The organism is Siccibacter turicensis LMG 23730, from assembly GCF_000463155.2.
GTDB classification, from domain to species: Bacteria; Pseudomonadota; Gammaproteobacteria; order Enterobacterales; family Enterobacteriaceae; genus Siccibacter; species Siccibacter turicensis.
Map to the genome: position 1 here is coordinate 57672 of NZ_AWFZ01000050.1, position 56532 is coordinate 114203.

Genomic DNA, 56532 nt, shown 5'->3' on the forward strand with positions numbered 1-56532 from the left:
GCGATGCAGATAAACTTCTCGGCTACCGAGGCGATGATTTTTTCACGCGTCAGCGCCGCGCCGCCGCCTTTTATCATCTGCATGCGATCGTTGATCTCATCCGCGCCATCAACGTAAATCCCCAGGGAATCCACCTCGTTCAGGTCAAATACCGGAATGCCGAGGCTTTTGAGTTTTTCGGTGGAGGCATCGGAGCTGGACACTGCGCCGTCAATCTGATGACGCACCGTTCCCAGCGCATCAATGAAGTGCGCGGCGGTGGAACCCGTGCCGACGCCCACAATGGTGCCCGGCTGCACGTACTGGAGCGCGGCCCAACCAACGGCCTTTTTTAATTCATCCTGGGTCATGATCTTTCGCCTGTGGTAAAGAAACTGCCGCGGATTATAACCCTATCCACCGGGACATTCCCGCCCGGAATCGTAAGGGTGTGATTTAACCGAAAGGCTCTGTAACAAAGGTAAATTTATGTCATAGTGCTGGGCATATTAAAACAGGAGTGCGTGGAGCCATGAAACGCCCGGACTATAGAACTTTACAGGCGCTGGATGCGGTCATCCGCGAGCGTGGATTCGAGCGCGCGGCTCAGAAGCTGTGTATCACGCAGTCCGCCGTCTCACAGCGCATTAAGCAGCTGGAAAACATGTTTGGCCAGCCGCTGCTGGTACGTACCGTCCCGCCGCGCCCGACCGAGCAGGGGCAAAAGCTGCTGGCGCTGCTGCGTCAGGTGGAGCTGCTGGAAGAGGAGTGGCTCGGTGATGAGCAAACCGGTGCGACGCCCCTGCTGCTGTCGCTGGCGGTCAACGCCGACAGTCTGGCAACTTGGCTGCTGCCGGCGCTGGCCCCGGTGCTGGCCGACTCCCCTATTCGCCTGAACCTTCAGGTTGAGGACGAAACCCGCACCCAGGAGCGTCTTCGCCGCGGTGAAGTGGTGGGCGCGGTGAGTATTCAGTCTCAGGCGCTGCCGAGCTGCCTCGTTGACCAGCTGGGGGCGCTCGACTATCTGTTTGTCGGCTCAAAGGCTTTCGCCGAACGCTATTTTCCCAACGGCGTCACGCGTTCCGCCCTGCTGAAAGCCCCCGCCGTCGCCTTCGACCATCTCGACGATATGCATCAGGCGTTTTTACAGCAGAATTTCGATCTGCCGCCCGGCAGCGTGCCGTGTCATATCGTGAACTCATCTGAAGCCTTCGTGCAGCTGGCCCGTCAGGGCACCACCTGCTGCATGATCCCCCATCTGCAAATCGAGAAAGAGCTCAACAGCGGCGAGCTTATCGATTTGACGCCGGGCCTGTTCCAGCGCCGGATGCTTTACTGGCATCGGTTTGCGCCGGAAAGCCGCATGATGCGCAACGTCACCGATGCGCTGCTGAGCCACGGCCATCGGGTGCTGCGCCAGGATTAAGGCAAAAAAAAGCCCCGCCATACTGCGCGGGGCTTTTTTTATCGGTCGATTACTTCGCGGGCGTAGTGGCCGGCGTTGCCGGAGATGTAGCGCTCTGGGCGTTACCGTTACCGTTTTCGCCCGGCTGCAGTTCAAAGACCACATCCACCTGATCGTCAAACTGAATGGTCGGCTGCTCGTAGCTTTCCTGGGCTGACGCTGGTGCGGCATCGGCCTTCATCATCCGCACCATCGGCTGCGGCTGATAGTTGGAGACGTGATAGCGCACGCTGTAGACGCTGCCAAGCTTGCTGCTGAAGCCAGACGCCAGCTGTTCTGCCTGATGGATAGCGTCTTTGATGGCCGCTTTGCGCGCCTCGTCCTTATAGCTTTCCGGCTTCGCGACGCCCAGCGATACGGAGCGGATCTCATTCAGACCGGCCTTCAGCGCGCCGTCCAGAATCGAATTCAGCTTATCCAGCTCACGCAGCGTCACTTCCACGGTGCGCACGGCGCGATAGCCTTTGAGAATGCTTTTGCCATCCTGATAGTCGTAATCCGGCTGGGTACGCAGATTCGCCGAGGCGATATCCTTTTTCTCGACGTTATTGTTTTGCAGGAACGTCAGGTATTGCGCAACGCGGTCGTCGGCCTGTTTCTTGGCGGACGCGGCATCTTTCGCCGCCACGTTCACTTCGATGGTCAGGGTGGCGATATCCGGAACAGCGTCAACGCTGGCGGTACCGGTAGTGACAATATGCGGACCGTTTGGCAGCTCGTTTGCCAGCGCCGGGAATGTGCTGCATCCAATCAGGGCCGCCAGGGCCATCATCTTAAACTTCACTGTTATTTCTCCTTGCTGTGCCGGGAAAGGATAACCCGTCGAAAAATGACGAGCCTCTGTCGCAGAGAGTAAACCCTGCGACGTCTAAGTCTATCGGATTAAGATTAGTTAATAATGCCCAAAAGGTGGGAGAAACCCTCCCGGGCCAGCATCAGCGCAATCACCCACATTACGACGCCCACCAGCGCATTAATGATGCGCTGTGCCGTGACGGTGCGCAGGCGCGGCGCAAGCCAGGCGGCCAGCAGCGCCAGGCCGAAGAACCACAGCACCGAGGCGCTGATGGTGCCCAGCGCGAACCAGCGTTTCGGCTCGTCCGCCATCTGCCCGCCCAGGCTGCCCAGCACCACGAACGTATCCAGATAGACGTGGGGATTAAGCCAGGTCACCGCCAGCATGGTAGCGATAAGGCGCAGTCGCCCCTGCTTCAATGCCTGCGCGCTGACCATTTCAATGTTCCGGCTCAGTGCGGTTTTCAGCGCCCCCCAGCCATACCACAGCAGGAAGGCCACGCCTCCCCAGGTCACCAGGGTCAGCAGCAATGGAGACTGCGTAAGTAATGCGCTGCCGCCAAAGATGCCGGCGCTGATCAGGACAATATCGCTCAGTGCGCACAGGCTGGCGATCATCAGATGGTATTGACGGCGGATGCCCTGATTTAATACAAAGGCGTTTTGCGGGCCAAGGGGGAGGATCATGGCCGCGCCCAGCGCAAGCCCTTGAAAATAGTATGCAATCACAATTAATTCTCTGCTCATTCAGGATATGAAGCAGACTATAGCGCCGCCGTCTCATTAGCGGAAATGGATAATTTTAATCGCTTATAAGCAAGGCTAATATTGATAACCACAAAAAAGCCGACCATAGTCGGCTTTGGGATTTAGTGATTAACCGGCGCCTGCTCGTACTCTTTCTCCGGCGCTTTAACTCGTTTGAAGTTTACGTCCATCTGCGGATACGGGATGCTGATGCCGTTGGCGTCGAACGCTTTTTTGATGCGCTCCAGTAAGTCCCAACGAACGTTCTGTAAATCGCTGCTGTTACTCCAGACGCGGATCACAAAGTCGACCGAGGAAGCCCCTAACTCGTTCAGGCGCACCGTCATTTCACGATCCTTAAGAACACGCTCGTCGGACTGGATAATATCCGTCAGGATCTGCTTCACCTGATCGATATCCGCCTCGTAAGAAACGCCGATGATAATCTCGTTGCGGCGCACCGGCTCACGGGAGAAGTTGATGATATTGTTGGCAATGATTTTCCCGTTTGGGATCACAACGATGCGCGCGTCCACGGTACGCAAGGTAGTGGAGAAGATCTGCACGTTGAGCACGGTACCGGCCACGCCGCCCAGATCGACATACTCGCCGGCGCGGAACGGACGGAAGGTCACCAGCAGCACGCCCGCCGCCAGGTTGGAGAGCGAGCCTTGCAACGCCAGGCCAATGGCCAGACCGGCGGCACCCAGCACCGCGATCACCGAGGCGGTCTGCACCCCAACGCGGCCCAGGGCGGCAATCAGCGTGAACGCGATAACTCCATAGCGCAGCAGCGCTGAGAGGAAGTCGGCTACCGTGGCATCAATGTGGCGGGCGCGCATCACGCGGTTCGCCCCGTTGGACACCATGCGGGCGATGATCATCCCCACAATAATGATGGCAATCGCGGCCACAATATTGACAACATAACTCAGCAGCAGCGCCTGGTTGCGCACCAGCCATCCGCCGGCGTTATTGATGCTGTCTACCACGTTCAAATCATCCATCATAATTTCCTTCAAAACTGCCCCTCAGGGGCGAAAAACATACGCGGTAATCGCGGTATGTGCAGGTAATTTAAGGGTAAACAAAAAGCGGAGAGTTTGCCAAACCGTAGGCGCAATAAGCTGTTACAGAAGATGTGCATAAAAAAAGGCCCGCATCAGCGGGCCTTGGTCGTCAGGGCAGTCAGCAGATTACAGCACGTCTACCGCGTTCAGTTCTTTGAACGCCTGCTCCAGACGGGTCACCATGCTGGTCTGCGCAGCACGCAGCCAGACACGCGGATCGTAGTATTTCTTGTTCGGCTGGTCTTCGCCTTTCGGGTTGCCCAGCTGAGACTGCAGGTAAGCCTCGTTCTCTTTGTAGTACTTCAGAATACCGTCCCAGGTAGCCCACTGGGTGTCGGTATCGATGTTCATTTTGATCACGCCGTAGCTTACGGAGTCTTTGATTTCCTGCGCAGAGGAACCGGAACCGCCGTGGAATACGAAGTTCAGGCTGTTGTGCGGCAGGTTGTGTTTTTTGGACACGTATTCCTGAGAGTCGCGCAGAATGGTCGGGGTCAGCTTCACGTTACCCGGCTTGTAAACGCCGTGTACGTTACCGAAGGAGGCCGCGATGGTGAAGCGCGGGCTGATCGCGTTCAGTTTGGTGTACGCGTAATCAACGTCTTCCGGCTGGGTGTACAGTGCAGAAGCGTCCATGTGGCTATTGTCCACGCCATCTTCTTCACCGCCGGTGCAGCCCAGTTCGATCTCAAGAGTCATGCCCAGTTTAGACATGCGCTCCAGGTACTTAGAGCAGATCTCGATGTTCTCTTCCAGAGACTCTTCAGACAGGTCGATCATGTGGGAAGAGAACAGCGGTTTACCGGTAGCCGCGAAGTGTTTTTCACCCGCGTCCAGCAGACCGTCGATCCACGGCAACAGTTTCTTCGCGCAGTGGTCAGTGTGCAGGATAACCGGAACACCGTAGTGCTCAGCCATCTGATGTACGTGATGCGCACCAGAGATAGCGCCAAGGATAGCCGCTTCCTGGCCTTCGCCTTTGAAGCCTTTACCGGCGATAAATGCAGCACCACCGTTAGAGAACTGAACGATAACCGGCGCTTTTACTTTCGCTGCGGTTTCCAGAACGGCGTTGATAGAGTCGGTGCCAACGCAGTTTACTGCTGGCAGGGCAAAGTTGTTCTCTTTAGCTACCTTGAACACTTTCTGAACGTCATCACCAGTGATCACGCCAGGTTTTACGAAATCAAAAATTTTAGACATATTCGTCGTCCTGTATCTTCGGCCGTTATACCCACTGTCTTTTACGCGGCGAATGCTGTTGCGGTGTCTGCCTGAGTGCCAGACGTTTGCGATCCTGCAGCGTAAAACCCATAGGGTGGAAAAAGGAGTAAAACAGGCGGGTTACCCCGCCCGATTAACAATTACTGTTTGGCACGCTCTTCGAGCATGGCAACTGCTGGCAGAACTTTGCCTTCCACGAATTCGAGGAACGCACCGCCGCCGGTAGAGATGTAGGAAATTTTGTCAGCAATACCGAACAGGTCGATAGCTGCCAGGGTATCGCCGCCGCCTGCGATGGAGAACGCATCGCTGTCTGCGATGGCGCGCGCTACGATTTCAGTGCCTTTACGGAAGTTCGGGAATTCGAACACGCCAACCGGGCCGTTCCACAGAATGGTTTTCGCATTCTTCAGGATCTCTGCCAGTTTCTCAGCGGACACGTCGCCCATATCCAGAATCTGCTCGTCGTCTTTGATGTCAGATACGGATTTCAGGGTAGCGGTCGCGGTTTCGGAGAACTCGGTGGCAACGCGCACGTCGGTCGGAACCGGGATGTCGCAGGTGGTCAGCAGGCGTTTTGCTTCGTCTACCAGATCCGCTTCGTACAGGGATTTACCCACGTTGTGGCCCTGGGCCGCCACGAAGGTGTTAGCGATGCCGCCACCGACGATCAGCTGATCGGCGATTTTAGACAGGGAATCCAGTACGGTCAGTTTGGTGGAAACTTTAGAACCGCCAACGATAGCCACCATCGGGCGTGCCGGCTCTTTCAGGGCTTTACCCAGCGCGTCCAGCTCTTCCGCCAGCAGCGGACCTGCACAGGCGATGTCGGCGAATTTTCCGACGCCATGGGTGGATGCCTGCGCGCGGTGCGCAGTACCGAAGGCGTCCATTACGAACACGTCACACAGCGCCGCGTATTTTTTAGACAGGGTTTCGTCGTCTTTCTTTTCGCCTTTGTTGAAGCGAACGTTTTCCAGTACGACGAGCTCGCCTTCAGCAACCTCAACGCCGTCCAGGTAATCTTTTGCCAGACGAACCGGGCTGGAGATTTTATCTTTCAGGTAGTTCACTACCGGCAGCAGAGAGAATTCTTCGTTATATTCGCCTTCGGTCGGACGGCCCAGGTGGGACGTCACCATCACTTTCGCACCCTGCTTCAGCGCCAGCTCGATGGTCGGCAGCGATGCACGGATACGGGCATCTGACGTTACTTTTCCGTCTTTAACCGGCACGTTAAGGTCGGCACGGATCAGAACACGTTTACCAGCCAGATCCAGATCGGTCATCTTAATTACAGACATGGTGAATCCTCTCGTTGATTCTAAAGTTTTGCAGACGCAACCCGCGTCCTACCTGAAACCTTGAGCGGCCATCGCTAACGTGGTGTCGAGCATCCGGTTAGCAAAGCCCCATTCGTTATCACACCAGACTAACGTTTTAATCAGATGTGCTCCACTCACACGCGTCTGCGTGCCGTCCACAATGGCACTGTGCGGATCGTGGTTAAAATCGGTTGAGACCAACGGTAATTCCGTATAGTCAACTATACCATGAAATGTATCTTGCGCCGCTTTTTGCAGCAAGTGGTTGACATCACTGGCATTTACAGGTTCAAGCACCGTTACGCTCAGATCGATTGCCGTCACGTTTATGGTGGGAACCCGTACCGCAATTGCTTCAAATCTGTCATTAAATTTCGGAAAAATACGAGTTATACCGGCTGCAAGACGGGTATCCACCGGAATGATCGACTGGCTGGCCGCGCGGGTACGGCGGAGATCGGTATGCCAGGAGTCGATCACCTGCTGATCGTTCATCGCGGAATGGATCGTGGTCACCGTTCCGGAATCAATGCCGAACGCGTCGTCGAGCAGTTTTATCACGGGAATAATACAGTTTGTGGTGCAGGATGCGTTGGAAACGATGCGGTGTTCCGGACGCAAATCGCGATGGTTGACGCCGTAGACGACGGTCGCGTCAAGGTCGCTGGCACCCGGATGGGAAAAGAGCACCTTTTTCGCCCCGGCCTCGATATGCGCCAGCCCGTGGGCCTGCGTGCCATAGACGCCGGTGCAGTCCAGCACAATGTCCACACCCAGCTCGCGCCACGGCAGCGTCTCAAGACCTGGCTCATGGAGCAGGCGGATAATGTCGTCGCCAATCCACAGCTGTTCGCGCTCCTGCCGCACATCCCAGGCAAAGCGGCCGTGGGTGGTGTCGTATTTCAACAAATGCGCCATGCCTGCGGCATCCGCCAGTTCATTGATTGCCACTACGGTGATTTCCGCCCGACGCCCGGTTTCGTATAAAGCACGAAGCACATTGCGTCCAATGCGACCGAAGCCGTTAATCGCTACACGTATCGTCATAATACTCCCGCAAGTTTTGCCTCATCTGGCAACGCAGCACAGAGTAATGCAGCCTGCTACCGGGGGAAACCTTGCTCGTCACAAACTGTTTGTCGTTCGAGATTTTGTCGCTCACAAACCTTACTGAAACGCTTCAGCTAGCATAAGCGAAGCGCGGAATAAAAGGAACGCCAGCGCCGCTGACTAACTTCACTTCATGACGCAGGTCACATTTTGAATGGAATAATTTACGCCGTTTGCCGTGCCGCGCTGAATAAAAGCGGGCTGTTGCCGCACGGGCAAAAAAAACGGGCCGCCTGAGCGACCCGTTTCGTTGTAGCGATGACCGGTTACAGCAGCGCTTTCGCTTTGCTCACCACGTTATCCACGGTGAAGCCGAACTCTTCAAACAGCTGCTCGGCAGGGGCAGACTCACCGAAGGTGGTCATGCCGACGATAGCGCCGTTCAGGCCGGTGTATTTGAACCAGTAATCGGCGATGCCGGCTTCGATAGCCACGCGTGCGCTAACGGCCTTCGGCAGTACGGCTTCGCGGTAAGCGGCATCCTGCTTGTCGAACGCATCGGTGGACGGCATGGAGACCACGCGCGCACGGATGCCTTCAGCAGCCAGTTTGTCCCACGCGGCAACCGCCAGCTCAACTTCGGAACCGGTGGCGATGAAGATCACCTGCGGTTGACCGTCGCAGTCTTTCAGGACGTAAGCACCGCGGGCGATATCTGCCAGCTGCTGCTCGGTACGATCCTGCTGCGCCAGGTTCTGACGAGAGAAGATCAGCGCCGTCGGGCCGTCATGACGTTCAACCGCATACTTCCACGCAACCGCGGATTCAACCTGGTCACACGGACGCCATGTGCTCATGTTCGGCGTAACGCGCAGGGCTGCCAGCTGCTCAACCGGCTGGTGGGTCGGGCCATCTTCGCCAAGACCGATAGAGTCATGGGTGTAGACCATCACGTGACGCTGTTTCATCAGCGCGGCCATACGTACGGCGTTGCGGGCGTATTCAACAAACATCAGGAAAGTAGAGGTGTACGGCAGGAAGCCACCGTGCAGCGCGATACCGTTGGCGATAGCGGTCATACCAAATTCGCGCACGCCGTAATGGATGTAGTTACCTGCGGCATCTTCGTTGATTGCTTTGGAACCAGACCAGATAGTCAGGTTGGACGGCGCCAGATCAGCGGAACCACCGAGGAACTCCGGCAGCAGTTTGCCAAACGCTTCGATAGCGTTCTGTGAGGCTTTACGGCTGGCGATTTTCGCCGGGTTCTTCTGCAGATTCGCGATGAATTCCTGCGCTTTCGCCGCAAACTCAGCCGGCATTTCGCCCTTCATACGACGGGTGAACTCTTCAGCTTCCTGCGGGAACGCTTTAGCATAGGCCGCAAACTTCTCGTTCCACGCGCGCTCTTTCGCTTCGCCAGCTTCTTTCGCATCCCACTGGGCATAGATCTCCTGCGGGATGACGAACGGCTCATATTTCCAGCCCAGCTGTTCACGCGTCGCCGCAACTTCGGCGTCGCCCAGCGGCGCGCCGTGGGAGTCGTGGGTACCCGCTTTGTTTGGTGAACCAAAACCGATAACGGTTTTGCACATCAGCAGGGACGGTTTGTCGGAAACGGTTTTCGCCTCTTCGATGGCGCGCTTGATGGCATCCGCATCGTGACCGTCAACGCCGCGTACCACATGCCAGCCGTAGGCTTCGAAACGCTTCGCGGTATCGTCGGTGAACCAGCCGTCAACGTGGCCGTCGATGGAGATGCCGTTGTCGTCATAGAACGCGATCAGTTTGCCAAGGCCCAGCGTACCGGCCAGCGAGCACACCTCGTGGGAGATGCCTTCCATCATGCAACCATCGCCGAGGAAGGTGTAGGTGTGGTGATCCACGATGTCGTGACCCGGACGGTTGAACTGCGCCGCCAGCGTGCGTTCTGCGATCGCCATGCCCACGGCGTTGGCCACGCCCTGGCCCAGCGGACCGGTAGTGGTTTCTACGCCTGCGGTGTAACCCACTTCCGGGTGACCCGGGGTTTTCGAGTGCAGCTGACGGAAGTTTTTCAACTCTTCAATCGGCAGATCGTAACCGGTGAGGTGCAGCAGGCTGTAAATCAGCATTGAGCCGTGGCCGTTGGACAGCACAAAGCGGTCGCGGTCGGCCCATGACGGGTTCTGCGGGTTGTGGTTCAGGAAATCACGCCACAGAACTTCGGCGATATCAGCCATGCCCATAGGGGCACCCGGGTGACCGGATTTGGCTTTCTGTACGGCGTCCATGCTGAGCGCACGAATGGCATTGGCAAGCTCTTTACGAGAGGACATTTTGACTCCAGATCGGATAGTTGAAGGCCATGTCTGATTGTTGACTTGACGACTACGCGTTATGGGCTACGCCCGAAAAAGTGCCAACAATGTAACCCAAGCGGCATGGCATGTACATGGAGCATCCTTGCGCCGCGTAAGAAATCTCTGGATCGTGCTCGCAGGTTGCGCAAGTCTCTCGCGCGCTGCGCATTATCTTCTTTATACTCACCCCACTGCGCAGCGTTAAGCGCTGTGAAATCAGTCACTCTCGACCACTTATTGCGGAAGCTACACCATGAAAATGCGTGCCATTTTACTCAGCCTCGGTACGGCTGCACTCCTGACAGGCTGTCAGAATATGGACCAAAACGGCCTGCTCTCCTCTGGCGCAGAGGCTTATCAGGCGTATTCGCTCAGCGATGCGCAGGTTAAAACCTTAAGCGACGAAGCCTGTAAAGAGCAGGACAGCAAAGCCAGCCTGGCGCCGGCTAACAGCACCTACACTCAGCGACTGAATAAAATTGCTTCCGCGCTGGGGGACAACATCAATGGCCAGCCGGTGAACTACAAGGTTTACGTCACTAAAGACGTCAACGCCTTTGCCATGGCGAACGGCTGTATCCGCGTCTATTCGGGTTTGATGGACATGATGAACGACAACGAAGTGGAAGCGGTGATTGGTCATGAGATGGGCCACGTTGCGCTGGGCCACGTGAAGCGTGGTATGCAGGTGGCGCTCGGCACCAACGCGCTGCGCGTGGCGGCAGCATCGGCTGGCGGCGTGCTGGGCAATCTCTCCCAGTCTCAGCTCGGTGCGCTGGGCGAGAAGCTGGTAAACGCCCAGTTCTCCCAGCGTCAGGAAGCCGAAGCGGATGACTACTCCTACGATCTGTTGCGCAAGCGCGGCATCAATCCGTCAGGTCTGGTGACCAGCTTCGAGAAGCTGGCGAAGCAGGACGCGGGCCGTCAGAGCTCCATGTTTGACGATCACCCGGCATCTGAAGCACGTGCGCAGCACATTCGCGACCGCATGAAAGCCGACGGGTTACAGCCGCCAGCGGCGCAATAACGCGTTATCTCTAAAAGAAAGAAGGCTCCCGCGGGAGCCTTCTTTTTGTTTGCGCGGTGAGCGCCCGTGCGATAACGGCAACGCGCCGTCAGAACACGCCGGCGTTATTCGCCTTTTTTCGCGGCCTGGATATACAGCATTTCCAGCGCCAGGGTTGCCGCAGCAAGAGCCGTGATCTCAGACTGATCGTATGCCGGCGCCACTTCTACCAGGTCCATACCGACAATATTAAGATCCTTCAGGCCACGCAGCAGCTTCAGCGCGCGATCGGAGGTCAGGCCGCCGATCACCGGCGTACCGGTACCTGGGGCAAACGCCGGATCCAGGCAGTCGATGTCAAAGGTCAGGTAGACCGGCATGTCGCCGACGATCTGTTTCACCTGCGCCAGGATATCATCCACCGTACGGTCGTTAACCTGCGCGGCGTCCAGCACGGTAAAGCCGTTGTCCTTATCGAATTCGGTACGGATACCGATCTGCACCGAATGGTTCGGATCGATGAGGCCCTCTTTCGGCGCGGTGTAGAACATGGTGCCGTGATCGAACTCGCAGCCGTTGGAGTAGGTATCGGTGTGCGCATCGAAATGCACCAGCGCCATCTTACCGAAGTGCTTCGCATGGGCGCGCAGCAGTGGCAGCGTAACGAAGTGGTCGCCGCCGAACGACAGCATCCGTTTGCCGGAGGCCAGCAGCTGCTCGGCGTGCGCCTGCAGCTTTTCGCTCATCTCACGCGCATCGCCGAAGCTGTACACCAGGTCGCCGCAGTCCACCACGTTCAGACGCTTGCGCATGTCGAAGTCCCACGGGAAGCGGTTGCCTTCCCAGGCGAGGTTGGTGGAAACCTGGCGGATAGCGGCAGGTCCGAAACGGCTGCCCGAACGGCCGGAGGTTGCCATATCGAACGGAATGCCGGTGATCACCCAGTCAGCGTCGCTTTCATACGGCATGAAATTCAACGGCAGGCGTAAAAAACCAAAGGCGTTGGAAACCAGGGAGTTATCGTACTGATGGCCTAAGGTGCTCATGAGCGAAACCTCTCGTCAGAAAAAGATGTAAAAAAAATCCCTTCCGCGTCGTTAAACCCGACGAGGAAGGGATTGATTCGTGTACAGCATGTTGGCGCGGATTATCGCCGTAATTTCAACCGGGTTCAAGCCTGGCGTCGTCATGTTCGCAAGTATAGAACATGACCGCCAGAGAGCCGCACCAGCCGCGTAACGACGCACCCATGCGGCCCTGGCGCTTACTCGTCTTCCAGATAGGTGTAGCCGTACAGTCCGGCTTCGAACTCTTCAAGGAACTGCTGTTGCAGCGCGGTGTCGAGATCGGTCTGCTTCACCTGGTCACGGAAGTGCGTCAGCAGCGTATCCGGGTCGAGCTGAACGTAACGCAGCATATCTGCCACGGTATCGCCTTCATCGGACAGCTCCACTTCCACGCTGCCATCCGGGAACACGAACACGTCAACCGCTTCGGTATCGCCGAACAGGTTATGCATGTTGCCCAGAATCTCCTGATACGCGCCCACCATAAAGAAGCCCAGCGGCGGCGGGTTTTCCGGGTCGTATTCCGGCAGCGGCATGGTGGTCGCGATGCCGTCGCCATCAACGTAGTGATCGATGGTGCCATCGGAGTCACAGGTGATGTCCAGCAGCACGCCACGGCGCGTCGGGGCGTGGTTCAGCCCTTCCAGCGGCAGCACCGGGAACAGCTGATCGATACCCCAGGCATCCGGCATCGACTGGAACAGCGAGAAGTTGACGTAAATTTTATCCGCCATGCGCTCCTGCAGTTCGTCGATAATCGGGCGATGCGCGCGGTTCTGCGGATCGAGCTGCTTTTGCACTTCCTGGCACAGGCTCAGGTAGAGCTGTTCAGCCCAGGCGCGGTCCTGCAGCGTGTAGGAGCCTGAGGAGTAGCCGATATGAATATCGTGCAGATCCATCTGGCTGTCGTGCAGCCACTCTCGCAGGGAACGGCGCGTGCCCGGTTCATGCATCTCCTGCCAGGTTTCCCACATGCTCTGCAGCGGGCGCGGCGCGTCTTCCGACGGCGCGGTCGGCTCGGTGTATTCGTTACGCTCCACGCCGATGATATTGGAAACCAGCACGGTGTGGTGCGCGGTCACGGCGCGGCCCGACTCGGTGATCACCGTCGGGTGCGGCAGGCCGTTCTCTTCGCAGGCATCGCCGATGGCCCAGATAATGTTGTTGGCGTACTCGTTCAGGCCGTAGTTCACCGAGCAGTCGGACTGGGAGCGTGTCCCTTCGTAGTCCACGCCCAGGCCGCCGCCCACATCGAAGCATTCGATGTTGACGCCCAGCTTGTGCAGTTCCACGTAGAAGCGCGAGGATTCACGCACGCCGGTGGCGATATCACGGATGTTCGCCATCTGGGAGCCGAGGTGGAAGTGCAGCAGCTGCAGGCTGTCCAGACGATCGGCTTCGCGCAGCATCTCAACCAGCTGCAGTACCTGCGTGGCCGCCAGGCCAAACTTCGATTTTTCGCCGCCGGAAGACTGCCATTTGCCGGAACCCTGCGAGGCAAGACGCGCACGCACGCCAAGACGCGGGATCACGTTCAGACGCTCGGCTTCTTCCAGCACGATTTTAATTTCCGACATCTTCTCGATCACCAGATAGACCTTGTGGCCCATCTTCTCGCCGATCAGCGCCAGACGAATGTACTCGCGGTCTTTGTAGCCGTTACAGACGATGACGGAACGGGTCATGCCCGCATGGGCGAGCACCGCCATCAGTTCCGCTTTCGAGCCGGCTTCCAGCCCCAGCGGTTCGCCAGAGTGGATAAGGGATTCAATTACGCGACGGTGCTGGTTTACCTTGATCGGGTAGACCAGGAAGTAGTCGCCTTTATAGCCGTAGGACTCACGCGCGCGTTTGAACGCCGCGTTGATGGAGCGTAAACGGTGCTGAAGGATCTGCGGGAAGCAAAACAGTGCGGGCAGGCGCTGGCCCTGCTCTTCACGTGCCTTAACCAGTCTGGCAAGGTCGACGCGCGCGTGCGGAACGTCCGGGTCCGGGCAGACGGTAATGTGCCCTAACTCATTGACGTCATAATAGTTATTGCCCCACCAGGCAATATTGTACGTGCGCAGCATCTGGCTGGCTTCCTGGGAGCTCATCGCAACCTCCTGCATGGAACGTAGTACACCCTGCTCGCCCGCTGACGAAGGCGAAGAAGAAGAAATGTCGTCAGACATAGCGAACCTCAATTATTGTCGAAAGTGTATACCCTCTGGATTCCAGGGCGCAGAAAGCCGACGTCGCTTCTGCGTCCCGAAAGACAACGGGTGTAAAACAGTTGACTACTATCGCAGCCCAAAGTTGCGATAACAACCCATAAACAGTCCGACTTTCCAGCACATAGCGCTGAAACGCCGACTGCGCGACCGGTTTCATATTCATATCATTGTAAAACACGTATCCGAACCCTGTATGACGGGACGGCGAAACCACGAGAAAACTCTTGCCTCGCAAGAGCGCCCTTGTTCAGTGTTCACTGAGCCTGACGGGCCCTGAGATCCTGAGAAGCGCCGAGATGGGTATAACATCGGCAGGTTAGCAAACCAGAAATGCAGATAACGGGGGACAAACGCGCACCAGAACGGTGCGGCAGACGGTGCGAAACGGTGTGGTTCATTATCTGTTATCACCTCCACGCCAGCCTGTTATGACCAGCGAAAGCCAAAGCTATCAGTCGTTTAACCCGGCAGGAAGTGGCGATACGATGAACTCGTCGATCGCTGTTGCGTACCGTTTTGCGCTCTGCCGCAGGCGGGGGATTTCACCTCGCTGACAGAGTAAAAAGGGCACTCGCCGCGCGCGCCGTTTTATACCGGGAACAGGGGTAAAAAGCAAAATAAAATTGGGTAACTACCGGGAGTCTTCAGGAAAAACGCATTGCTGCCGATAAGCAAACAGTGCGCTACATCAAAAACTGCTGGAAATAGGGTTAAGATTTAACCTAGAATAGCCGTCCAGATGTTAATCCATCTAAATACCTGACGGGCGTCTGGCTACTGCCAATTATGCAAAGCCAGGCCCTGCGACGTTATGCAGATTAACACTCAACGGCGCGTCTTAACCTGTACGCCAGTGGATTGCTGTTCGGGCATCCTTATAACCGTTGAGCTTACCGATTTATCCAGGGTGAAAGAGAACATGGCAAAACACCTTTTTACGTCTGAGTCCGTATCCGAAGGGCATCCAGACAAAATTGCTGACCAGATTTCCGATGCGGTGCTGGATGCAATCCTCGAGCAGGATCCTAAAGCGCGCGTCGCGTGCGAAACCTACGTAAAAACCGGCATGGTACTGGTTGGCGGCGAGATCACCACCAGCGCCTGGGTTGATATCGAAGAGATCACCCGTAACACCGTGCGTGAGATTGGTTACGTTCACTCCGATATGGGCTTTGATGCCAACTCCTGCGCGGTACTGAGCGCGATTGGCAAACAGTCCCCGGACATCAACCAGGGCGTTGACCGCAGCGATCCGCTTGAGCAGGGCGCGGGCGACCAGGGCCTGATGTTTGGCTACGCGACTAACGAAACCGACGTGCTGATGCCAGCCCCGGTGACCTATGCGCACCGTCTGGTACAGCGTCAGGCTGAAGTGCGTAAAAACGGCACCCTGCCGTGGCTGCGTCCGGACGCGAAAAGCCAGGTGACCTTCCAGTATGACAACGGCAAGATCGTTGGTATCGACGCGGTAGTCCTGTCGACCCAGCATTCTGAAGAGATCGCCCAGAAAGATCTGCAGGACGCGGTGATGGAAGAGATCATCAAGCCGGTTCTGCCGGTTGAGTGGCTGACGCCGTCCACCAAGTATTTCATCAACCCGACGGGCCGTTTTGTTATCGGCGGCCCGATGGGCGACTGCGGTCTGACCGGTCGTAAGATCATCGTCGACACCTACGGCGGCATGGCGCGTCACGGTGGCGGTGCATTCTCCGGTAAGGATCCGTCAAAAGTTGACCGCTCCGCGGCCTATGCGGCGCGTTACGTGGCGAAAAACATCGTTGCTGCCGGTCTGGCCGACCGCTGTGAGATTCAGGTCTCCTACGCTATCGGCGTTGCGGAACCGACCTCCATCATGGTGGAAACCTTCGGCACCGAGAAAATCGCCTCTGAGCAGCTCACCCTGCTGGTTCGCGAGTTCTTCGATCTGCGTCCGTATGGTCTTATCCAGATGCTGGACCTGCTGCACCCGATCTACAAAGAAACCGCAGCCTACGGTCACTTTGGTCGCGAACATTTCCCGTGGGAAAAAACCGACAAAGCCCAGCTGCTGCGTGATGCTGCCGGTCTGAAATAACCCGCCGCGTCCCACGTTAAAAGCCAGCCTCGTGCTGGCTTTTTGCTTTTTATGCGTCCGTCCCGCGCTGTGCTTTCCCGAATTCCCCTTCCTGCGCCTGTCTTCCCGGACTTTTCTGAAAGCGATTACATGCGCATTTGTTGAAACGCAGCTGCTTGTGGACTGTTTTTTAAAGAAATATGTGCATGCTGTTACATTGCCGTTCGGCTTAGTCTGATTTTGCCCCACCCCGCTGCGCTTAATGTATAATAAACCCCTGTATTAACTGATTATTTCGGTTTTCGCCAAAATAAGCGTAATGTAACCGATTACACCTATGTGATTTGGTTCACATAACTTTACGATGCGCTAACCTACCCTTTACATCGAAAAAGTGACAACCCAACTGGAGGGCATAATGCCTGACAATAAAAAACAGGGGCATTCCCACAAGACAATGACGTTCTTTGTCTGTTTTCTCGCAGCCCTGGCGGGACTTTTATTTGGCCTGGATATTGGCGTTATCGCCGGTGCATTACCCTTCATTACCGATGATTTCCAGATAACCTCTCACCAGCAGGAGTGGGTCGTTAGCTCGATGATGTTTGGTGCGGCGGTCGGTGCCGTCGGCAGCGGCTGGCTCTCCTCACGGCTGGGACGTAAGTACAGCCTGATGATCGGCGCGGTGCTGTTCGTTATCGGTTCGCTGTGCTCTGCGGCAGCGCCGAACGTTGAAGTGCTGATCCTTTCCCGCGTGCTGCTGGGTCTGGCGGTAGGTATCGCCTCTTACACCGCCCCGCTGTACCTGTCTGAAATCGCCCCGGAAAAAATTCGCGGCAGTATGATTTCGATGTACCAGCTGATGATCACCATCGGTATTCTGGGCGCCTATCTTTCCGATACGGCATTCAGCTACAGCGGCTCCTGGCGCTGGATGCTGGGCATCATCACCATCCCGGCACTGCTGCTGCTGATCGGCGTGTTCTTCCTGCCGGACAGCCCGCGCTGGTTCGCCGCTAAACGTCGCTTCCACGACGCAGAGCGCGTGCTGCTCAAGCTGCGTGATTCCAGCGCCGAGGCGAAACGCGAGCTGGAAGAGATCCGTGAAAGCCTGAAGGTGAAGCAGAGCGGCTGGGCGCTGTTTAAAGAGAACAGCAACTTCCGTCGCGCGGTGTTTCTTGGGGTGCTGTTGCAGGTGATGCAGCAGTTCACCGGGATGAACGTCATCATGTACTACGCGCCGAAAATCTTTGAGCTGGCGGGCTACAGCAACACCACTGAGCAGATGTGGGGTACCGTTATCGTGGGTCTGACCAACGTGCTGGCGACCTTTATCGCTATCGGCCTGGTTGACCGCTGGGGCCGTAAGCCGACGCTGATTCTGGGCTTTATCGTGATGGCCTCCGGGATGGGTATCCTGGGTACCATGATGCATATCGGTATCCACTCCGCGACCGCGCAGTACTTTGCCGTTGCCATGCTGCTGATGTTTATCATCGGTTTCGCCATGAGCGCCGGTCCGCTGATCTGGGTACTGTGCTCGGAAATCCAGCCGCTGAAAGGGCGTGATTTCGGTATCACTCTCTCCACCGCGACCAACTGGATTGCCAACATGATCGTCGGTGCCACCTTCCTCACCATGCTGAACACGCTGGGCAACGCCAACACCTTCTGGGTCTACGCGGGTCTGAACCTGTTCTTCATCGTGTTGACGCTGTGGCTGGTGCCGGAGACCAAGCACATCTCCCTCGAGCACATCGAACGTAACCTGATGAAAGGGCGTCGTCTGCGCGATATCGGTTCACGCGACTAACGCTTTCCCCTTCTCCCCTGCGGGGGAGAAGGTTTCTTCTTGCAGCCTCCCTGCCCGCGCACTATTCTCTGCCGTTATGAAATCCCCACGTCTTCCCATCGCCCTTCAGCAAGCCGTTATGCGCAGCCTGCGCGACAAGCTCGCCCTGGCAAACCAGCGGCTCGACTGCCAGTATCCGGAGCCGAGCGTGGTCTACCAGCAGCGCGGCACGGCCGCCGGTACCGCCTGGCTTGAACCCTATGAAATCCGCTTAAATCCGATTCTGATGCTGGAAAACCAGCAGGCGTTTGTTGATGAGGTGGTTCCGCATGAGCTGGCGCACCTGCTGGTCTGGAAACACTTTGGCCGCGTCGCCCCGCATGGCAAAGAGTGGAAGTGGATGATGGAGAGCGTGCTGGGGGTACCGGCTCGCCGCACGCACCGTTTCGAGGTGACGTCGGTACGCGCGAATACCTTCCCTTACCACTGCGGCTGCCAGCTTCATCAGCTTACCGTCCGGCGACACAATCGCGTGGTGCGCGGTGAAACCGAATACCGCTGCACCCAGTGCGGCAACCGCCTGACGCCCCATTCCGACGACGCGTAACGCGCGGCGTTATCAGCTGGAATTTTTTAGCGGTTACTGATTGCAACCGACGCCATCTCTGGGTACGGTGCGGGCTCGTTTTGACAAGGAGTCTGCCATGTTGCGTAACGGCATTATCAGTCTGGCGTTATCCGCCACCCTCTTCACTCTCCCGGGCTATGCCCAGGGCATCAACAGCTTCGCCCAGGCGAAAGCCGCCAGCGTCAAGGTGAACGCCGACGCGCCGGGCGACTTTTACTGCGGCTGCAAAATCGACTGGCACGGTAAGAAAGGTGACGTCGATTTAGCCTCGTGCGGTTATAAGGTGCGTAAAAACGCAAACCGCGCCAGCCGAATCGAATGGGAACACGTGGTACCCGCCTGGCAGTTCGGCCACCAGCGCCAGTGCTGGCAGGACGGTGGGCGTAAGAACTGCGCGAAGGATCCGGTCTATCGCCAGATTGAGAGCGATATGCACAACCTGCAGCCTGCGGTGGGTGAAGTGAACGGCGATCGCGGCAACTTTATGTACAGTCAGTGGAACGGCGGCGAAGGCCAGTACGGCCAGTGTCCCATGAAGGTGAACGTCAAAGCGAAGCTGGCTGAGCCGCCGGCCCGCGCGCGCGGCGCCATCGCCCGCACCTACTTCTATATGCGCGACCAGTATCAGCTGTCGCTCTCTCGCCAGCAGACCCAGCTCTTCACCGCCTGGGACAAGCTCTACCCGGTTACCGACTGGGAGTGCGAGCGCGACGCACGCATCGCCAGGGTGCAGGGCAACCATAACCCTTACGTGCTGAAGTCTTGCCAGGCGCGAAAGAGCTAACCTACACTAGCGGGCAATTTGATTAACTTTGCGCTGGCCCGCCGTTTTCCTTCACGCTCGTAGAGCAGGAGGAACGCGCCGCCAGCGCATGCGAACGGACACCAGACGCCATGCGCATCCCCCGCATTTATCACCCTGAACCTCTCACCGTTGGCGATGAGGTCGCGCTGTGCGACGACGCCGCGAACCACGTTGGCCGCGTGCTGCGTATGGGGGCCGGGCAGGCCGTGCAGCTGTTCGACGGATCCAACCGGGTGTTTGAGGCGCAGATTATCCGCGCGGACAAAAAGAGCGTCCAGGTACAGATCCTGAGCGCCACGCTGGACGATCGCGAGTCGCCGCTGCACATTCATCTCGGCCAGGTCATGTCGCGTGGCGAAAAGATGGAGTTCACCATTCAGAAATCCATCGAGCTGGGCGTGAACGTGATTACCCCGCTGTTTTCGGAACGCTGCGGCGTGAAGCTCGACGCGGAGCGGCTGAACAAGAAGATTCAGCAATGGCAGAAGATCGCCATCGCGGCCTGCGAGCAAAGCGGCCGCAACCGCATCCCGGAGATCCGCCCGGCCATGGATCTGGAAGCGTGGTGTGCCGAGCAGGACAGCGCCCTGAAGCTCAATCTGCATCCCCGCGCCCAGGCGAGCATCAACACCCTGAGCCAGCCGGTCGAGCGGGTACGCCTGCTGATTGGCCCCGAAGGCGGCCTGACCGCCGAGGAGATCGCAATGACCGCGCAGCATGCGTTTACTGATATTCTGCTTGGTCCGCGCGTGTTGCGCACCGAAACGACCGCGCTCACCGCCATTACCGCACTGCAGGTGCGCTTTGGCGATTTGGGCTGAAATCAGCGTCTGCGGCATTTAATTGTCACGCTGCCCCCGACCCGGCTGCCATAATGACTGACGCCTTACGCATCAGTTTTACAGGAGAACCACAATGATTAAGCTCGGCATCGTGATGGACCCCATCGCATCCATCAATATCAAGAAAGACTCCAGCTTCGCCATGCTGCTGGAAGCGCAGCGTCGCGGATATGAGCTGCACTACATGGAGATGGCGGACCTGTACCTCAACGATGGCGTCGCCATGGCGCGCACGCGTACCCTGAGCGTCGAGCAGAACTACGATAAGTGGTACGACTTTACCGGCGAGCAGGATCTGGCGCTGGCGGATCTCGACGTGATTCTGATGCGCAAAGACCCGCCGTTTGACACCGAGTTTATCTACGCCACCTATATTCTGGAACGCGCCGAGGAGCAGGGCACGCTGATCGTCAACAAGCCGCAGAGCCTGCGCGACTGCAACGAGAAGCTGTTTACCGCCTGGTTTGCCGATCTGACCCCGCATACCCTGGTGACGCGCAACAAAGCGCAGCTTAAAGCGTTCTGGCAGCAGCACGGCGATATCATCATGAAACCGCTGGACGGCATGGGCGGCGCGTCGATTTTCCGCGTTAAAGAGGGCGATCCGAACATCGGCGTTATCGCAGAAACCCTGACCGAACTGGGTTCGCGCTACTGCATGGCGCAGAACTATCTGCCGGCGATCGTGGACGGCGACAAGCGCGTGCTGGTGGTGGACGGTGAGCCGGTTCCTTACTGCCTGGCGCGCATTCCGCAGGGCGGTGAAACCCGTGGTAACCTGGCCGCCGGCGGCCGTGGGGAAGCTCGTCCGCTGACCGACAGCGACTGGGAAATTGCCCGCCGCGTTGGCCCAACGCTGAAAGCCAAAGGCCTGATTTTTGTTGGCCTGGATATCATTGGCGACCGCCTGACCGAGATCAACGTCACCAGCCCAACCTGCATCCGTGAAATCGAAGCCGCTTTCCCGGTTTCCATTACCGGTATGCTGATGGACGCCATCGAGGCGCGCCTCAAGAAATAATGCCGTACCGGAAAACGTTCAGGCGCGGGCCACCCTGCCCGCCGCCTGGCGTTTTCCTGATAAGGCGACCCGTTCGTCTTGTCTCACCGCAGGCTAGTGACATGCCGCCGCTTTCCCCGCATACTGAACTGTCGTTTTTTCAACCGGGACTACAGAACCTGTGACAATGAATTTACAGCACCACTTTCTTATTGCCATGCCTGGCCTCCAGGACCCGCTTTTCAAACGTTCCGTGGTTTACATTTGCGAATATAACGACGACGGTGCGATGGGCATCATGATTAATAAGCCCCTTGAAAACCTGAAAGTTGACGGCGTGCTTGAGAAACTCAAGATCAAACCTGAAGCGCGCGATCCGGCGATTCGCCTGGACAAACCGGTGTTTGTCGGCGGCCCGCTGGCGGAAGATCGCGGCTTTATTCTGCATACGCCGCCGGATAGCTTCTCCTCCAGCATCCGCATTTCCGACAACACGATTATCACCACCTCACGCGACGTGCTGGAGACGCTGGGCACCCGCAATCAGCCGTCAGAAGTGATTGTCGCGCTCGGCTACTCGTCGTGGGAAAAAGGCCAGCTTGAGGAGGAGATCCTCGAAAACGCCTGGCTCACCGCCCCGGCAGATCTCAATATTCTGTTTAAAGTGCCGATCGCTGACCGCTGGCGCGAAGCCGCGAAGCTGATTGGCATTGATATTCAGACCATGCCAACCGACGCGGGTCACGCCTGATGAGCGGTACTTTTCTCGGTTTTGATTTCGGCACCAAAAGTATTGGCGTGGCGGTCGGCCAGCGTATTACCGGCACCGCCCGCCCGCTGACGGCCCTGAAAGCCAACAACGGTATGCCGGACTGGGAGCTCATCGCACGCCTGCTGAAAGAGTGGCAACCGGATGAAGTGATCGTCGGCCTGCCGCTGAACATGGACGGCACCGAACAGCCGCTTACCGCCCGCGCCCGGACCTTTGCTAACCGCATCCACGGCCGCTTTGGCGTGCCGGTCAGGCTGCATGATGAACGCCTGAGCACGGTAGAAGCGCGTGCCGGCCTGTTCCAGAGCGGCGGTTTCCGCGCCCTCAGTAAAGGCAGCGTCGACTCCGCCTCTGCCGTGGTTATCCTCGAAAGCTTCTTCGAACAACACGCCTGATCGTGCCGGGCCGCTGCGCCCGGCCTCCTCCCCCATCCACCGCTGAGATCACAAATCTGCATCACCGTTTTGCGTTCGCTTTAGTGTTTCTATAAAAGAAACATTACTGCCTGTGCCTTTTATCAGGAGTTGGCCAGTCTGGCGCAGAGCGCCTGGAGTTCGCCAAGCCGGTCGTTCGCCTGACTGTCGGGGATATCCCACATGCCGGCAAAAGCCAACGCGGCGTTATGGGAGCCAAGCGGCGTCGCCATAGATATCTCCCCATCGTCGTGGCGCCATACCACATGCCCGCTCTGGCGCTGCTGGGCAAGGTGCGGCTGAAGGTGCTCCCACTGTTCGGCGCTCAGACGGGCCTGCAAATCGGCATCGGCTTCGGCGGCCAGCAGCGACATGCCGATCACCGATTGCCAGGCCGGCAGCATACGAAAACCGGCCAGCGCCTGACTGACCTGGGAGCCCGGAGTGGAGTGATAGATGTAGATCACCTGGTCCTCCCACAGGACGCCCATCGCCACCACGATATCGGTGGGGGCGTGGCGTTCCAGCAGCGGCAGCGCCCTGGAGAACAGCGCCGAGCCGCGAATCGCCTGCGCGGCCAGGGCATGGATCCCCGGCCCCGGCAGATAGCGTCGCTGCTCGTCCTGAGTGGTCAGGCCGATAGCGGCCATGGTCATCAGCAGGCGGTTAACGCGCGTGGTGTTGATGCCCATCAGGCGGGCAAGTTCGCGACAGCCGATAGCGCGATCGCTCGACACCAGATATTGCAGACAGCGGATACCGTCGATAAGGCTTTGATTAGGTTGTGATGACATAGCGGGTTTCGCATAACCAGAGACATTTTTAACCAGCCCAGAGGATAACAGTTTATGAAAATCTTTCAGCAAACCGATGCACGTCGCTTTCCGCGACAGCGCATCCGCGCCGATCTTCTGGTTGCTGGCGGCGGCCTTTCCGGCCTGTGCGCGGCCCTTGCCGCGGCGCGTGACGGCCTGAACGTGGTGCTGGTGCAGGACAGGCCGGTGCTCGGCGGCAACGCCTCAAGCGAGGTGCGTCTGTGGGCCAACGGCGCCACCTCCCATATGGGCAACAATAACCGCTGGGCCAGAGAAGGCGGCATCATGGGCGAGATCCTTGAGGAGAACCTGTGGCGCAACAAGGAGGGCAACCCGGTGATGTTCGATCTGGTCCTGCTCGATCTGGCGCGCAGCCAGCCCGGCCTGACGCTGCTGCTGAACACCGCGCTGTTCGAGGTCACCACTGACGGGGCGCGCATCACCTCGGCGAGCGGCTTCAACCCTATCAACGAAACCTTTTACGATATCGAGGCCGCGCAGTGTTGTGACGCCACCGGCGACGGTGTGCTGGGCTATCTTGCCGGGGCCGAATACCGGGAGGGCGCCGAGGAGCAGACGGAGCTGGGCGAGAAAATGGCGCCGGGGGATAGCTTCGGCCATAAGCTTGGCCACTCAATCTATTTCTACACCCGGCAAACCAGCGCCCCGGTCACCTTTGTGCCGCCCTCCTTCGCCCTGCAGGACATCAGCGCCATCCCGCGCTACAGGCGCCTCACCTCAACGCTCAACGGCTGCGACCTGTGGTGGCTGGAGTGGGGCGGCCGTCTCGACACGGTTCACGAGAGCGAAACGATCAAATGGGAGCTGTGGAAGATCGTCTGGGGCGTCTGGCACTACATCAAGAACTCCGGCGAGTTCCCCGAAGCCGACACCATGACTATCGAATGGGTCGGCACGATCCCCGGCAAGCGCGAGAGCCGCCGCTTTATCGGTGACCACCTGCTGTGCCAGCAGGACATCATCGAGCAGCGCGACCATTACGATGCGGTTGGCTACGGCGGCTGGTCTATCGACCTGCACCCGGCCGATGGGGTGTACAGCATCCATGATGGCTGCCGCCAGTTCCATAGCAAGGGCACCTACACGATTCCGCTGCGTAGCCTCTACAGCCGCTCGCTGGACAACCTGTTCCTCACCGGCAGGCTGATTTCCGCCTCCCACGTGGCCTTCGGCAGCGCGCGCGTGATGTGTACCTGCGGCCTGCTGGGCGAGGTGGTGGGCCGTGCCGCGGCGCTGTGTCACCAACATCAGTTGACGCCGCGCCAGCTGGCGGAGGCATCGCGGGTCGGCATGCTTCAGCAGCATCTTCAGGCCAGCGGCTGCTACATTCCACGCCAGCGCCTGGAAGCACCGGCAGGCGCGGCGCGCGTCACCACCAGCAGTGAATACCAGCTGGCGGCGCTTGAGGCTAACGACCAGTGGCTGCCGCTGCGCGAGCGCATGGCGGTGCTGCTGCCGATGCAGGCGGGACAGCGCGTGCCCGCAATCGGCGTCACGCTGCGCGCCCAGGAGCCTCAGACGCTTACCGTCAGCCTGCTTGCCAGCGAGCGCAGCGGCAACTTCACCCCGGAAAAGGTGCTCGCCAGCCAGACGCTGGAGGTCTCCGGCATGCAGCCGCATCGCCTGACGTTCGACGTCGTCAGCGAGCGGGATCAGTATCTCTTCCTGGCATTCGATGCCCAGCCGAACGTCGACATTGCGCTAACCGACACCGCGCTTCCCGGCGTGATGACGGTGTTCAACAGCCTGAATGCCCGAGTCGCGAAGCACACCCGCCAGATCGCCGACGGGGATTACGGCGTGGACGAGTTTGATTTCTGGCTGCCGCGCCGCCGTCCGCACCAGGTGATGCCCGCCCTCACCTGCGAGCCTCCCCTGCGCTGCTTCGCCCCGGACAACCTGCTCAATGGCGGCCTGCGTCCCGAACAGCACACCAATGCCTGGGTGCCTGCCGCTGACGATACTGCCCCGACGGTGACGTGGCGCTGGGAGGCGGCACATCCCTGCCGCACGCTAACTCTGATCTTTGACAACGACGCCGACAACGCAATGGAAACCGTGCAGATGGGGCATCACAGCCGGGTGACGCCTCACTGCGTCACCGCCTATCGCCTGTGGCTGAACGGGCAGCTTATCGCGGAGGTGGACGAGAACCATCACACGGTCTGCGAGCACCGCCTGCCCCAGCCCGTGGACGCACACGAGGTGAGGCTTGAGCTGCTTGCCAGCGCTGGCGCATTGCCGGCGGTCTACTCGCTTAACCTGCGCTAAGTCGGCCTCCGTCGTCCGCGCCGTCCGCCACGCGTCCCTGCTGGCGGCGCTGGACAAGGCTCCACGCAAAGCTCTGCATTCCCGCCTGTTGACCGGTCTGCAACACGCCGGGAAGCTGGTGGGTTTTCCCCTCACGAATCAGGCTGGCCACCGCGGTGGTGTTCACCAGCAGCTCATAGAGCGCCACGCGTCCGCCATCCGTGGCCGGCACCAGGGTCTGCGCCAGCACCGCGTTCAGGCTGCCCGCCAGCTGGGTACGCACCAGGTTTTTCTCTTCCGCCGGAAAGACGTCCACCAGCCGCTCTACCGCCTGGGCGGCTCCGCGAGTGTGCAGCGTCGCCAGCACCAGATGGCCCGTCTCCGCCGCGGTCAGCGCCAGCCGAATGGTGGCGGTGTCCCGCAGCTCACCCAGTAAAATGATATCGGGGTCCTCACGCAGCGCCGCTCGCAGCCCGTCGGCATAGCTCCGGCAGTGGGTGCCAATCTCCCGCTGCTGAATCAGGCTGCGGCTCGAGGTATGGATGAACTCCACCGGGTCCTCCAGCGTGACAATATGCCCGCTCTGGGTCTGATTCAGGCAGTTGACCAGCGCGGCAAGGGTGGTGGATTTCCCGCTGCCCGTCGCCCCGGTGACCAGGATGATGCCATGCCGGGCGCGAAGCAGTTCAGGCAGCGCGGGCGGTGCATCAAGCTCGGCGAGGGTGGGACAGCGGGTGGGCAGCAGGCGCAGCGCCAGCGACAGCCCGGCGTGCTGGTGAAAGGCGTTCGCGCGCAGCCGTGCGCCGTTGCCCAGGGTGACGGCGAAATCGAGCTGTCCGTCGGCGGCCAGCGTCGACTGTTGCGTCGGGCTAAGCCACGCCTGGAGCAGCGTGCCGGGGGCCGGCACCTCACAGGGTACCGGCTCCAGTATGCCGCAGCGTCGCCAGCGTGCAGGCCAGGCGCTGCACAGGTGTAGATCCGAGACGTTATGCTTTACACTAAGGGCCACTATTTCTTCCATATCCACAGACCATCCTTGAACCATGAGTGATATCACGCACAACCTGGCACAGGTCAGGGAGAAAATCTCGGCTGCCGCTCAGCGTTGCGGCCGTGCTTCAGAAGACGTTACGCTGCTTGCAGTGAGTAAAACCAAGCCTGCGAGCGCGGTCGCGGAAGCGATAGCGGCCGGGCAGCGCGCGTTTGGCGAAAACTACGTTCAGGAAGGCGTCGAGAAGATCCGCCATTTTCAGGACGCCGGCGTGCGCGATCTGGCGTGGCACTTTATCGGTCCGTTGCAGTCCAACAAAAGCCGGCTGGTGGCGGAGCATTTTGACTGGTGCCACACCGTTGACCGGCCGCGTATCGCCTCGCGCCTGAGCGAGCAGCGCCCGGCGCACTTGCCGCCGTTAAACGTGCTGATCCAGATTAATATCAGCGATGAACAGAGCAAGTCGGGGATCGCGCTTAGCGAGCTCGACGCGCTGGCGGCACATATCGCGACGCTGCCCGGCGTTCAGCTACGCGGGCTGATGGCGATCCCGGCACCGGAAACCGAATATGACAGGCAATTTGCTGTCGCCCGTAAAATGGCGGTAGCATTTGACGCGCTAAAACAGCGGTATCCTACGGTGGATACGCTGTCTTTAGGCATGACCGATGACATGGATGCTGCGATTGCGGCGGGCAGCACCATGGTTCGCATCGGAACCGCTATTTTTGGTGCGCGCGATTACGCCGCGCGCCCTAACGTTAACCTCTGAGGGATGCCATGCTGACGTTGACTTTCCTGGTCAAAACCGTAATTGAGCTGTACGTAATGGTTCTGCTGTTACGCATCTGGATGCAGTGGTCGCGCTGCGATTTTTACAACCCGTTCGCCCAGTTTGTGGTGAAGGTGACGCAGCCGGTGGTTGGCCCGCTGCGCCGCGTGCTGCCCTCGCTGGGGCCGATTGATACCGCCTCGCTGCTGCTGGCGTTTATCTTGTGCACCGTCAAGTATCCGCTGCTGCTGCTGATTCAGTCCGGCGCGCTGTCGCTTGATCCGCTCAACCTGCTGGTCGGCCTGCTGTCGCTGCTGAAAGCCGCCGGTTCGCTGGTGTTCTGGGTGATCATCATCCGCTCCATCATGAGCTGGGTGAGCCAGGGCCGCAGCCCGATTGAGTTCGTACTGATGCAGATGACCGAGCCGATGATGGCCCCGATTCGTCGTTTCCTGCCGGCCATGGGCGGTATCGATTTCTCGGCGATGATCGTCATCCTCATCCTCTACATGCTGAACTACCTGGGCATGGACCTGTTCCCGGGGCTGTGGTATCAGCTTTGAGCGCAGTAGCGTCCACTGCCGATGGGCTGGTGCTGCGGCTGTACATTCAGCCTAAGGCCAGCCGCGACAGCATCGTGGGTTTACATGGCGACGAACTGAAGGTCGCCATTACCGCCCCGCCGGTGGACGGTCAGGCCAACGCGCACCTGGTGAAGTATCTGGCAAAGCAGTTTCGCGTGCCGAAAAGCCAGGTGCTGATTGAAAAAGGCGAACTGGGCCGTCATAAGCAGGTCAAAATTATTCATCCTCAACAGATCCCGACTGATGTCGCGGCGCTACTCTCCTGACAGGATTTACTATGCAAAACGTTGTCCTCGCTACCGGTAATGCCGGTAAAGTGCGTGAACTCGCCGCTCTGCTGGCGGATTTTGGGCTGGATATCATCGCGCAAACCGAACTGGGCGTTGATTCCGCCGATGAAACCGGCCTGACGTTCATTGAGAACGCCATCCTGAAAGCGCGTCACGCGGCGCGTATCACCGGCCTGCCCGCTATCGCCGATGATTCAGGCCTGGCAGTGGATGCCCTCGGCGGTGCGCCGGGCATCTACTCTGCGCGCTACGCCGGCGAGGAAGCGACCGATCGCCAGAACCTGGAAAAGCTGCTGGCGGCGCTGGAATCCGTGCCGGACGATAAGCGGCAGGCGCAGTTCCACTGCGTGCTCGTCTATCTGCGTCACGCCGAAGATCCCACCCCGCTGGTCTGCCACGGCAGCTGGGCGGGGGTGATTGCCCGGACGCCTGCCGGCGAAGGCGGCTTCGGCTACGATCCCATTTTTTACGTTCCCTCCGTCGGCAAAACCGCCGCGGAGCTGAGCCGCGATGAAAAGAGCGCCATCTCCCACCGTGGACAGGCGTTGAAACTGTTACTGGAAGCAATGCGTAATGGCTAATTTGCCACCCCTGAGTCTCTATATTCATATCCCCTGGTGTGTGCAGAAGTGCCCGTACTGTGACTTCAACTCGCATGCCCTGAAGGGCGAGGTGCCGCACGACGACTATGTGCAGCACCTGCTGGCGGATCTCGATGCCGACGTGCAGTACGCTCAGGGACGTGAGGTGCAGACGATTTTTATCGGCGGCGGCACCCCCAGCCTGCTGTCGGGCGCGGCGATGCAAACGCTGCTTGACGGCGTGCGGGCGCGGCTACCGCTGGCGCACGACGCCGAAATCACCATGGAAGCCAACCCCGGCACGGTGGAAGCAGACCGCTTCGTGGAGTACCAGCGCGCGGGGGTGAATCGCATCTCTATCGGTGTGCAGAGCTTTAGCGACGAAAAGCTGAAGCGGCTGGGGCGCATTCACGGCCCCGACGAGGCAAAGCGTGCAGCACATCTGGCCCAGGGGCTGGAACTGCGCAGCTTCAATCTGGATTTAATGCACGGCCTGCCCGACCAGACGCTGGACGAGGCGTTAAGCGACCTGCGCCAGGCGATAGCGCTCAATCCGCCACACCTCTCCTGGTATCAGCTGACCATCGAACCGAACACGCTGTTTGGCTCGCGCCCGCCGGTTCTGCCGGATGACGATGCGCTGTGGTCCATCTTCGAACAGGGCGACCAACTGCTGTGCGCCGCCGGCTATGTGCAGTACGAAACCTCGGCCTATGCGAAGCCGGGCTATCAGTGCCAGCACAACCTGAACTACTGGCGCTTTGGCGACTATCTGGGCATCGGCTGCGGGGCGCACGGTAAAGTGACCTTTGCTGACGGGCGCATTCTGCGTACCGCCAAAACGCGCCATCCGCGCGGGTTTATGCAGGGGAACTACCTGGAGAGACAGCACGATGTCGAGGCGCATGATAAGCCGTTCGAGTTCTTTATGAACCGTTTCCGGCTGCTGGAAGCCGCGCCGCGCGAGGAGTTTACCCGCTATACCGGCCTCAGCGAGGCGCTGATCCGCCCGCAGATCGACGAGGCGCTGGCCAAAGGCTATCTCACCGAAACCGCCACGCACTGGCAGATTACCGGGCACGGGAAACTGTTCCTGAACTCACTGCTGGAGCTGTTCCTGAGCGAGTCATAAGCATGACGGCGGGTGTGCCATACACCCGCCCATAGTGATTACGGCGACTCCACCGTCTGCAACACCACCTCATCCTCATGGTTCAGATCCTGACGCAGCACGACGCCGAGCGCGAGGCCCACCATCGACAGGGCCAGCACGTACCAGCCCGGTGCCAGCGGAGAAACCGCCATCAGTCCGGTAACCAGAATCGGCGTGATGCCGCCAAAAATGGCGTAGGAGAGGTTGTAGGAAAACGAAATGCCGGTAAAACGCACTTCTGCCGGGAAGGCTCTCACCATCACGAACGGCACCGCACCCACCACGCCCACGCTTAACCCGGCCAGACCATACAGCAGGAACAGCTGCTCCGGATGGGTGCCTGCCGCGTGATAGAACAGCCCGGTACACCCCGCTAACAGCAGGCTGCCGATAATCAGGGTCTTGCTGGCTCCAAAGCGATCCGCCGCCAGTCCGGCGAGCAGGCAACCGATGCACAGCATTACCGTCGCGATGCTGTTGCCCTGTAGCGTCAGGGCGGGTGCGAAGCCGTACTGTTTTTGCAGCCACACCGGCGACATCAGAATCACCACCACGATCCCCGCCGAAAGCAGCCAGGTCAGCAGCATGGAGATCGCCACGGCTTTTTTATGATTCATCACCACGGTTTTGATCGGCAGCTCTTCAGCCAGAGCTTTACGCTGCTGCATCTCAATAAAGATTGGCGTTTCACGCAGCCAGCGGCGCAGGTACATCGCCATCAGGCCAAACACGCCGCCCAGCAGGAACGGGATACGCCAGCCGCCGTCGTGCAGGGTTTGCGGCGTCATGCTGGTGTTAATCAGCGTGGCCACCACCGAGCCGAGCAGGATGCCGACCGTCAGGCCCGCGGTCAGCGTGCCGCAGGCGATGCCAATGCGGCGGGCCGGCACGTGTTCGGCCACAAATACCCACGCCCCCGGCACTTCTCCGCCGATGGCCGCGCCCTGTAACAGCCGCATCGCCAGCAGCAGCAGCGGAGCGAGAATGCCCAGCGTGGCGTAGGTTGGCAGCAGGCCGATGGCCAGCGTCGGCAGCGCCATGAGTAAGATGCTCAGGGTGAACATCTTCTTGCGCCCCACTTTATCGCCGAAGTGCGCCATGATGATGCCGCCCAGCGGACGCGCCAGATACCCCGCGGCAAAAATGCCGAAGGTTTGCAGCTGGCGCAGCCACTCAGGAATATCCGGGGGGAAAAAGAGTTCCCCGACCACCGCCGCGAAGAACACGAAGATGATGAAGTCGTAGAACTCCAGTGCGCCGCCGAGGGCGGCAAGCGACAGGGTTTTGTAATCCTGGCGGTTCAGTTGGCGGGGTTGATTCGGCATAAAATGACTCTTGTAAAGAGGTGCGTTGTTTTTAACGACACGTAAATCTGTAAACAGATAATTACTATATCGTCAAAAAAACAATACTCCATCAGCACATCAGCTTATGCCGTACAAACCTATTTTTCAGTCATTACTCTGGCGAATTGCGCTTTTAGGACGAAAAGCTGCTACCACTTCCGCATCCGTGTCGACGTACGGGCCGTCCAGCAGCTGTATGCAATACGGTACACTGGCAAAAATTCCTGCCACTACCACTTTGCCGTCGGCATCTTTCACCCCTTCCAGCGTCTCCTGAATGGATTTCGGCTGGCCGGGCAGATTGAGGATCAGCGCCTGCTTGCGGATCGCCCCCACCTGACGCGAGAGAATGGCGGTCGGCACAAAGTGCAGGCTGATCTGGCGCATCTGTTCGCCAAAGCCTGGCATCTCGCGGTCGGCGATGGCCAGCGTGGCATCTGGCGTCACGTCGCGACGTGCAGGGCCGGTACCCCCGGTGGTCAGCACCAGGTGACACCCGGTTTCGTCCACCAGCTCGCACAGGGTTTGCTCGATGATCGGCTGCTCGTCAGGGATCAGCCGTGTTTCAACCTGAAACGGCGTGGTCAGGGCGCGTCGCAGCCAGGCTTCCAGCGCGGGGATGCCTTTATCCTGATAGACGCCGCTTGAGGCGCGGTCGGAGATGGAAACTAAGCCAATGCGTAAGGTATTCATATCGATTCCGGTCAATCAGTACAGTTTGCGAAATGATACACGCTGGCGGGACAGGCAGACAGGGTGAAACGCGGAAGATGTGGCCGGAAGATCCGGCCACAGAGGGATTACAGCAGGGCTTCGACCATTTTTTCCAGTTTTTCCTGGTCAACGGCGAACTTGCGGATACCGTCCGCCAGTTTGTCCACGGCCATCGGATCCTGGTTGTGCTCCCAGAAGAACTGGGATTCAGTCATACGCTCCGGACGTGCTTTCACGTCGCCGGCGAAGGAGAGCTTACGCTCTACCGCGCCTTCGCTTTCGGCCAGCTCTTTCAGCAGCGCCGGGGCGATGGTCAGACGGTCACAGCCTGCCAACTCAAGGATTTCGCCGACGTTACGGAAGCTTGCGCCCATCACAACGGTCTCGTAGCCGTGCTGCTTGTAGTATTCGTAGATTTCCGTCACGGAAACTACGCCCGGATCGTCCTGCGGCGCGTACTCTTTCTTGTCGGTGTTGGCTTTGTACCAGTCGAGGATACGGCCCACGAACGGAGAGATGAGGTACACACCCGCTTCGGCGCAGGCGCGCGCCTGTGCGAAGGAGAACAGCAGCGTCAGGTTGCAGTTGATGCCTTCTTTCTCAAGCTGTTCCGCCGCGCGGATGCCCTGCCAGGTGGAGGCCAGTTTGATCAGAATGCGATCGTTGCTGATACCGGCGTCGTTGTAGAGCTTAATCAGGTGCTTCGCTTTGGCAATGCTGGCTTCGGTATCGTAGGAGAGACGAGCGTCCACTTCGGTAGAGATACGGCCCGGGATCAGCTTCAGGATTTCCAGACCAATGTTGACCGCCAGTTTATCGGTCGCATCCACCACCTGCTGCGCGCGATCGCTGCTCTGGCTTTTCGCCCAGGTCACCGCGTCGTCAATCAGCTTACGGTATTCAGGAATTTGTGCTGCGTTCAGGATGAGAGAAGGGTTGGTGGTGGCATCCTGCGGCTGGTACAGCTTCATTGCCGCGATGTCTCCGGTGTCAGCCACGACCGTGGTGAACTGACGCAGGGAGGTCAATTTATCCGTCATGATAATAGGTCTCTTAGAACTGCTTGTTAGGGAGATGTAACCGAACTGCCTCCGATGATATCACGCCGCACTGCCAGCGCAACCGCTGACCACGGGCGCATAACGTTGACGGCGAAGCGTTTCGCACCCGGTGACGATCCCACCCCGCCCTTTCGCCCCGACAGCCCCAGGCCGCACGGACGCGGCGTTTGCGCGATTTTCACGCCCGATTGCGCAACGCGCGGCCCGCCAGGAACGCCGATAAATTAATGCGATTAATCGCATCCATCGGCCAGACCCTCGCCATTTTTTGATAAAGTCACGCAAAACGACTTCAAGAGAGTGACCATGCTGATCCTGATCTCCCCTGCTAAAACGCTGGACTACCAGAGCGAACTTGCCACCACGCGCTACACCCAGCCGGAACTGCTGGACTATTCCCAGCAGCTGATTACCGAGGCGCGCAAGCTCTCTGCCCCGCAGATCGCCTCGCTGATGGGTATCAGCGACAAGCTGGCGGACCTCAACGCCACCCGCTTCCACGACTGGCAGCCGGATTTCACTCCGGACAACGCCCGGCAGGCCATCCTGGCGTTTAAAGGCGACGTTTATACCGGCCTGCAGGCAGAGACCTTCAGCGACGCGGATTTTGATTTCGCCCAACAGCATTTGCGTATGCTCTCCGGTCTGTACGGGGTGCTGCGTCCGCTCGACCTGATGCAGCCCTACCGGCTGGAGATGGGCATCCGCTTTGCCAATGCGAAAGGCAAAGATCTCTACAGCTTCTGGGGCGATATCATTACCCGTAAGCTCAATGAGGCGCTGGCAACGCAGGGCGATAAGCTGGTGGTGAACCTGGCGTCCGACGAATACTTTAAAGCCGTGAAGCCGAAAGCGCTTGAAGGCGAGATCGTGAAGCCGGTCTTCCTCGATGAGAAGAACGGTAAATTCAAGGTCATCAGCTTCTACGCTAAAAAGGCGCGCGGGCTGATGAGCCGCTACATCATCCAGAACCGCCTGACCACCGCAGAACAGCTGACCGGGTTCGATCTGGATGGCTATCAGTTTGACGAGGCCGCGTCGAAAGGCGCTGAGCTGGTGTTTACCCGCAGCGAACGCTGAGTGCGGCGTGCGGACAGAGAAAAGGCGGACCGGGTGGTCCGCCTTTTTTGTGGGTCGGGCTGCCCGAACGGGCAACGGCCTCAGGCGCGCGGCTTCATCATCAGCTGGCGCAGCGCGGCGTAATCCGCCGGCAGGAACTGCGACAGCAGCGGCAGATCGGCACGCTCGGCCAGCGCTTCCGGCAACGGCAGCGATTCGCCGAGAATCTCATCCACGCTCTCTTTGAACTTCGCTGGGTGCGCGGTACCGAGGAACAGACCGTACTCACCGGGACGCAGCTGGTCACGCAACGCACGCCAGGCAATGGCGGCGTGCGGTTCAGAGACGTAGCCCACCTCACGCAGTTCGCGCATGGCGTATTTGGTGGTTTCATCATCCACCGCGGCAAAGCCCAGCTCGTTCAGGCGCCAGATCTTACGGCGGAAGATCTCCTCCACGCGCGGCCAGTTGTTCGGCTGGCTGACGTCCATCGCATTCGACAGCGTCGCCCGGGTGCCGTTTGGCTCCCACTTGCCGTTTTGCAGATAGCGCGGCACGGTGTCGTTGGCGTTGGTGGCGGCAATAAAGCGTTTCACCGGCAGGCCCAGGGATTTGGCCAGCAGGCCGGCGGTGAGATCGCCGAAGTTACCGCTCGGGACGGAAATCACCAGCTGATTGCGCGCATCCTGCGGCAGCTGCGCCACCGCTTCGAAGTAGTAGCAGATCTGCGCCAGCAGGCGACTGATGTTGATGGAGTTGGCGGAGTTCAGGCCGAGGGTGGTTTTCAGCTCCTCGTCATCAAACGCCTGCTTAACCAGCGCCTGGCACTCATCGAAGTCGCCGTCGATGGCCACGGTCTCAATGTTGCCGCCCAGAGTGCAGAACAGCTTCTCCTGCAGCGGGCTGATTTTTCCGCGCGGATAGAGGATAACGACACGCACGTTTTTCAGGCCGTAGAACGCATGCGCCACCGCGGCGCCCGTGTCACCTGAGGTCGCCGTCAGGATGGTGACCGGCTTGTCGCCGCTGATATGGGTCAGCATCTGCGCCATAAAGCGGCCGCCAAAATCTTTAAACGCCAGCGTCGGGCCGTGGAACAGCTCCAGACACCCGATGTCGCTCTGCACCTCTTTTACCGGGGCCGGGAAGGTAAACGCGTTGCGGATGCGGGTTTCGAGGATCTCCGCCGGGATCTCATCGCCAATAAAGGCCGACAGAATTTTGCTGCTGCGGGAGACAAAGTCCATCTGCAGCATCTCATCCACTTCAGTCAGGCTGAACTCCGGCAGGTCGTGCGGGAAGAACAGCCCCTGATTAGACCCCAGTCCCTGCGTTACCGCCTGGGCAAAGCTGACCTGCTCGTTATGATCTTTAAGATTGTAGAGTTTCATTCGTTATCCCAGTACTCGTGCGCCAGCCGTATCCAGACGGCAGATGTGGACGAAGCCGTCCTGATTTTGAAGATAGTGTTGTCCAAGCCAGGCCGCCACCCGCTGTGCCGTGTCCGGGTTATCGCAGACGGCGAACAGCGTCGGCCCGGAACCGGAGATCCCGCACGCCAGCGCGCCGATATCAATGGCGGCGCTGCGCGCTTCGCTAAAGCCCGGCAGCAGCTTCGTGCGATAGGGTTCGGCGATCACATCGTGCATCAGCTTTGCGGCCAGCGCCGGCTGGCCGGTGTGGCAGGCGTGAATAAAGCCCGCCAGATGGCGTCCGTGGCTGATGCAGTCCTGGCGGCGATACTGCGCCGGCAGGATGGCGCGCGCCTCGGCGGTGGAGACTTTAATGCCGGGGTAGGCGAGCACCCACAGCCACTCATCAAAGCCTGGCACCTGCTGGCTGATGATGCCGTTTTCTTCAATCATCAGCTGAATGCCACCGAGGAAGCAGGGGGCGACGTTATCGTAGTGAATGCTGCCTGAAATGCGCCCTTCCAGCTCGCCCATCAGCGCCAGCAGGCGCGTGTCGCTGAGCGGCTTTCCGCAGTGCTCGTTCATTGCCATCAGCCCGGCCACCACGGAGCAGGCGCTGGAGCCCAGCCCTGAGCCGATCGGCATGTTTTTTTCGAGGGTCATGGCTACCGGGATGGTTTTCCCGATCTCCTGACAAAAACGCTCCCAGCACTGGTAAACAATGTTTTCCCGCGGCGCGTCCGGGAGTTTACTGGCGAAACGCCCGAGGTTTTGCAGGCTGAACTGCTCTGCCGCCTCCACCGTCACGTAATCACCGAGCAGCGAGCCGTCTACCGGCGTCACCGCCGCGCCCAGCACATCGAATCCGACGCTCATATTGGCGCTGGAAGCCGGGGCATATACTTTAACCATCTTAAACTCCTAACTTCCATGAGAGGGTGCGCAACAGGTCGGCAAACACCCCGGCGGCGGTCACATCGTTACCCGCCCCGTAACCGCGCAGCACCAGCGGCAGCGGCTGGTAGTAGCGGCTGTAGAAGGCCAGCGCGTTTTCGCCGTTCTTAACTTTATACAGCGGATCGTTGCCGTCTACCGCTGCAATCTTCACGCGGCAGACGCCGTCGTCGTCGATATTGCCCACGTAGCGCAGCACGTTGCCTTCATCGCGCGCCTGGGCGACGCGGGAGGCAAACTCATCGTCAAACTCCGGGAGGCGCGCCATAAACGCGCTGACGTCGCCGGTGCTGTCGAAGCTTGCCGGCAGGACCGGTTCGACCACGATATCGGTCAGCTCAAGGCTGCGGCCGGTTTCACGCGCGAGGATCAGCAATTTGCGCGCCACGTCCATCCCGCTCAGGTCGTCGCGCGGGTCTGGTTCGGTATAGCCCATCTCACGCGCCAGGGTCGTGGCTTCCGAGAGGCTCATCCCTTCATCCAGCTTGCCAAAAATAAAGGAGAGCGAGCCGGAGAGGATGCCTGAGAAACGCTGCAGCTCATCGCCGGCGTTAAGCAGGTTTTGCAGGTTTTCAATCACCGGCAGACCGGCCCCGACGTTGGTGTCGTACAGGAACTTGCGGCGCGATTTCTCCGCCGCGTGGCGCAGTTCGTGGTAGTAGTTCATCGACGAGGTGTTGGCCTTCTTGTTCGGCGTCACCACGTGGAACCCTTCCTTGAGGAAGTCGGCATACTGATCGGCGACCGCCTGGCTTGAGGTGCAGTCGACGATCACCGGGTTGAGCAGGTGGTACTCTTTCACCAGACGGATTAGCCGCCCGAGGTTGAACGGCTCTTTTGCTTCCGCCAGCGCCGCCTGCCAGTTCTCCAGATCGAGGCCGTGGACGTTGGTCAGCAGCGCGCGGGAGTTGGCGATACCGCAGACCCGCAGGTCGATATGCTTCTGCTTGAGCCAGGTCTGCTGGCGTTTGAGCTGCTCGATGAGCGCGCTCCCTACCCCGCCGACGCCGACCACAAACACTTCGATAACCTGGTCGGTGTTAAACAGCATCTGGTGCGTGACGCGCACGCCGGTCACGGCATCGTCATTGCTGACCACCACCGAGATTGACCGCTCTGACGAGCCCTGGGCAATCGCCACGATGTTGATGTTTGCCCTGGCCAGCGCGGCGAAAAATTTCGCCGAGATGCCGCGCAGGGTACGCATCCCGTCGCCCACCACGGAAATGATCGCCAGACGATGCATCACCGCCAGCGGCTCCAGCAGGCCCTCTTTCAGCTCGAGGTAGAACTCCTCCTCCATCACGCGCGTGGCCCGCTCGCTGTCGCTCTGCGGCACGCAGAAGCTGATGCTGTACTCAGAGGAGGACTGGGTGATCAGCACCACGGAGATGCCAGCGCGGGACATGGTAGCGAACACGCGTGCGGCCATGCCGACCATGCCCTTCATGCCCGGCCCGGAGACGCTGAACATCGCCATGTTGTTGAGGTTGCTGATGCCCTTCACCGGCAGGCTGTCGTCCTCGCTGGTGGCGCCGATCAGCGTGCCCGGCGCCTGGGGGTTGGCGGTATTCTTTATCAGGCAAGGGATCTGGAACTGAGCGATAGGGGTGATGGTGCGGGGATGCAGAACTTTGGCGCCGAAGTAGGAGAGCTCCATGGCTTCCTGATACGACATCGACTTCAGCAGCCTGGCGTCCGGTACCTGACGTGGATCGCAGGTGTATACCCCGTCCACGTCCGTCCATATCTCACAACAGTCGGCACGCAGGCAGGCGGCCAGCACCGCCGCGGAGTAGTCGGACCCGTTGCGCCCGAGTACCACCAGCTCGCCCTTCTCGTTCCCGGCGGTGAAACCGGCCATCAGCACCATGTGATCCGCCGGAATGCGGCTGGCAGCGATGCGACGGGTGGATTCGGCGATATCGACGGTGGACTCCAGGTAGTGGCCAACGGCGAGCAGCTTCTCAACCGGGTCAATTACCGTCACTTTATTGCCACGCGCCTGAAGCAGCGCCGCCATGATCGCGATAGAGAGCTTCTCACCGCGGCAGATCAGCGCCGCGTTGATGCTGTCCGGGCACTGACCGAGTAGGCTGATGCCATGCAGGATGTGCTTAATCTGGGCAAACTCCTGCTCTACCGTCGCTTTCAGTCCGGCGTGGTCGAAGCCCGGCTGCGCCTGCGCCAGGCCGTCCAGCAGTGCGGCGAAAATCTGCTCCGCGTCGCTGATATTGGGCAGGGCGTCCTGGCCGGCGATGGTTTTTTCAATCATCGCCACCAGGTGATTGGTAATTTTTGCGGGTGCAGAGAGAACGGTCGCTACCTGCCCTTGCCTGGCATTGCTCTCCAGAATATCGGCAACGCGCAGAAAACGATCCGCGTTTGCCACTGATGTACCGCCGAACTTCAACACTCTCATGGTCATTACCCCTTGAACTTTGGTCGAAAAAAAAGCCCGCACTGTTCAGGTGCGGGCTTTTTTCAGTATTTCCTGTACGCGTCAGCCCGCACCGTTACCTGTGGTAATGGTGATGGTTGTAATAGTGGTGGTCAGGCTGATGCGAATCATGGATGTTGTGTGCTCTGAATCTTTCTGTGTGTTGCCTATTGGTTAAAGTATCCGCCAGGTGAAGTCAACGAATTTCTGGTTTTGGTGGTTTTTCGACCATCGCCGCGACTCGCTGCACGCCGGCGGGTTTGCCACCATAACCACTGCTTATCACCGGCTGCCATCGACATTTCACACGGCCTGATGGCAGATTTTCAGCACGTTACTCTGGCAATTTTTTTTCGATATCGTGCAGCAATCGGTGGAGCATCGCCGTGTCGCGCTGCTCAAGCAGTCCCAGACGCTGGGTAAGCCAGTCGGCCATTTTTACGTCGTCATCCACCTCAAGCTTCGCGAGCAGCGCAGCGACCCGCTGGCGCAGCGCCTGAAGCTGGTGCCGGTCGTTTTCCGGTACGCTGACCGCCGGAAGCTGCATCAGGGATGACAGCTGATAGCAGTAGACCATCACCGCCTGACCGAGATTCAACGACGGGTAGTCAGCCACCATCGGCACGCCGGTCAGCACGTCGGCGAGCATCAGCTCGTCATTGGTCAGCCCGGAATCTTCACGCCCGAACACCAGCGCGCAGCGGCCAATCCACGTCCGCTTCTCCTCCAGCATCGGAACAAGCTGCTGCGGCGTCGCGTAATAGTGAAACTTTGCCCGGCTGCGGGCGGTGGTGGCGATGGTGAAATCCACGTCGGCCAGCGCCGCCGCCAGGCTGTCATAGGTTTCCACATTATCGAGGATGTCACCTGCGCCATGCGCCACGCGCCGGGCGGCCTCGTCGCGCCAGACATCGCTTGCCACGATGCGCATGCGGGTGAAGCCCATGGTTTTCATCGCTCTGGCAGCCGCGCCGACATTTTCTGCCCGGGCAGGCGCCACCAGCACAACAGGAAATTCCATATTTCTCTCTTCCGGTTCGTTACTACAAAATTAGGATTCTGGTTAATCTTATTACGCCGCGAAAAATTACATTACAGCAACATTTAACGCGTTGTTATGTCGCAAATATATAAACAGAACTTATAGATTCTTCCGATAAACTGCCGTTTTGTTATCGCGTCTCGCCATGATATCCTTATGTTTATCATGAATAAACCCGATGAAAATAACGCTTGTCATTTTGATTCACCTTGTTTATTAGTTAGACGGTGAAATGACGCGATTCATTATAAAAATGTGACCGAATCGCATTCAGCAGCAGACCGATTTCATGTAACGTCTGACGTGCTACAATTGAACTTGATATATGTCAACTAAGCGTAGTTTTATTGGGTGTCGTTGCCGTCCTGGTCTGTTATGTTGCTGTTAAAATGGTTAGGATATCAGCCGCTTTTGACACCGTCGGGTCCACAGGGAAAGTACCCAAGACCAGGCTAATGATGTTGTTGACGTAGACGAATAGTGCATCAAGAACGCCATTACGTACTTTAGTCATGTCACGCCCGGCATGTTAATTTATCGCATGCAGCAGGCAGGCCAGGGACTTTTGTACTTCCTGTTTCGATTCAGTTGGCAATTTTAGGTAGCAAACATGCAGACCCCGCACATCCTTATCGTTGAAGACGAGTTGGTAACACGCAACACGTTAAAGAGTATTTTCGAAGCAGAAGGCTACGATGTTTCTGAGGCCACCGACGGCGCTGAAATGCATCAGATCCTTTCTGAGCATGACATCAATCTGGTGATCATGGACATCAACCTGCCGGGTAAAAACGGCCTGCTGCTGGCGCGCGAACTGCGTGAACAAGCCAATGTGGCGTTGATGTTCCTCACCGGTCGCGATAACGAAGTTGATAAAATCCTCGGCCTCGAAATCGGCGCCGACGACTATATCACCAAACCGTTTAACCCTCGCGAGCTCACCATCCGCGCGCGCAACCTGCTTTCCCGTACCATGAATCTGGGTACCGTGACGGAAGAGCGCCGCAGCGTGGAAAGCTACAAATTTAACGGTTGGGAGCTGGACATCAACAGCCGCTCACTCATTAGCCCGAACGGCGAGCAGTACAAGCTGCCGCGCAGTGAATTCCGCGCGATGCTGCACTTCTGCGAAAACCCGGGCAAGATCCAGACCCGTGCCGAGCTGCTGAAGAAAATGACCGGTCGCGAGCTGAAGCCGCATGACCGTACCGTCGATGTCACCATCCGTCGCATTCGTAAGCACTTTGAATCGACGCCGGACACGCCGGAAATCATCGCCACCATTCACGGCGAAGGCTACCGTTTCTGCGGCGATCTGCAGGAATAAGTCGTTAAGAATAAATAAAAGGGCGGATATCCGCCCTTTTTTCATTTCTGCCGCCGGGTTATTTCCAGGGCATAATCGGCACCGCACTTAGCGCGTTTTTCGGTGAGCCTTCCACCACTTTGTCTGAGTAAGCCAGATACGCCAGGGTATTACGTTTGGCGTCATAGAAGCGCACCACCTGCAATTTCTTAAAAACCAGCGAGGTACGTTTCTGGAACACCACGTCGCCTTGCGCTTTGCCCGCTTTAATCTTCTCGCTCACTTCTACCGGCCCCACCTGCTGGCAGGAAATGGCCGCATCGGAGGTGTCCTCAGCCAGGCCCAGGCCGCCCTTGATACCACCGGTTTTCGCGCGGCTGATATAACAGGTCACGTTTTTCACGTCGGGATCGTCAAACGCCTCAACCACGATCTTATGGTCCGGACCGAAAACTTTAAATACGGTATCGACTGAACCAATCTGCTCTGCCCCGGCATGCAGGGCAAATAACGATAAAACTGCACTAAGAGTTAAGTGTCTATATTTCATATTGTTACCATATTTTAAATGTTGCCCTGGGTGATAATTCAACTTGCCAGAAAAGCGTACAGTAATCACTAACTTACAACTTACATGCCAAAATTTTATTAAAACCCCAATTCCCGCACTAAAAAATCACAGAATGCTAAAAAAACAAAAAATGCTATCATCCGCCCCTTAGGTTTCTGGCACTCTCTCATGCAGGATGAGGAAATTTTTTATGGATCAGGCTGGGATTATTCGCGATTTGCTTACCTGGCTGGAAGGCCATCTGGATCACCCCCTCTCGTTAGATAACGTGGCGGCGAAAGCGGGATACTCCAAGTGGCACTTACAACGGATGTTTAAAGATGTGACCGGTGAGGCCATAGGCGCCTATATCCGTGCGCGTCGCCTGTCAAAATCAGCGGTGGCACTGCGCCTGACCGCGCGCCCTATTCTGGATATTGCGCTCCAGTACCGTTTCGATTCGCAGCAAACCTTTACCCGCGCGTTTAAGAAACAGTTCTTAATGACGCCGGCGCTCTATCGCCGCTCCGCCGACTGGAACGCGCACGGGATCCGTCCCCCGCTCCGGCTCGACAGTTTCACGCTCCCGACGCATAAGTTCGTCACGCTGCCGCCGCTGCAGCTTATCGGCCTGACCCAGAGCTACAGCTGCTCCCTTGAGCAGATCTCCGATTTTCGCCACGAAATGCGCATTCAGTTCTGGCGCTCGTTCCTGGAAAACTGCCCGACGGTACCGCCTGAGCTGTACGGCCTGCATGAGCCGCGCCCGAGCCTTGAGCGCGACGACGAACAGGAAGTGCTCTACACCACGGCCCTGGCACCGGAACTGGCAGAAGACTGCCTGCCTGGCTCGCACACGGTAAAACTTGAGGGCGGCGACTATGTGCAGTTTGACTATGAAGGCCCCGCCAGCGGGCTACAGGCGTTTATCCTGCTGGTCTACGGCACCTGTATGCCGACGCTCAATCTGACCCGGCGTAAGGGCCAGGACATTGAGCGCTTCTTCCCCGGGGAAGAGACCCGGCGCCCGGAACCGCCGCGCTATTTACGCTGCGAGTACCTGGTGCCGGTGGTTCGTTAACGCTGCATTTCATCCAGCGCAGGGGCATCCAGATGCGAGATGTCGCCTGCCGTCTCCACCACCCATCCCGACGCCAGCCACGGACTTTGCTGGTAGTCCACCCGAGAAATTGAGCAATTACGCAAACGCAGTCGGCGTTCTGCCCAGGCGGGCAAGCCGAGGATGGTGCTCACCAGACAGCCCAGCGCCATACCGTGACTCACCAGCAGCGGGCGGCTGCCTTCGGGCAGATCCAGACAGGCGTTAAGCGCGCCGTGCATACGCTGGCTCAGCTCCAGCATCGACTCGCCGTCCGGAATGCGCCCGTCCGCCGTGCCGTTAACCAGCTGACGACGCCATCCCTCTTCCTCATCGGTCAGTGAATCCAGGTGACGCCGCTCCAGCACGCCCATGTCCAGCTCGCGCAGACGCGCGTCCAGCGTGACATCGCACCCGCATGCCGCGGCAATAATTTCAGCGGTGCGGCGCGTACGCCCCAGATCGCTGGCAATAATATGGGTAATACCGAGCGCTTTGGCGCGCTCGCCCACCTGCTGTGCCTGCTGCTCACCTTTATTCGTCAGGGCGCTGTCAGACTGTCCTTGAATGCGCCGTTCGGCGTTCCACTGCGTTTCACCATGACGAACCAGATATACCTGTAACATACTTTTTATCCGTTATACTGCTGCACACGTTTTTGTCTGAATGTTAATTGATTATGCACCATGTCATCTGCGCTACCACCAATCCCGCCAAAATTAAGGCGATTCTGCACGCTTTTGAGCTGATTTTCGGCGAGGCATCCTGCCATATGGAATCGGTCGTCGTCGAGACGGGCGTACCCGAGCAGCCGTTTGGCAGTGAAGAAACGCGAGCGGGCGCACGGATCCGCGTGCAGAACGCGCGCGCGCTGAAGCCCGAGGCGGATTTCTGGGTCGCGATTGAGGCCGGTATCGACGAGGGCAGCACCTTTAGCTGGGTGGTGATTGAGCGCGGCGACAAGCGCGGCGAAGCACGCTCTGCCACGCTGCCGCTGCCGAAAGCGGTGCTGGAGAAAGTCGAGCAAGGTGAACCGCTGGGGCCGGTGATGTCCGCCCTGACCGGTATCGATGAGATTGGCCGCAAAGAGGGCGCGATTGGGGTGTTCACCGCCGGCGCGTTGACGCGGAGCAGCGTCTATCACCAGGCGGTGGTACTGGCCTTAAGCCCGTTTCATCATGCGCTTTACGACTGATTCTCTTTAAGCAGCACCTGCTCCAGCCAGACGCGGAGCTCTGCCGGGGAGGCTTTCAGGCTGTTAGATCCGCGCGTGATGGTGGCAATGCCGGCGCCAAGCTCGTTTTTCAGCTCGCGCTGGCTCATCTCACCGCGCAGCAGCTCCTCGATAATACGCACCCGCGTACCCAGCGCTTCGCGTTCATCGGGGGTCAGGAGCAGCATCAGCAGGGGAAGATGCAGCTCCTGATCGAAAGCCTGTTTGAGCAGCTCGACGAAACGGAGCCACTCCTGATTATGCTGTTCAGCCTGCTCCGCAGACCAGGGCGCGTGTTGGGTCATATGTTAAGCCGCCATACCAGAATACTCTTCTACTAGTACAGCAGCATAACATACCCGCCGTCAAATCAGTAACGACGCTGCCACTCGGTGCTGGTCAGCAGCTCCGGCTTATCGCCCATGAAATAGCGGTAGTACGCATCATACGCCAGCACGTTTTTCACGTAGCCGCGGGTTTCCGAGAACGGAATGCTCTCGATAAACGCCACGGCGTCCAGGCGTCCGGCGCTGTTGCCAAGCCACGTCCGCAAGCGTCCCGGCCCGGCGTTATACGCCGCAGACGACAGGATACGGTTGTAGCCAAACTGCTCGTACACGCTTTGCAGATAGGTGGTGCCGATGTTGATGTTCATCTCCGGATCGAGCAACTGGTTACTGCTGCTGTAACCCGGAATACCAAACTTCTGCACGGTGTGCTGGGCGGTGGCAGGCATCACCTGCATCAGCCCGGCGGCCCCGACCGGCGAGCGCACTTTCGGGTTCCAGGCGCTCTCCTGGCGCGCAATCGCCATCGCATAGCTTTTGGAGATGTCTTTATTACTGACGTAGCGGGTAAAGGTACTCTGCCACGCTAGCGGGAAACGCTCCTCCAACTGATCCCAGAGCTTGCCGGCGATGGTGGCCTGCACGCTGAGATCCCACCACTCCTGATCGAACGCGTAGCGCGCCAGCGCCGACTGCTCGTTCACCGGGCGGCTGACCACCAGGTTTGCCCACTCGCTGCGCGCGGTGTTATCCATCCCCCAGAACATCAGCTCGCGCACTCGTGCCATTTCCGGTCCCTGGAACAGCGCGCTGTTAACCTGTGGGGCTTTATCCACGCGCAGCGGGTAGTCTTCCCCCAGGCGCTGCGCGGCGACCATCGGATAGAAGCCGCGGGTGGACATCAAATCGCGCAGAATGGTTTTCGCCTCGTCTTCGCGACCGCGCTCCAGCAGCAGATCGGCCTGCCAGTAGCGCCACTCGTCCTTCTCTTTGGCTTCCATCGGCAGACGCGCCAGCCAGGTATTGAGCCCATCGCGATCGCCGGTGCCGAGCGCCATGCGCACGCGACGCTCAATCAGCGAGATGGACTGAGAACGCATGATGACGTCGTCGCGCCAGCGGGCTTCTTCCGATGTCACGTCGTTGCCCATCAGGCGCCACGCCACCAGCTCGTTCAGCTCCTGTACCTGATCGGCATTGAGCTTCTGCGCCTGGGTCAGGGAGGAGATCATCATCCGCGCGTTGTCCGCGTCCTCGCGGGCGACGCTGGCAAACGCCACGGCCACCAGCTGACGGGTAAAGTCGTTCGCCCCCACCGTCTGGGCAAAGCTCAGCACGCTGTTGGGGTTATTGGCGAGGCTTATCAGCGCAGAGGAAAGCGTCTGGTACTGCGGCGGCATTTCCGCGGCAAGCTGGCTGACCAGCCGGGTGTTTCCCTCTTTCATCGCCAGGCGGATACGTTCGAGGTAATCCTCCGGCTGCTGCGTACCGGAGCTACGCCAGGCCGAGAACAGGCGCTCGCAGGCGGACGGCTGGGTTTTGCCGGTCTGCCACAGGCTCTTCGCCCCGATCCAGGCGTCGCTGGTCAGGCCGGTGTTGTATTTGGCGTAGTAAAAATTACATTTGGCCTCAACGGTGCCCGGCTCGGTGGGGCTGAAGGCGAGCAGGCCGCGCCAGTCCTCACGTCGCGCCAGCTCGTTCACGAACCGTGATTTCAGTGAGCGCACCGGCGGCAGGGTCGGGTTCTGCTGGATAAACTGGCTGACCGCCAGCGCCGGCTGATTCATCAGATCGTCGGTCAGCTGGCGATACTGCAAATAGGGATAAAGCGGATAGTCGCGCAGGCCCGGCATCATCTGCTCTACCACCGCCATCTGGCGGCTGTCCCACGCTTGTTTAATCTGGGTGTAGCGGCTGCGCTGTTCATCCAGTGAATCAGCCCGCGCCAGGCTGCTTACGGTCATCAGACACACGCTGGCAGCAAGCACGCGCCAGACGGCATGTTTGGCTTTTCCCACAATGACTCCTCAATATCGTTAGTCCCACAGCAGCCTCATGCCGCCGCTGAGCCGGTTTCCCACAGCACAACCCTTTCATGCTAACCAGGCATGCCCGGTTCCGCCATGATACGGACATTTTTTTACGCTTCACCCGCTGTCCGGTGCGACATAACACTCCCGGCGTTGATGGCTGGGCTTAGCACCTGAAAAAGGCTACACTTCGCATCTGATACGAACCAGTTTACTCACTATAAAAGAGGCGAAGTCGCAACGTGGCTCAATTCGTTTATACCATGCATCGTGTCGGCAAAGTGGTCCCGCCGAAACGTCATATTTTGAAGAATATCTCGCTGAGCTTTTTCCCGGGCGCGAAAATTGGTGTGCTGGGGCTCAACGGTGCCGGTAAATCTACCCTGCTGCGCATCATGGCTGGCATCGACACCGAAATCGAAGGCGAAGCTCGCCCGCAACCTGGCCTCAAAATCGGCTACCTGCCGCAGGAGCCGCAGCTCAACCTGGAGCACACGGTTCGCGAATCCGTAGAAGAGGCGCTGTCTGAAGTCGTCAACGCGCTCAAGCGCCTGGACGAAGTGTATGCGCTGTACGCCGATCCGGATGCGGACTTCGACAAGCTCGCCGCCGAACAGGGCAAGCTGGAAGAGATTATCCAGGCGCACGACGGCCATAACCTGAACGTGCAGCTGGAACGCGCCGCCGACGCGCTGCGTCTGCCGGACTGGGATGCGAAAATCGCTAACCTGTCCGGGGGTGAACGCCGCCGCGTCGCGCTGTGCCGTCTGCTGCTGGAAAAACCAGACATGCTGCTGCTCGACGAACCAACCAACCACCTGGATGCGGAATCCGTGGCATGGCTGGAACGCTTCCTGCACGACTTCGAAGGTACCGTTGTGGCGATTACCCACGACCGTTACTTCCTCGATAACGTCGCCGGCTGGATCCTGGAGCTTGACCGCGGGGAAGGTATTCCGTGGGAAGGTAACTACTCCTCCTGGCTGGAGCAGAAAGATCAGCGTCTGGCTCAGGAAGCCTCTCAGGAAGCGGCGCGCCGTAAATCCATCGAGAAAGAGCTGGAGTGGGTACGTCAGGGTGCGAAGGGCCGTCAGTCTAAAGGCAAAGCGCGTCTGGCACGCTTCGAGGAGCTTAACAGCACCGAATACCAGAAGCGTAACGAGACCAACGAACTGTTCATTCCACCGGGACCGCGTCTGGGCGATAAAGTCCTGGAAATTACCGATCTGCGTAAGTCCTATGGCGATCGCGTACTGATCGACGGTCTGTCGCTGTCGATCCCGAAAGGGGCGATCGTCGGGATCATCGGTCCGAACGGCGCGGGTAAATCTACCCTGTTCCGTATGATCTCCGGGCAGGAACAGCCGGATGCCGGCACCATTGAGCTGGGCGAGACCGTGAAGCTGGCGTCGGTGGATCAGTTCCGTGACGCGATGGACAACAGCAAAACCGTGTGGGAAGAAGTCTCCGGCGGGCTGGACATCATGCGTGTCGGCAACACCGAAATGCCAAGCCGCGCCTACGTGGGCCGCTTCAACTTCAAGGGTGTCGATCAGGGCAAACGCGTTGGCGAACTGTCCGGCGGTGAGCGTGGACGTCTGCACCTGGCGAAGCTGCTGCAGGTTGGCGGCAACATGCTGCTGCTCGATGAACCGACCAACGACCTGGATATCGAAACCCTGCGCGCGCTGGAAAATGCCCTGCTGGAATTCCCGGGCTGCGCGATGGTTATCTCGCACGACCGTTGGTTCCTCGACCGTATCGCCACGCACATCATCGATTATCAGGATGAAGGCAAAGTGGAGTTCTTCGAAGGTAACTTTACCGAGTACGAAGAGTACAAGAAACGCACCCTCGGCGCCGAAGCGCTGGAGCCAAAGCGTATCAAGTACAAGCGCATTACCAAGTAATCGCGACCACCATCAGAGAAGGGCACCCGCCCTTCTCTTTTTTTATCCCGGATAGAAATCCTTGATATCGCCAAACGCCATCGCAAAATCGATGTAGCTCGCCAGCGCGGGTGAATTCAGCTTGCGGCTCGGATAGACCAGATAGAGATCGTTTCCCTCGGCCTGCCACTCCGGCAGCACCGGCGTCAGAACGCCGCGCGTCAGCGTATCCTCCAGCAAAAAGGTCGGCAGCAGCGTCAGACCGGCGCCCGCCACGGCACACTCCCGGGCATACAGCAGGTTGTCGGTACGATGCTGGTTCGTCAGCACGCAGCGATACCAGGTCTGCTCGCGATGAAACACCCACTCCGTCCAGGCTTTATGGGCGATACAGCGGTGCGACGTGAGATCGGCGGGATGCGTCAACGCCGGGGAGCGCGCCAGATAATCCGGCGAGGCCAGCAGGTAGCGCGGGCAGTGGCCAATCAGACGGCCAATCAGCGAGGAGTCCTGCGGCTTACCGGTGCGCAGCGCGACGTCAAACCCCTCCAGTACCAGATCCCGCATATCATCGGACACCGACACATCGAGGGTCACATCCGGATACGCCTCCTGAAAGCGGGCATTCATCCGCGCCAGCAGCGTCGCGCCGATCCCGGCCGGGCTGGTGATGCGAAGCCGTCCGCTGGGGTTTTGCCGCAGCCGCTGAATCGCATGGTCGGCGCGCTCGCTCGCGGTCAGCATCTCCCGGCAGTGCACCAGGTAGTGCTCGCCCGCAAAGGTGAGATTGAGCTTGCGCGTGGTGCGGTTGAGCAGGCGAATACCGAGGCTATTTTCAAGCTGGCTGATGCGGTGGCTGACGCTCGACTTGGGCAGCCCGGCCTTCTGCGCCGCCGCGGTAAAACTTCCGCACTCTGCCACCAGCGCGAACAGCGCCATATCCTGAAGCGACTTAAACATGATTGTTCACCTGAGACGAACACTCCATTCTTGATTGTCCATCTTATCAGCTTCCTGAGCGCGGCATAGACTACATTCACTACATCGCCTTTACGTTCATCTATCGAGGAACCGACATGTCAGTTAAAGCTATTGGTGTTAACCCGCAGGATCCAAAACACTTTATCGAAATCAGCCAGCCGCAGCCCGTCCCGGGTGAGTACGACCTGCTGGTAGAGGTCAAAGCCGCTTCCGTGAATCCGGTTGATACCAAGGTGCATAAAGGCCTGGTAAAAAATGGCCTTCAGGAGCCGCGCGTGCTGGGCTGGGACGCCAGCGGCATCGTCAGAGCGACCGGCAGCAACGTCACCGGCTTTAAGGTGGGCGATGAAGTCTGGTACGCGGGCGACATCACCCGTCCGGGTAGCAACACCACCCATCAGCTGATCGATGCGCGCATCGTCGGCCACAAACCGCGCAGCCTCGACTGGGCCGCCGCCGCCGCGCTGCCGCTGACCGCCCTCACCGCGTGGGAAGGATTGTTCGAACGCCTGAACATTCAGGATGCCGGCGCGGACAAGACCCTGCTGATCATCGGTGGTGCCGGCGGCGTGGGTTCTCTCGCGATCCCGTTTGCGAAGCACAACAGCAAGGTAAAAATTATCGCAACAGCGTCACGCGAGGATTCCGCCCAGTGGTGCCGGGATCGCGGTGCCGATCTGGTGGTGAATTACAAGGATCTGCCGGGCGAACTGGCGAAGCACGACATCACCTGGGTTGATTACATCTTTATCCTCAACGACACCGACGGACACTGGGCCAACGTCAGCAAGCTGATCGCGCCGCAGGGCCATATCTGCACCATCGTTGAAAATGAGCACCCGCTCGATCAGAACGAACTGAAGCTGAAATCTGCCGCGCTGCACTGGGAGTTTATGTACACCCGCAGCATGTACCAGACCGCCGACATGGCGCGTCAGGGCGAGATCCTTAACGCGGTGGCGAAGCTGGTGGATGAGGGCGTCGTGGAGAGCTCCCTCAGTGAAACGCTGCACGGCCTGAGCGTTGAGACGCTCCAGCAGGCACACGATAAGGTGCTTGAAGGTCATATGCGTGGGAAAGTGGTGATCGCCTACTGATCCGAAGGCGGGTAAGCCTGGCTTACCCGCGCCGCGTGACGGCGAACCGGTGAGGTTCTACAAGGTGGGTCGCATTGCGCGCCCACCTTTTTTGCGTTGCTACCCCTGCTCACCCATGAGCTTTTTCACCAGATCCACGCAGCGCAGGAAACGGGTATCGTAGTCGGACTCCTCGACGTGCACATAGTCGATATGGTTGGCGTCGAGCATGTCGATAAGCATCGACTGGAACTCGGTGCGATCCACCGAGCTGCCGAGGCTGCGCAGCCCATCCGCGACCCACGGGGTATTGTTCTCAAGCAGGATCACCAGATCGAAACGGTACTCGTCGATCAACGCCTGCACAAACGGGTGCTCGCGCCCTTCATACTTTTTGCAGAACGCCTGCGTGGTCACGAAGTCGGTATCGACAAAGGCCACTTTGTTGGCGTATTTCACCGCAAAGTCGATGTACTGCGCGTGGCCGAGCGCGATTTTGTCGTAGTCGGAATACTGCAGCGCCATCTCATCGCCGCCGAGGTGTGAAAAGACGTAGTCGCGCCCGTACTCCCAGGCGCTGGTGGTATTAAAGATGTTGGCCAGCTTGTTAACCAGCGTCGATTTTCCGCTCGATTCGCCGCCCAGTACCGCCACGGTACGTACGAAGAAGGGTTTAACCTCGGTCGGGATGTACTCCCAGTAGCGGAACGGGTTCTCGCGGATCTGCGAGCCGCTGATGTTCATGAAGGTGCGCTTCGGATCGATAAGCACCGTCTCAATGCCGAGATGCTCCAGATACTGCGCCGCATCGGCCTCTTCCGAGGTGTAAATCCAGTCAGGCGCGATGCCCTTCTCCTCCATGAACCCTTTGATGCCGTGGCTCCAGACGTCCCAGCCGTGCGGATAGGGCTCCATGTCCTCTTCATTAAAGGCGTGAATACGGATGTTTTTCTGGTATTTGAAGGTCTGCAGCAGCCAGCGCAGACGGTCAGGCACCGTCGGCTGCTGGGACATGGCGCTCGCGTCGAACAGCGCCCGGTCGCGTTTGTCGTCGTAGCCCATGATGATATGCAGCTCGTCGACCTGGCTACAGGCGCGCTGGATCAGGTAGATATGCCCGGTATGCAGCGGATAAAACTTGCCGAACACCACGCCGATATTTTTCTGCTTGCGGGGAAACTCCAGCCCCAGAAAACGATGCAGCGCCTCCAGCTTTTGCGCGCTTGGACTTTTGATCTTGGCGTTAAGCAGCTGGCTGAGGTAGCCCTTTGTCATGCCGCAGGCTGCCGCGACCTGCTGGAGGGTACAGCCCTGCTGACGGATCGCGGTTTTAAGATAGTCGAATGATGACAAGGTGCCTCCTGCATCCCCCTCGCATTCACGGTGACGGCGCGCGCACCGTGCCGCCTGAGCCATGATGCGAGGCGGGGCGTAATCGATTGATTATCTGATTATAAGTCGTCAAAAACGTTTAGCGCATCAGAAAGCTTTTTAACGCCAAAGATTTGCATCCCTTCCGGGATCTTTTTCGGCACGTTGGCCGCCGGGACGATGGCGCGACGGAAACCGTGTTTCGCCGCCTCGGAGATACGCTCCTGGCCACTCGGCACCGGGCGAATCTCCCCGGCCAGCCCGACTTCGCCGAACACCACCAGATCCTGAGGCAGCGGACGGTCGCGCAGGCTGGAAACCATTGCCAGCAGCAGCGCCAGGTCGGCGCTGGTTTCGGTGACCTTCACGCCGCCGACCACGTTGACGAACACATCCTGATCCGCCATCTGTAGCCCGCCATGACGGTGCAGCACCGCCAGCAGGATCGCCAGTCGGTTCTGTTCCAGCCCCACCGCCACGCGCCGTGGATTGCCCATCATTGACTGATCCACCAGCGCCTGAATCTCGACCAGCAGCGGGCGCGTGCCTTCCCAGACCACCATCACCGAACTGCCGGAGGTCACTTCATCGCCACGGCTCAGGAAGATAGCCGAGGGGTTGCTGACTTCGCGCAGGCCCTGCTCGGTCATGGCGAACACGCCTAGCTCATTGACGGCGCCGAAGCGGTTTTTATGGCTGCGCAGGGTACGGAAACGTGAATCCGCATCGCCATCCAGCAGCACGGAGCAGTCGATACAGTGCTCCAGCACCTTCGGCCCGGCCAGCGAACCATCTTTGGTGACGTGCCCGACCATGACAATCGCCACGCCGCGGGTTTTCGCGAAGCGCGTCAGGTACGCCGCCGTCTCGCGCACCTGCGCCACGCTGCCGGGGGAGGACTGGATGTCCGCCATGTGCATCACCTGAATGGAGTCGATCACGATCAGCCGCGGCTGCTCCTCGTCGGCGATGGTACAGATCTGCTCGATGCTGGTTTCGGAGAGCATATTGAGGTTGTTGGTCGGCAGTCCCAGACGGTGGGCGCGCATCGCCACCTGCTGCAGCGACTCCTCCCCGGTAACGTACAGGGTTTTCATCTGCTCGCCGAGCTTGCACAGCGTTTGCAGCAGCAGCGTTGATTTCCCCGCGCCGGGGTTACCGCCAATCAGGATGGCGCTGCCCGGCACCACGCCGCCGCCGAGCACGCGGTCAAACTCTTTAAACCCGGTGGAGAAGCGCGGCAGCTCCTCCAGGCTTATTTCGGAAAGCTTCTGGACTTTCGCCACGCCCGCACTGCCGGCGTAGCCGCCAAGGCGTTCGTTACGCGCTACCGTCGGCGAGGCGGCGATACGCACTTCGGTGATGGTATTCCAGGCATGACAGGCGCTGCACTGCCCCTGCCAGCGCGGGTAATCCGCACCACATTCATTACAGACAAATGCGCGTTTTGGAGCTTTCGCCACCTTAATACCTCGTTATTTCTTGTTCAGACTGCCTGAGAGTATGCAGAACACACCCATCAGGTCGGCGTGACGAATCGTCACTTCGGTTTTCTCATTCACTTTTGGCTTGGCGTGATAGGCGATGCCCAGGCCGGCAGTGTGGATCATCGGCAGATCGTTCGCGCCATCCCCTACCGCCACGGTCTGTTCCATCGGAATATCGTACGCCTCGGCCAGACGCTTCAGGGTTTTGGCTTTGTACTGCGCGTCGACGATATCGCCGGTAACCTCACCGGTCAGCTTACCGTCCATGATCTCCAGCTCGTTGGCGACCACCGCGTCCAGGTGCAGCTTATCGCGCAGATATTCAGCGAAGAAGGTGAAGCCGCCGGAGGCCAGCGCCACTTTCCAGCCCAGCGATTGCAGCTTCAGCACCAGTTGGATCAGGCCGGGCATCAGCGGCAGCGCGTCGCGCACTTCGCGCATGATTGACGCGTCCGCGCCCTTGAGCGTGCCGACGCGCTCGCGCAGGCTGGCGGTAAAGTCCAGTTCACCGCGCATGGCGCGCTCGGTCACTTCCGACACCCGTTCCCCGGTGCCGGCCAGCTTCGCCAGCTCATCGATGCACTCGATCTGAATCACCGTGGAGTCCATGTCCATCACCAGCAGGCCTGGGGTGCGCAGATGTGGGATTTTGCCCAGCGGAGCGACGTCCAGCCCGGCGTCATGGGCCAGCCGCGTAGCACGGGGCGTCAGCGAGCCGGCCAGGCGGATCACCTGATAATCTTCCACTCCCCATGCGGTGACGATCACCATCGCCGCCCCCAGCTTACGCTGATATTGGGTCAGTCGCGCTTTATCCAACCCGCGACCATACAGCAGCCAGCCGCTGCGGCCCGCGTGATAATCCAGCGGCATTACCTCATCACCACTTAATGAAAGCGGCAACCCTGGCCAGTGAGAAACATCGTCCGGCAGGTCGCACCAGGTCAGACTGTTCGGCATTACTGCTCCTGTAAAAAAATTCGACGGGCGGGGAGTAACCTGACGTTGCGCGCCTTTGCAGGGCAACGTCCGGCTAAAAACAACGCCTGAGGCTACCTTGTCCGCAGCGCTTCTGGCAACATTAAGCTTCAAATTTTCGGCAGGTGGAATATGGCTCGCGCAAAACTGAAATTCAGGCTTCATCGTGCAGTGATCGTGCTGCTCTGTCTCGCATTGCTGGTCGCACTGATGCAGGGCGCATCGTGGTTCAGCCAGAGCCACCAGCAGACCCGCAATTTGCAGCTTGAAGAGCTGGCGCAAACTCTGGCCCGCCAGGTGAGCTTTTCCCTCGCCCCGCTGGTCGCCACCGATAACCCCGATGAAAAACGCATCACCGCCCTGCTGCGCAACCTCACTGACGGCAGCCGTATTCTGGACGCCGGGGTCTACAACCTGCAGGGGGATATCATCGCCCGCGCCGGGGAGAAGGTCACGCTGCGCGACCGTCTGGCGCTGGACGGTAAAAAGGCCGGCAGCTATTTCAACCAGCAGATCGTGCAGCCGATTGAGAGTAAAAGCGGCCCGGTCGGCTTCCTGCGTCTGACGCTGGATACCCACACGCTGCCCACCGAAGCGAAGCAGGTGGATAACACCACCAATATTCTGCGTCTGATGATCCTGCTGGCGCTGGCCATCGGCGTGGTACTGGCCCGTACGCTGCTGCGCGGCAAACGCAGCCGCTGGCAGCAGTCCCCGTTCCTGCTCACCGCCAGCAAAGCGGTACCGGAAGAGGAAGAAGAGCGCGACGACAAGCCGCTCGGTTAATCGAAGGGCGGCGGGGTTCGTGCTACCATGGGCTCCCGCTCTGGTAAAGGAAACCCGCTATGCCAACGCTTCGTCTGCTGCTCTCTGACTCTTATGATCCCTGGTTTAATCTGGCGGTGGAAGAGACTATCTTCCGGCAAATGCCCGCTACCCAGCGCGTGCTGTTTCTCTGGCGCAACGCCGACACGGTAGTGATTGGCCGGGCGCAGAATCCCTGGAAAGAGTGCAACACCCGGCGCATGGAAGAGGATAACGTGCGTCTGGCCCGACGCAGCAGCGGCGGCGGCGCGGTGTTTCACGATCTCGGTAATACCTGCTTCACCTTTATGGCCGGTAAACCAGAGTATGACAAAAGCGTATCCACCTCCATCGTGCTAAATGCGCTTACCGCGCTGGGCGCCACCGCCGAGGCCTCGGGGCGCAACGATCTGGTGGTAAAAACCCCGGAGGGCGACCGCAAGGTTTCCGGCTCCGCCTACCGTGAAACGCCGGACCGCGGCTTTCATCACGGGACGCTGCTGCTGAATGCCGATCTCAGCCGTCTGGCGAACTACCTCAACCCTGACAAGAAGAAGCTTCAGGCAAAAGGTATCACCTCCGTGCGTGGCCGCGTGGCGAACCTGAGCGATCTGCTGCCCGGCATCACCCATGAAAAGGTGTGCGATGCCGTCACCGAGGCGTTTTTCGCCCACTACGGCGAGCGTGTGGAGGCAGAAATCATCTCCCCCGACGCGTTCCCGGATCTGCCCGGCTTTGCGGAGACGTTTGCCCGCCAGAGCAGCTGGGAGTGGAACTTCGGCCAGGCGCCCGCCTTCAGCCATCTGCTTGATGAGCGTTTCACCTGGGGCGGCGTCGAGCTGCACTTTGACGTCGAGAAAGGCCATATCACCCGTACCCAGGTGTTCACCGACAGCCTGAATCCCGCACCGCTTGAGGCGCTGGCAAACCGCCTGCAGGGAACGCTCTACCGGGCAGACATGCTGCAGCAGGCCTGCGAAGCGATGATGGTGGATTTCCCCGACCAGCAGCTGGAGCTGCGCGAGGTTGCCGCCTGGATTGCTCAGGCCGTGCGCTAGCGCGCCGTGCGCATACCCTGTGCATGACGCTGGCAGAGCGGACAGACCGGCGCATCGGGTTGCCAGGCGCGGAAAGGCTGGTGGCAATGCTGACAGCGTGCCGTATACCAGTGACGCCGGCGGGGCGACACCTCCGCCCCGGCCTCCAGCACCATCGCCTGCACAATACACACCACCACGCAGCTCTGACAGCCGGTACAGTTCCCGGGCGCAATCTCCAGCGTCCCGGCATCCATGCGCAGCGCCCCTTCAGGGCATACGCGCGCGCAGGCGCCGCACAGCGTACAGGCACGCTCATCAATCTCCGGCTGCCACTCGGCCTGCTCT

General features: G+C 59.1%; 56 protein-coding genes and 1 other annotated feature (2 of these 57 running past the window's edge). Of the genes, 24 read left to right on the top strand and 32 right to left on the bottom strand.

Annotated elements, in window-relative coordinates; all coding sequences use genetic code 11:
- Positions 1 to 350, bottom strand: the 5' portion of a protein-coding gene (gene rpiA, locus DW58_RS16160; protein ID WP_035885448.1) for a ribose-5-phosphate isomerase RpiA. 310 nt of this gene lie to the left of the window's left edge; the window shows 350 of its 660 coding nt (coding positions 1-350); its start codon is at positions 348 to 350; its stop codon lies off the left edge, out of view.
- A 161-nt stretch (positions 351 to 511) separates the two neighbouring features.
- Between rpiA and argP the strand changes: the two genes are divergently transcribed.
- Positions 512 to 1405 (top strand): DNA-binding transcriptional regulator ArgP, encoded by an 894-nt coding sequence (gene argP, locus DW58_RS16165; protein ID WP_024549915.1) that lies wholly within the window; start codon positions 512 to 514, stop codon positions 1403 to 1405.
- Between the two features lie 49 nt (positions 1406 to 1454).
- On the opposite strand, the gene DW58_RS16170 is transcribed toward argP, so the two are convergent.
- The 7 genes from DW58_RS16170 to tkt all read right to left on the bottom strand — a co-directional run bounded on the left by DW58_RS16170 (position 1455) and on the right by tkt (position 9973).
- Positions 1455 to 2228, bottom strand: coding sequence for an oxidative stress defense protein (locus tag DW58_RS16170; protein ID WP_024549914.1), 774 nt, complete (start codon positions 2226 to 2228; stop codon positions 1455 to 1457).
- A 104-nt stretch (positions 2229 to 2332) separates the two neighbouring features.
- Positions 2333 to 2968 (bottom strand): arginine exporter ArgO, encoded by a 636-nt coding sequence (gene argO / locus DW58_RS16175; protein ID WP_024549913.1) that lies wholly within the window; start codon positions 2966 to 2968, stop codon positions 2333 to 2335.
- A gap of 140 nt (positions 2969 to 3108) precedes the next feature.
- Positions 3109 to 3993, bottom strand: coding sequence for a small-conductance mechanosensitive channel MscS (mscS, locus tag DW58_RS16180; RefSeq protein ID WP_024549912.1), 885 nt, complete (start codon positions 3991 to 3993; stop codon positions 3109 to 3111).
- Between the two features lie 189 nt (positions 3994 to 4182).
- Positions 4183 to 5259, bottom strand: a complete 1077-nt coding sequence (gene fbaA / locus DW58_RS16185) for a class II fructose-bisphosphate aldolase (protein WP_024549911.1) — start codon at positions 5257 to 5259, stop codon at positions 4183 to 4185.
- A 161-nt stretch (positions 5260 to 5420) separates the two neighbouring features.
- The gene (pgk, locus tag DW58_RS16190; RefSeq protein WP_024549910.1) at positions 5421 to 6584 is read right to left on the bottom strand and encodes a phosphoglycerate kinase; all 1164 of its coding nucleotides are present in this window, start codon (positions 6582 to 6584) and stop codon (positions 5421 to 5423) included.
- 48 nt (positions 6585 to 6632) lie between these two features.
- A complete protein-coding gene (gene epd, locus DW58_RS16195; protein ID WP_024549909.1) occupies positions 6633 to 7652 on the bottom strand; it encodes an erythrose-4-phosphate dehydrogenase in 1020 nt (339 codons plus the stop codon).
- Positions 7653 to 7981: 329 nt separating this feature from the next.
- A complete protein-coding gene (tkt, locus tag DW58_RS16200) occupies positions 7982 to 9973 on the bottom strand; it encodes a transketolase (RefSeq protein ID WP_024549908.1) in 1992 nt (663 codons plus the stop codon).
- 277 nt (positions 9974 to 10250) lie between these two features.
- Between tkt and loiP the strand changes: the two genes are divergently transcribed.
- Positions 10251 to 11024: a metalloprotease LoiP gene (gene loiP, locus DW58_RS16205; protein WP_024550798.1), complete on the top strand. Its 774-nt coding sequence runs from the start codon at positions 10251 to 10253 to the stop codon at positions 11022 to 11024.
- Positions 11025 to 11128: 104 nt separating this feature from the next.
- Here the strand turns inward: loiP and speB are convergent, their stop codons facing one another.
- The 4 genes from speB to DW58_RS21655 all read right to left on the bottom strand — a co-directional run bounded on the left by speB (position 11129) and on the right by DW58_RS21655 (position 14684).
- The gene (gene speB, locus DW58_RS16210) at positions 11129 to 12049 is read right to left on the bottom strand and encodes an agmatinase (RefSeq protein WP_024550799.1); all 921 of its coding nucleotides are present in this window, start codon (positions 12047 to 12049) and stop codon (positions 11129 to 11131) included.
- Between the two features lie 218 nt (positions 12050 to 12267).
- Positions 12268 to 14244 carry a biosynthetic arginine decarboxylase gene (gene speA / locus DW58_RS16215; RefSeq protein ID WP_024550800.1) on the bottom strand — a complete coding sequence of 659 codons (1977 nt, stop codon included), beginning with the start codon at positions 14242 to 14244 and terminating at the stop codon, positions 12268 to 12270.
- Entirely contained in the window at positions 14237 to 14449 is a 213-nt protein-coding gene (yqgB, locus tag DW58_RS21600) for an acid stress response protein YqgB (protein WP_130099626.1), read from the bottom strand. The genes speA and yqgB overlap by 8 nt, the downstream gene beginning before the upstream one ends.
- 91 nt (positions 14450 to 14540) lie before the next feature.
- Complete coding sequence (locus DW58_RS21655; protein WP_422663650.1) at positions 14541 to 14684, bottom strand: hypothetical protein; 144 nt, start codon at positions 14682 to 14684, stop codon at positions 14541 to 14543.
- Positions 14685 to 15205: 521 nt separating this feature from the next.
- Between DW58_RS21655 and metK the strand changes: the two genes are divergently transcribed.
- From metK to ruvX, 8 genes are all read left to right on the top strand, one after another.
- Entirely contained in the window at positions 15206 to 16360 is a 1155-nt protein-coding gene (metK, locus tag DW58_RS16220; protein ID WP_024550801.1) for a methionine adenosyltransferase, read from the top strand.
- 397 nt (positions 16361 to 16757) lie between these two features.
- The gene (locus DW58_RS16225; protein WP_024550802.1) at positions 16758 to 18152 is read left to right on the top strand and encodes a sugar porter family MFS transporter; all 1395 of its coding nucleotides are present in this window, start codon (positions 16758 to 16760) and stop codon (positions 18150 to 18152) included.
- 76 nt (positions 18153 to 18228) lie between these two features.
- The gene (locus DW58_RS16230) at positions 18229 to 18738 is read left to right on the top strand and encodes a SprT family zinc-dependent metalloprotease (RefSeq protein ID WP_071789317.1); all 510 of its coding nucleotides are present in this window, start codon (positions 18229 to 18231) and stop codon (positions 18736 to 18738) included.
- Between the two features lie 97 nt (positions 18739 to 18835).
- A complete protein-coding gene (endA, locus tag DW58_RS16235) occupies positions 18836 to 19543 on the top strand; it encodes a deoxyribonuclease I (RefSeq protein ID WP_024550804.1) in 708 nt (235 codons plus the stop codon).
- A 110-nt stretch (positions 19544 to 19653) separates the two neighbouring features.
- Positions 19654 to 20385, top strand: a complete 732-nt coding sequence (rsmE, locus tag DW58_RS16240; protein WP_024550805.1) for a 16S rRNA (uracil(1498)-N(3))-methyltransferase — start codon at positions 19654 to 19656, stop codon at positions 20383 to 20385.
- A 94-nt stretch (positions 20386 to 20479) separates the two neighbouring features.
- On the top strand, positions 20480 to 21427 hold the full coding sequence (gene gshB, locus DW58_RS16245) for a glutathione synthase (RefSeq protein ID WP_024550806.1): 948 nt from the start codon (positions 20480 to 20482) through the stop codon (positions 21425 to 21427).
- Between the two features lie 166 nt (positions 21428 to 21593).
- Complete coding sequence (locus tag DW58_RS16250; RefSeq protein WP_029696742.1) at positions 21594 to 22157, top strand: YqgE/AlgH family protein; 564 nt, start codon at positions 21594 to 21596, stop codon at positions 22155 to 22157.
- Positions 22157 to 22573 (top strand): Holliday junction resolvase RuvX, encoded by a 417-nt coding sequence (ruvX, locus tag DW58_RS16255; RefSeq protein WP_024550807.1) that lies wholly within the window; start codon positions 22157 to 22159, stop codon positions 22571 to 22573. The genes DW58_RS16250 and ruvX overlap by 1 nt, the downstream gene beginning before the upstream one ends.
- Positions 22574 to 22695: 122 nt before the next feature.
- On the opposite strand, the gene DW58_RS16260 is transcribed toward ruvX, so the two are convergent.
- Positions 22696 to 23385 (bottom strand): IclR family transcriptional regulator, encoded by a 690-nt coding sequence (locus DW58_RS16260; RefSeq protein ID WP_024550808.1) that lies wholly within the window; start codon positions 23383 to 23385, stop codon positions 22696 to 22698.
- A gap of 54 nt (positions 23386 to 23439) precedes the next feature.
- Between DW58_RS16260 and DW58_RS16265 the strand changes: the two genes are divergently transcribed.
- Positions 23440 to 25698, top strand: coding sequence for an FAD-dependent oxidoreductase (locus DW58_RS16265; protein WP_024550809.1), 2259 nt, complete (start codon positions 23440 to 23442; stop codon positions 25696 to 25698).
- Here DW58_RS16265 and DW58_RS16270 read toward each other — a convergent pair.
- The gene (locus DW58_RS16270; RefSeq protein ID WP_024550810.1) at positions 25685 to 26704 is read right to left on the bottom strand and encodes a type IV pilus twitching motility protein PilT; all 1020 of its coding nucleotides are present in this window, start codon (positions 26702 to 26704) and stop codon (positions 25685 to 25687) included. The genes DW58_RS16265 and DW58_RS16270 overlap by 14 nt on opposite strands.
- A gap of 16 nt (positions 26705 to 26720) precedes the next feature.
- Here DW58_RS16270 and DW58_RS16275 point away from each other — a divergent pair, with 16 nt between their 5' ends.
- Genes DW58_RS16275 through hemW form a run of 5 tightly spaced genes read left to right on the top strand, consistent with a single transcriptional unit; the run spans position 26721 to position 30027 of the window.
- Entirely contained in the window at positions 26721 to 27440 is a 720-nt protein-coding gene (locus DW58_RS16275) for a YggS family pyridoxal phosphate-dependent enzyme (RefSeq protein WP_024550811.1), read from the top strand.
- Positions 27441 to 27448: 8 nt separating this feature from the next.
- Complete coding sequence (locus DW58_RS16280; RefSeq protein ID WP_024550812.1) at positions 27449 to 28003, top strand: YggT family protein; 555 nt, start codon at positions 27449 to 27451, stop codon at positions 28001 to 28003.
- On the top strand, positions 28000 to 28290 hold the full coding sequence (yggU, locus tag DW58_RS16285) for a DUF167 family protein YggU (protein ID WP_024550813.1): 291 nt from the start codon (positions 28000 to 28002) through the stop codon (positions 28288 to 28290). The genes DW58_RS16280 and yggU overlap by 4 nt, the downstream gene beginning before the upstream one ends.
- An 11-nt stretch (positions 28291 to 28301) precedes the next feature.
- Positions 28302 to 28895, top strand: coding sequence for an XTP/dITP diphosphatase (locus DW58_RS16290; RefSeq protein WP_024550814.1), 594 nt, complete (start codon positions 28302 to 28304; stop codon positions 28893 to 28895).
- Positions 28888 to 30027: a radical SAM family heme chaperone HemW gene (hemW, locus tag DW58_RS16295; RefSeq protein ID WP_024550815.1), complete on the top strand. Its 1140-nt coding sequence runs from the start codon at positions 28888 to 28890 to the stop codon at positions 30025 to 30027. The genes DW58_RS16290 and hemW overlap by 8 nt, the downstream gene beginning before the upstream one ends.
- A 38-nt stretch (positions 30028 to 30065) precedes the next feature.
- Here hemW and DW58_RS16300 read toward each other — a convergent pair whose 3' ends face one another.
- The 3 genes from DW58_RS16300 to tal all read right to left on the bottom strand — a co-directional run bounded on the left by DW58_RS16300 (position 30066) and on the right by tal (position 33148).
- Entirely contained in the window at positions 30066 to 31373 is a 1308-nt protein-coding gene (locus tag DW58_RS16300) for an MFS transporter (RefSeq protein ID WP_024550816.1), read from the bottom strand.
- Between the two features lie 126 nt (positions 31374 to 31499).
- The gene (gene mog / locus DW58_RS16305; protein ID WP_024550817.1) at positions 31500 to 32087 is read right to left on the bottom strand and encodes a molybdopterin adenylyltransferase; all 588 of its coding nucleotides are present in this window, start codon (positions 32085 to 32087) and stop codon (positions 31500 to 31502) included.
- A gap of 107 nt (positions 32088 to 32194) precedes the next feature.
- The gene (tal, locus tag DW58_RS16310; protein WP_024550818.1) at positions 32195 to 33148 is read right to left on the bottom strand and encodes a transaldolase; all 954 of its coding nucleotides are present in this window, start codon (positions 33146 to 33148) and stop codon (positions 32195 to 32197) included.
- Positions 33149 to 33475: 327 nt separating this feature from the next.
- Here tal and yaaA point away from each other — a divergent pair, with 327 nt between their 5' ends.
- A complete protein-coding gene (yaaA, locus tag DW58_RS16315; protein WP_024550819.1) occupies positions 33476 to 34249 on the top strand; it encodes a peroxide stress protein YaaA in 774 nt (257 codons plus the stop codon).
- Positions 34250 to 34329: 80 nt separating this feature from the next.
- Here yaaA and thrC read toward each other — a convergent pair whose 3' ends face one another.
- The 6 genes from thrC to yjjY form a co-directional block, all read right to left on the bottom strand.
- Positions 34330 to 35619, bottom strand: a complete 1290-nt coding sequence (gene thrC / locus DW58_RS16320) for a threonine synthase (protein WP_024550820.1) — start codon at positions 35617 to 35619, stop codon at positions 34330 to 34332.
- A 3-nt stretch (positions 35620 to 35622) separates the two neighbouring features.
- Complete coding sequence (gene thrB / locus DW58_RS16325) at positions 35623 to 36552, bottom strand: homoserine kinase (RefSeq protein WP_024550821.1); 930 nt, start codon at positions 36550 to 36552, stop codon at positions 35623 to 35625.
- A gap of 1 nt (position 36553) precedes the next feature.
- Complete coding sequence (gene thrA, locus DW58_RS16330; RefSeq protein ID WP_024550822.1) at positions 36554 to 39016, bottom strand: bifunctional aspartate kinase/homoserine dehydrogenase I; 2463 nt, start codon at positions 39014 to 39016, stop codon at positions 36554 to 36556.
- Positions 39017 to 39041: 25 nt separating this feature from the next.
- Positions 39042 to 39159, bottom strand: a sequence feature (Thr leader region).
- The gene (gene thrL, locus DW58_RS20370; protein ID WP_071789318.1) at positions 39098 to 39166 is read right to left on the bottom strand and encodes a thr operon leader peptide; all 69 of its coding nucleotides are present in this window, start codon (positions 39164 to 39166) and stop codon (positions 39098 to 39100) included. (Overlaps the previous feature by 62 nt.)
- A gap of 202 nt (positions 39167 to 39368) precedes the next feature.
- On the bottom strand, positions 39369 to 40055 hold the full coding sequence (locus DW58_RS16335) for a tRNA/rRNA methyltransferase (RefSeq protein WP_024550823.1): 687 nt from the start codon (positions 40053 to 40055) through the stop codon (positions 39369 to 39371).
- Between the two features lie 394 nt (positions 40056 to 40449).
- A complete protein-coding gene (yjjY, locus tag DW58_RS21020) occupies positions 40450 to 40590 on the bottom strand; it encodes a YjjY family protein (protein ID WP_106876520.1) in 141 nt (46 codons plus the stop codon).
- A gap of 96 nt (positions 40591 to 40686) precedes the next feature.
- Between yjjY and arcA the strand changes: the two genes are divergently transcribed.
- Positions 40687 to 41403: a two-component system response regulator ArcA gene (gene arcA / locus DW58_RS16340; protein WP_024550824.1), complete on the top strand. Its 717-nt coding sequence runs from the start codon at positions 40687 to 40689 to the stop codon at positions 41401 to 41403.
- A 58-nt stretch (positions 41404 to 41461) separates the two neighbouring features.
- Here the strand turns inward: arcA and creA are convergent, their stop codons facing one another.
- Positions 41462 to 41932 carry a protein CreA gene (gene creA / locus DW58_RS16345; RefSeq protein WP_024550825.1) on the bottom strand — a complete coding sequence of 157 codons (471 nt, stop codon included), beginning with the start codon at positions 41930 to 41932 and terminating at the stop codon, positions 41462 to 41464.
- Positions 41933 to 42143: 211 nt separating this feature from the next.
- Between creA and robA the strand changes: the two genes are divergently transcribed.
- Positions 42144 to 43013 (top strand): MDR efflux pump AcrAB transcriptional activator RobA, encoded by an 870-nt coding sequence (gene robA / locus DW58_RS16350; protein WP_024550826.1) that lies wholly within the window; start codon positions 42144 to 42146, stop codon positions 43011 to 43013.
- Here the strand turns inward: robA and gpmB are convergent.
- Positions 43010 to 43657, bottom strand: a complete 648-nt coding sequence (gpmB, locus tag DW58_RS16355; RefSeq protein WP_024550827.1) for a 2,3-diphosphoglycerate-dependent phosphoglycerate mutase GpmB — start codon at positions 43655 to 43657, stop codon at positions 43010 to 43012. The genes robA and gpmB overlap by 4 nt on opposite strands.
- A gap of 53 nt (positions 43658 to 43710) precedes the next feature.
- Between gpmB and yjjX the strand changes: the two genes are divergently transcribed.
- Positions 43711 to 44226, top strand: coding sequence for an inosine/xanthosine triphosphatase (yjjX, locus tag DW58_RS16360; RefSeq protein ID WP_024550828.1), 516 nt, complete (start codon positions 43711 to 43713; stop codon positions 44224 to 44226).
- Here yjjX and trpR read toward each other — a convergent pair.
- Positions 44217 to 44549: a trp operon repressor gene (trpR, locus tag DW58_RS16365; protein WP_024550829.1), complete on the bottom strand. Its 333-nt coding sequence runs from the start codon at positions 44547 to 44549 to the stop codon at positions 44217 to 44219. The genes yjjX and trpR overlap by 10 nt on opposite strands.
- A 65-nt stretch (positions 44550 to 44614) precedes the next feature.
- Positions 44615 to 46549, bottom strand: a complete 1935-nt coding sequence (gene sltY / locus DW58_RS16370; RefSeq protein ID WP_024550830.1) for a murein transglycosylase — start codon at positions 46547 to 46549, stop codon at positions 44615 to 44617.
- Between the two features lie 254 nt (positions 46550 to 46803).
- Between sltY and ettA the strand changes: the two genes are divergently transcribed.
- Complete coding sequence (gene ettA, locus DW58_RS16375; protein ID WP_024550831.1) at positions 46804 to 48471, top strand: energy-dependent translational throttle protein EttA; 1668 nt, start codon at positions 46804 to 46806, stop codon at positions 48469 to 48471.
- A 42-nt stretch (positions 48472 to 48513) separates the two neighbouring features.
- Here the strand turns inward: ettA and DW58_RS16380 are convergent, their stop codons facing one another.
- Positions 48514 to 49410 (bottom strand): LysR family transcriptional regulator, encoded by an 897-nt coding sequence (locus tag DW58_RS16380; RefSeq protein WP_024550832.1) that lies wholly within the window; start codon positions 49408 to 49410, stop codon positions 48514 to 48516.
- 116 nt (positions 49411 to 49526) lie between these two features.
- On the opposite strand from DW58_RS16380, the gene DW58_RS16385 reads away from it, so the two are divergent.
- Entirely contained in the window at positions 49527 to 50528 is a 1002-nt protein-coding gene (locus DW58_RS16385) for a zinc-binding alcohol dehydrogenase family protein (protein ID WP_024550833.1), read from the top strand.
- A 99-nt stretch (positions 50529 to 50627) separates the two neighbouring features.
- Here DW58_RS16385 and nadR read toward each other — a convergent pair whose 3' ends face one another.
- From nadR to serB, 3 genes are all read right to left on the bottom strand, one after another.
- Entirely contained in the window at positions 50628 to 51860 is a 1233-nt protein-coding gene (gene nadR / locus DW58_RS16390) for a multifunctional transcriptional regulator/nicotinamide-nucleotide adenylyltransferase/ribosylnicotinamide kinase NadR (protein WP_024551040.1), read from the bottom strand.
- Positions 51861 to 51958: 98 nt separating this feature from the next.
- On the bottom strand, positions 51959 to 53341 hold the full coding sequence (radA, locus tag DW58_RS16395; RefSeq protein ID WP_029593135.1) for a DNA repair protein RadA: 1383 nt from the start codon (positions 53339 to 53341) through the stop codon (positions 51959 to 51961).
- Between the two features lie 12 nt (positions 53342 to 53353).
- On the bottom strand, positions 53354 to 54325 hold the full coding sequence (gene serB / locus DW58_RS16400) for a phosphoserine phosphatase (protein ID WP_029593137.1): 972 nt from the start codon (positions 54323 to 54325) through the stop codon (positions 53354 to 53356).
- Positions 54326 to 54475: 150 nt separating this feature from the next.
- Here serB and DW58_RS16405 point away from each other — a divergent pair, with 150 nt between their 5' ends.
- Positions 54476 to 55129 (top strand): YtjB family periplasmic protein, encoded by a 654-nt coding sequence (locus DW58_RS16405; protein WP_024550522.1) that lies wholly within the window; start codon positions 54476 to 54478, stop codon positions 55127 to 55129.
- A gap of 59 nt (positions 55130 to 55188) precedes the next feature.
- Positions 55189 to 56205 carry a lipoate--protein ligase LplA gene (gene lplA / locus DW58_RS16410; RefSeq protein ID WP_024550521.1) on the top strand — a complete coding sequence of 339 codons (1017 nt, stop codon included), beginning with the start codon at positions 55189 to 55191 and terminating at the stop codon, positions 56203 to 56205.
- On the opposite strand, the gene DW58_RS16415 is transcribed toward lplA, so the two are convergent.
- Positions 56202 to 56532: the final stretch of a 4Fe-4S binding protein gene (locus DW58_RS16415; RefSeq protein WP_152525598.1), read on the bottom strand. It continues 497 nt past the right edge of the window; 331 of the gene's 828 nt are visible here — the last part of the coding sequence; its start codon lies off the right edge, out of view; it ends in the stop codon at positions 56202 to 56204. The genes lplA and DW58_RS16415 overlap by 4 nt on opposite strands.

What these genes read in the sequence shown, in the direction of transcription:
- DW58_RS16275 (WP_024550811.1), top strand. Translation starts at nt 26,721, where the DNA reads ATGAGTGATATCACGCACAACCTGGCACAGGTCAGGGAGAAAATCTCG.
- robA (WP_024550826.1), top strand. Translation starts at nt 42,144, where the DNA reads ATGGATCAGGCTGGGATTATTCGCGATTTGCTTACCTGGCTGGAAGGC.
- epd (WP_024549909.1), bottom strand. Translation starts at nt 7,652, where the DNA reads ATGACGATACGTGTAGCGATTAACGGCTTCGGTCGCATTGGACGCAAT.
- DW58_RS16260 (WP_024550808.1), bottom strand. Translation starts at nt 23,385, where the DNA reads ATGTCATCACAACCTAATCAAAGCCTTATCGACGGTATCCGCTGTCTG.
- DW58_RS16385 (WP_024550833.1), top strand. Translation starts at nt 49,527, where the DNA reads ATGTCAGTTAAAGCTATTGGTGTTAACCCGCAGGATCCAAAACACTTT.
- metK (WP_024550801.1), top strand. Translation starts at nt 15,206, where the DNA reads ATGGCAAAACACCTTTTTACGTCTGAGTCCGTATCCGAAGGGCATCCA.
- fbaA (WP_024549911.1), bottom strand. Translation starts at nt 5,259, where the DNA reads ATGTCTAAAATTTTTGATTTCGTAAAACCTGGCGTGATCACTGGTGAT.
- speA (WP_024550800.1), bottom strand. Translation starts at nt 14,244, where the DNA reads ATGTCTGACGACATTTCTTCTTCTTCGCCTTCGTCAGCGGGCGAGCAG.
- mog (WP_024550817.1), bottom strand. Translation starts at nt 32,087, where the DNA reads ATGAATACCTTACGCATTGGCTTAGTTTCCATCTCCGACCGCGCCTCA.
- serB (WP_029593137.1), bottom strand. Translation starts at nt 54,325, where the DNA reads ATGCCGAACAGTCTGACCTGGTGCGACCTGCCGGACGATGTTTCTCAC.
- thrC (WP_024550820.1), bottom strand. Translation starts at nt 35,619, where the DNA reads ATGAAACTCTACAATCTTAAAGATCATAACGAGCAGGTCAGCTTTGCC.
- DW58_RS16280 (WP_024550812.1), top strand. Translation starts at nt 27,449, where the DNA reads ATGCTGACGTTGACTTTCCTGGTCAAAACCGTAATTGAGCTGTACGTA.
- argP (WP_024549915.1), top strand. Translation starts at nt 512, where the DNA reads ATGAAACGCCCGGACTATAGAACTTTACAGGCGCTGGATGCGGTCATC.
- gpmB (WP_024550827.1), bottom strand. Translation starts at nt 43,657, where the DNA reads ATGTTACAGGTATATCTGGTTCGTCATGGTGAAACGCAGTGGAACGCC.
- mscS (WP_024549912.1), bottom strand. Translation starts at nt 3,993, where the DNA reads ATGGATGATTTGAACGTGGTAGACAGCATCAATAACGCCGGCGGATGG.
- yjjY (WP_106876520.1), bottom strand. Translation starts at nt 40,590, where the DNA reads ATGACTAAAGTACGTAATGGCGTTCTTGATGCACTATTCGTCTACGTC.
- DW58_RS16300 (WP_024550816.1), bottom strand. Translation starts at nt 31,373, where the DNA reads ATGCCGAATCAACCCCGCCAACTGAACCGCCAGGATTACAAAACCCTG.
- trpR (WP_024550829.1), bottom strand. Translation starts at nt 44,549, where the DNA reads ATGACCCAACACGCGCCCTGGTCTGCGGAGCAGGCTGAACAGCATAAT.
- DW58_RS16405 (WP_024550522.1), top strand. Translation starts at nt 54,476, where the DNA reads ATGGCTCGCGCAAAACTGAAATTCAGGCTTCATCGTGCAGTGATCGTG.
- rsmE (WP_024550805.1), top strand. Translation starts at nt 19,654, where the DNA reads ATGCGCATCCCCCGCATTTATCACCCTGAACCTCTCACCGTTGGCGAT.
- yjjX (WP_024550828.1), top strand. Translation starts at nt 43,711, where the DNA reads ATGCACCATGTCATCTGCGCTACCACCAATCCCGCCAAAATTAAGGCG.
- creA (WP_024550825.1), bottom strand. Translation starts at nt 41,932, where the DNA reads ATGAAATATAGACACTTAACTCTTAGTGCAGTTTTATCGTTATTTGCC.
- thrB (WP_024550821.1), bottom strand. Translation starts at nt 36,552, where the DNA reads ATGGTTAAAGTATATGCCCCGGCTTCCAGCGCCAATATGAGCGTCGGA.
- tal (WP_024550818.1), bottom strand. Translation starts at nt 33,148, where the DNA reads ATGACGGATAAATTGACCTCCCTGCGTCAGTTCACCACGGTCGTGGCT.
- pgk (WP_024549910.1), bottom strand. Translation starts at nt 6,584, where the DNA reads ATGTCTGTAATTAAGATGACCGATCTGGATCTGGCTGGTAAACGTGTT.
- lplA (WP_024550521.1), top strand. Translation starts at nt 55,189, where the DNA reads ATGCCAACGCTTCGTCTGCTGCTCTCTGACTCTTATGATCCCTGGTTT.
- arcA (WP_024550824.1), top strand. Translation starts at nt 40,687, where the DNA reads ATGCAGACCCCGCACATCCTTATCGTTGAAGACGAGTTGGTAACACGC.
- DW58_RS16265 (WP_024550809.1), top strand. Translation starts at nt 23,440, where the DNA reads ATGAAAATCTTTCAGCAAACCGATGCACGTCGCTTTCCGCGACAGCGC.
- thrA (WP_024550822.1), bottom strand. Translation starts at nt 39,016, where the DNA reads ATGAGAGTGTTGAAGTTCGGCGGTACATCAGTGGCAAACGCGGATCGT.
- DW58_RS16380 (WP_024550832.1), bottom strand. Translation starts at nt 49,410, where the DNA reads ATGTTTAAGTCGCTTCAGGATATGGCGCTGTTCGCGCTGGTGGCAGAG.
- endA (WP_024550804.1), top strand. Translation starts at nt 18,836, where the DNA reads ATGTTGCGTAACGGCATTATCAGTCTGGCGTTATCCGCCACCCTCTTC.
- DW58_RS16290 (WP_024550814.1), top strand. Translation starts at nt 28,302, where the DNA reads ATGCAAAACGTTGTCCTCGCTACCGGTAATGCCGGTAAAGTGCGTGAA.
- DW58_RS16250 (WP_029696742.1), top strand. Translation starts at nt 21,594, where the DNA reads ATGAATTTACAGCACCACTTTCTTATTGCCATGCCTGGCCTCCAGGAC.
- loiP (WP_024550798.1), top strand. Translation starts at nt 10,251, where the DNA reads ATGAAAATGCGTGCCATTTTACTCAGCCTCGGTACGGCTGCACTCCTG.
- tkt (WP_024549908.1), bottom strand. Translation starts at nt 9,973, where the DNA reads ATGTCCTCTCGTAAAGAGCTTGCCAATGCCATTCGTGCGCTCAGCATG.
- DW58_RS16230 (WP_071789317.1), top strand. Translation starts at nt 18,229, where the DNA reads ATGAAATCCCCACGTCTTCCCATCGCCCTTCAGCAAGCCGTTATGCGC.
- ruvX (WP_024550807.1), top strand. Translation starts at nt 22,157, where the DNA reads ATGAGCGGTACTTTTCTCGGTTTTGATTTCGGCACCAAAAGTATTGGC.
- DW58_RS21655 (WP_422663650.1), bottom strand. Translation starts at nt 14,684, where the DNA reads ATGAACCACACCGTTTCGCACCGTCTGCCGCACCGTTCTGGTGCGCGT.
- hemW (WP_024550815.1), top strand. Translation starts at nt 28,888, where the DNA reads ATGGCTAATTTGCCACCCCTGAGTCTCTATATTCATATCCCCTGGTGT.
- DW58_RS16225 (WP_024550802.1), top strand. Translation starts at nt 16,758, where the DNA reads ATGCCTGACAATAAAAAACAGGGGCATTCCCACAAGACAATGACGTTC.
- yaaA (WP_024550819.1), top strand. Translation starts at nt 33,476, where the DNA reads ATGCTGATCCTGATCTCCCCTGCTAAAACGCTGGACTACCAGAGCGAA.
- speB (WP_024550799.1), bottom strand. Translation starts at nt 12,049, where the DNA reads ATGAGCACCTTAGGCCATCAGTACGATAACTCCCTGGTTTCCAACGCC.
- yqgB (WP_130099626.1), bottom strand. Translation starts at nt 14,449, where the DNA reads ATGAATATGAAACCGGTCGCGCAGTCGGCGTTTCAGCGCTATGTGCTG.
- gshB (WP_024550806.1), top strand. Translation starts at nt 20,480, where the DNA reads ATGATTAAGCTCGGCATCGTGATGGACCCCATCGCATCCATCAATATC.
- DW58_RS16335 (WP_024550823.1), bottom strand. Translation starts at nt 40,055, where the DNA reads ATGGAATTTCCTGTTGTGCTGGTGGCGCCTGCCCGGGCAGAAAATGTC.